This window comes from Actinoplanes siamensis (genome assembly GCF_016862395.1).
Classification (GTDB): Bacteria; Actinomycetota; Actinomycetes; order Mycobacteriales; family Micromonosporaceae; genus Actinoplanes; species Actinoplanes siamensis.
In genome coordinates this window covers 1-55,229 of record NZ_BOMW01000008.1, presented here as the reverse complement: position 1 = coordinate 55,229, position 55,229 = coordinate 1, and the positions used below count along the sequence as shown (strand labels likewise).

Annotated in this window: 53 protein-coding genes and 1 pseudogene (1 of these 54 running past the window's edge); 23 read left to right on the top strand and 31 right to left on the bottom strand. The window is 71.6% G+C overall.

All coding sequences use genetic code 11. The features are described 5' to 3' along the window. The 3 genes from dop to arc form a co-directional block, all read right to left on the bottom strand. A protein-coding gene (gene dop, locus Asi03nite_RS03780; RefSeq protein WP_373872084.1) for a depupylase/deamidase Dop crosses the window boundary here: on the bottom strand, positions 1-1,013 show its 5' portion. 505 nt of this gene lie to the left of the window's left edge; only the first 1,013 of its 1,518 coding nucleotides appear in the window; it begins with the start codon at positions 1,011-1,013; its stop codon lies beyond the left edge, outside the window. 62 nt (positions 1,014-1,075) lie between these two features. Beyond that, positions 1,076-2,350, bottom strand: coding sequence for an acyltransferase family protein (locus Asi03nite_RS03775; RefSeq protein ID WP_203676978.1), 1,275 nt, complete (start codon positions 2,348-2,350; stop codon positions 1,076-1,078). Between the two features lie 60 nt (positions 2,351-2,410). After that, entirely contained in the window at positions 2,411-4,192 is a 1,782-nt protein-coding gene (arc, locus tag Asi03nite_RS03770) for a proteasome ATPase (protein ID WP_203676977.1), read from the bottom strand. Between the two features lie 175 nt (positions 4,193-4,367). Between arc and Asi03nite_RS03765 the strand changes: the two genes are divergently transcribed. Beyond that, positions 4,368-4,655 (top strand): ferredoxin, encoded by a 288-nt coding sequence (locus Asi03nite_RS03765; RefSeq protein ID WP_203676976.1) that lies wholly within the window; start codon positions 4,368-4,370, stop codon positions 4,653-4,655. Between the two features lie 78 nt (positions 4,656-4,733). On the opposite strand, the gene Asi03nite_RS03760 is transcribed toward Asi03nite_RS03765, so the two are convergent. From Asi03nite_RS03760 to Asi03nite_RS03750, 3 genes are all read right to left on the bottom strand, one after another. Continuing rightward, the gene (locus Asi03nite_RS03760; RefSeq protein WP_203676975.1) at positions 4,734-5,324 is read right to left on the bottom strand and encodes a hypothetical protein; all 591 of its coding nucleotides are present in this window, start codon (positions 5,322-5,324) and stop codon (positions 4,734-4,736) included. 63 nt (positions 5,325-5,387) lie between these two features. Then, positions 5,388-6,335: a tRNA (adenine-N1)-methyltransferase gene (locus Asi03nite_RS03755; RefSeq protein ID WP_239102359.1), complete on the bottom strand. Its 948-nt coding sequence runs from the start codon at positions 6,333-6,335 to the stop codon at positions 5,388-5,390. Between the two features lie 26 nt (positions 6,336-6,361). After that, positions 6,362-7,513 (bottom strand): site-2 protease family protein, encoded by a 1,152-nt coding sequence (locus Asi03nite_RS03750; protein WP_203676974.1) that lies wholly within the window; start codon positions 7,511-7,513, stop codon positions 6,362-6,364. A gap of 123 nt (positions 7,514-7,636) precedes the next feature. Between Asi03nite_RS03750 and Asi03nite_RS03745 the strand changes: the two genes are divergently transcribed. Together Asi03nite_RS03745 and Asi03nite_RS03740 are read left to right on the top strand one after the other, a co-directional pair. After that, complete coding sequence (locus Asi03nite_RS03745; protein WP_203676973.1) at positions 7,637-8,797, top strand: RecB family exonuclease; 1,161 nt, start codon at positions 7,637-7,639, stop codon at positions 8,795-8,797. Between the two features lie 654 nt (positions 8,798-9,451). Next, positions 9,452-10,027 (top strand): LuxR C-terminal-related transcriptional regulator, encoded by a 576-nt coding sequence (locus tag Asi03nite_RS03740; RefSeq protein WP_239102358.1) that lies wholly within the window; start codon positions 9,452-9,454, stop codon positions 10,025-10,027. 253 nt (positions 10,028-10,280) lie between these two features. Here the strand turns inward: Asi03nite_RS03740 and Asi03nite_RS03735 are convergent, their stop codons facing one another. Continuing rightward, a complete protein-coding gene (locus tag Asi03nite_RS03735; RefSeq protein WP_203676971.1) occupies positions 10,281-10,913 on the bottom strand; it encodes an HAD family hydrolase in 633 nt (210 codons plus the stop codon). A gap of 97 nt (positions 10,914-11,010) precedes the next feature. Further along, positions 11,011-11,712 carry a neutral zinc metallopeptidase gene (locus Asi03nite_RS03730; RefSeq protein ID WP_203676970.1) on the bottom strand — a complete coding sequence of 234 codons (702 nt, stop codon included), beginning with the start codon at positions 11,710-11,712 and terminating at the stop codon, positions 11,011-11,013. A 228-nt stretch (positions 11,713-11,940) separates the two neighbouring features. Between Asi03nite_RS03730 and Asi03nite_RS03725 the strand changes: the two genes are divergently transcribed. Then, complete coding sequence (locus Asi03nite_RS03725; protein WP_203676969.1) at positions 11,941-12,708, top strand: ABC transporter ATP-binding protein; 768 nt, start codon at positions 11,941-11,943, stop codon at positions 12,706-12,708. Then, positions 12,708-15,239 (top strand): ABC transporter permease, encoded by a 2,532-nt coding sequence (locus Asi03nite_RS03720; RefSeq protein ID WP_203676968.1) that lies wholly within the window; start codon positions 12,708-12,710, stop codon positions 15,237-15,239. The genes Asi03nite_RS03725 and Asi03nite_RS03720 overlap by 1 nt, the downstream gene beginning before the upstream one ends. Before the next feature lie 466 nt (positions 15,240-15,705). Here Asi03nite_RS03720 and Asi03nite_RS03715 read toward each other — a convergent pair whose 3' ends face one another. The 3 genes from Asi03nite_RS03715 to Asi03nite_RS03705 all read right to left on the bottom strand — a co-directional run bounded on the left by Asi03nite_RS03715 (position 15,706) and on the right by Asi03nite_RS03705 (position 17,102). After that, a complete protein-coding gene (locus Asi03nite_RS03715; protein ID WP_203676967.1) occupies positions 15,706-16,146 on the bottom strand; it encodes an SRPBCC family protein in 441 nt (146 codons plus the stop codon). After that, the gene (locus Asi03nite_RS03710; RefSeq protein WP_203676966.1) at positions 16,143-16,472 is read right to left on the bottom strand and encodes an ArsR/SmtB family transcription factor; all 330 of its coding nucleotides are present in this window, start codon (positions 16,470-16,472) and stop codon (positions 16,143-16,145) included. The genes Asi03nite_RS03715 and Asi03nite_RS03710 overlap by 4 nt, the downstream gene beginning before the upstream one ends. 75 nt (positions 16,473-16,547) lie before the next feature. Then, a complete protein-coding gene (locus Asi03nite_RS03705) occupies positions 16,548-17,102 on the bottom strand; it encodes a hypothetical protein (RefSeq protein WP_203676965.1) in 555 nt (184 codons plus the stop codon). Positions 17,103-17,246: 144 nt separating this feature from the next. On the opposite strand from Asi03nite_RS03705, the gene Asi03nite_RS03700 reads away from it, so the two are divergent. After that, on the top strand, positions 17,247-18,116 hold the full coding sequence (locus tag Asi03nite_RS03700) for a PAC2 family protein (RefSeq protein ID WP_203676964.1): 870 nt from the start codon (positions 17,247-17,249) through the stop codon (positions 18,114-18,116). 322 nt (positions 18,117-18,438) lie between these two features. Further along, positions 18,439-19,230, top strand: a complete 792-nt coding sequence (locus tag Asi03nite_RS03695; RefSeq protein WP_203676963.1) for a GntR family transcriptional regulator — start codon at positions 18,439-18,441, stop codon at positions 19,228-19,230. 216 nt (positions 19,231-19,446) lie between these two features. On the opposite strand, the gene Asi03nite_RS03690 is transcribed toward Asi03nite_RS03695, so the two are convergent. Then, positions 19,447-20,052: a TetR/AcrR family transcriptional regulator gene (locus Asi03nite_RS03690; RefSeq protein WP_203676962.1), complete on the bottom strand. Its 606-nt coding sequence runs from the start codon at positions 20,050-20,052 to the stop codon at positions 19,447-19,449. A 49-nt stretch (positions 20,053-20,101) separates the two neighbouring features. Between Asi03nite_RS03690 and Asi03nite_RS03685 the strand changes: the two genes are divergently transcribed. Then, positions 20,102-20,599: a GNAT family N-acetyltransferase gene (locus tag Asi03nite_RS03685; RefSeq protein ID WP_203676961.1), complete on the top strand. Its 498-nt coding sequence runs from the start codon at positions 20,102-20,104 to the stop codon at positions 20,597-20,599. Between the two features lie 339 nt (positions 20,600-20,938). Here the strand turns inward: Asi03nite_RS03685 and Asi03nite_RS03680 are convergent, their stop codons facing one another. The 6 genes from Asi03nite_RS03680 to Asi03nite_RS03655 all read right to left on the bottom strand — a co-directional run bounded on the left by Asi03nite_RS03680 (position 20,939) and on the right by Asi03nite_RS03655 (position 26,286). Next, complete coding sequence (locus Asi03nite_RS03680) at positions 20,939-21,265, bottom strand: hypothetical protein (RefSeq protein WP_203676960.1); 327 nt, start codon at positions 21,263-21,265, stop codon at positions 20,939-20,941. 286 nt (positions 21,266-21,551) lie between these two features. Beyond that, positions 21,552-22,790, bottom strand: coding sequence for a cysteine--1-D-myo-inosityl 2-amino-2-deoxy-alpha-D-glucopyranoside ligase (gene mshC / locus Asi03nite_RS03675; protein ID WP_203676959.1), 1,239 nt, complete (start codon positions 22,788-22,790; stop codon positions 21,552-21,554). A gap of 233 nt (positions 22,791-23,023) precedes the next feature. After that, positions 23,024-23,839, bottom strand: a complete 816-nt coding sequence (locus Asi03nite_RS03670) for an SCO1664 family protein (RefSeq protein ID WP_203676958.1) — start codon at positions 23,837-23,839, stop codon at positions 23,024-23,026. After that, positions 23,836-24,432 carry a DUF3090 domain-containing protein gene (locus Asi03nite_RS03665; protein WP_203676957.1) on the bottom strand — a complete coding sequence of 199 codons (597 nt, stop codon included), beginning with the start codon at positions 24,430-24,432 and terminating at the stop codon, positions 23,836-23,838. The genes Asi03nite_RS03670 and Asi03nite_RS03665 overlap by 4 nt, the downstream gene beginning before the upstream one ends. Before the next feature lie 109 nt (positions 24,433-24,541). Then, on the bottom strand, positions 24,542-25,234 hold the full coding sequence (locus Asi03nite_RS03660; protein ID WP_203676956.1) for a histidine phosphatase family protein: 693 nt from the start codon (positions 25,232-25,234) through the stop codon (positions 24,542-24,544). Then, on the bottom strand, positions 25,234-26,286 hold the full coding sequence (locus Asi03nite_RS03655; protein ID WP_203676955.1) for an LLM class F420-dependent oxidoreductase: 1,053 nt from the start codon (positions 26,284-26,286) through the stop codon (positions 25,234-25,236). Before Asi03nite_RS03655 ends, Asi03nite_RS03660 begins: the two co-directional genes overlap by 1 nt. A 186-nt stretch (positions 26,287-26,472) precedes the next feature. Between Asi03nite_RS03655 and Asi03nite_RS03650 the strand changes: the two genes are divergently transcribed. The 3 genes from Asi03nite_RS03650 to Asi03nite_RS03640 are packed head-to-tail and all read left to right on the top strand — an operon-like array spanning position 26,473 to position 29,261. Continuing rightward, on the top strand, positions 26,473-27,468 hold the full coding sequence (locus Asi03nite_RS03650) for an aldo/keto reductase (protein ID WP_203676954.1): 996 nt from the start codon (positions 26,473-26,475) through the stop codon (positions 27,466-27,468). A 3-nt stretch (positions 27,469-27,471) separates the two neighbouring features. Beyond that, complete coding sequence (locus Asi03nite_RS03645; RefSeq protein WP_203676953.1) at positions 27,472-28,623, top strand: sensor histidine kinase; 1,152 nt, start codon at positions 27,472-27,474, stop codon at positions 28,621-28,623. Then, positions 28,620-29,261, top strand: coding sequence for a response regulator transcription factor (locus Asi03nite_RS03640; protein ID WP_203676952.1), 642 nt, complete (start codon positions 28,620-28,622; stop codon positions 29,259-29,261). The genes Asi03nite_RS03645 and Asi03nite_RS03640 overlap by 4 nt, the downstream gene beginning before the upstream one ends. A 682-nt stretch (positions 29,262-29,943) precedes the next feature. Here Asi03nite_RS03640 and Asi03nite_RS03635 read toward each other — a convergent pair. Together Asi03nite_RS03635 and Asi03nite_RS03630 are read right to left on the bottom strand one after the other, a co-directional pair. After that, a complete protein-coding gene (locus tag Asi03nite_RS03635) occupies positions 29,944-30,279 on the bottom strand; it encodes a PCC domain-containing protein (protein ID WP_203676951.1) in 336 nt (111 codons plus the stop codon). A gap of 24 nt (positions 30,280-30,303) precedes the next feature. Next, positions 30,304-30,753 carry a helix-turn-helix domain-containing protein gene (locus Asi03nite_RS03630; protein WP_203676950.1) on the bottom strand — a complete coding sequence of 150 codons (450 nt, stop codon included), beginning with the start codon at positions 30,751-30,753 and terminating at the stop codon, positions 30,304-30,306. A 350-nt stretch (positions 30,754-31,103) separates the two neighbouring features. Here Asi03nite_RS03630 and Asi03nite_RS03625 point away from each other — a divergent pair, with 350 nt between their 5' ends. Continuing rightward, positions 31,104-31,439 carry a hypothetical protein gene (locus tag Asi03nite_RS03625; protein WP_203676949.1) on the top strand — a complete coding sequence of 112 codons (336 nt, stop codon included), beginning with the start codon at positions 31,104-31,106 and terminating at the stop codon, positions 31,437-31,439. A 45-nt stretch (positions 31,440-31,484) separates the two neighbouring features. On the opposite strand, the pseudogene Asi03nite_RS03620 reads toward Asi03nite_RS03625, so the two are convergent. Continuing rightward, positions 31,485-31,853: pseudogene (locus Asi03nite_RS03620) on the bottom strand (tyrosine-type recombinase/integrase); the annotation flags it as partial. Between the two features lie 437 nt (positions 31,854-32,290). On the opposite strand from Asi03nite_RS03620, the gene Asi03nite_RS03615 reads away from it, so the two are divergent. Further along, a complete protein-coding gene (locus tag Asi03nite_RS03615) occupies positions 32,291-32,482 on the top strand; it encodes a DUF5703 family protein (RefSeq protein ID WP_203676948.1) in 192 nt (63 codons plus the stop codon). 81 nt (positions 32,483-32,563) lie between these two features. Here Asi03nite_RS03615 and Asi03nite_RS03610 read toward each other — a convergent pair whose 3' ends face one another. Both Asi03nite_RS03610 and Asi03nite_RS03605 read right to left on the bottom strand, forming a co-directional pair. Then, positions 32,564-33,229 carry a hypothetical protein gene (locus Asi03nite_RS03610; protein WP_203676947.1) on the bottom strand — a complete coding sequence of 222 codons (666 nt, stop codon included), beginning with the start codon at positions 33,227-33,229 and terminating at the stop codon, positions 32,564-32,566. Between the two features lie 38 nt (positions 33,230-33,267). Continuing rightward, entirely contained in the window at positions 33,268-34,575 is a 1,308-nt protein-coding gene (locus Asi03nite_RS03605) for a M20/M25/M40 family metallo-hydrolase (protein ID WP_203676946.1), read from the bottom strand. A 68-nt stretch (positions 34,576-34,643) separates the two neighbouring features. On the opposite strand from Asi03nite_RS03605, the gene Asi03nite_RS03600 reads away from it, so the two are divergent. Continuing rightward, positions 34,644-35,201, top strand: a complete 558-nt coding sequence (locus Asi03nite_RS03600) for a hemerythrin domain-containing protein (RefSeq protein WP_203676945.1) — start codon at positions 34,644-34,646, stop codon at positions 35,199-35,201. A gap of 88 nt (positions 35,202-35,289) precedes the next feature. Continuing rightward, positions 35,290-36,264 (top strand): LysR family transcriptional regulator, encoded by a 975-nt coding sequence (locus Asi03nite_RS03595; protein WP_203676944.1) that lies wholly within the window; start codon positions 35,290-35,292, stop codon positions 36,262-36,264. A 320-nt stretch (positions 36,265-36,584) separates the two neighbouring features. On the opposite strand, the gene Asi03nite_RS03590 is transcribed toward Asi03nite_RS03595, so the two are convergent. Continuing rightward, a complete protein-coding gene (locus tag Asi03nite_RS03590; protein ID WP_203677062.1) occupies positions 36,585-39,179 on the bottom strand; it encodes an ATP-dependent Clp protease ATP-binding subunit in 2,595 nt (864 codons plus the stop codon). Positions 39,180-39,441: 262 nt separating this feature from the next. On the opposite strand from Asi03nite_RS03590, the gene Asi03nite_RS03585 reads away from it, so the two are divergent. The 6 genes from Asi03nite_RS03585 (at position 39,442) to Asi03nite_RS03560 (ending at position 45,834) form a co-directional block, all read left to right on the top strand. Then, positions 39,442-39,846, top strand: a complete 405-nt coding sequence (locus Asi03nite_RS03585; RefSeq protein ID WP_203676943.1) for a PIN domain-containing protein — start codon at positions 39,442-39,444, stop codon at positions 39,844-39,846. A gap of 296 nt (positions 39,847-40,142) precedes the next feature. Further along, positions 40,143-40,403 (top strand): hypothetical protein, encoded by a 261-nt coding sequence (locus Asi03nite_RS03580; RefSeq protein ID WP_203676942.1) that lies wholly within the window; start codon positions 40,143-40,145, stop codon positions 40,401-40,403. A gap of 4 nt (positions 40,404-40,407) precedes the next feature. Further along, positions 40,408-41,301 (top strand): hypothetical protein, encoded by an 894-nt coding sequence (locus Asi03nite_RS03575; protein ID WP_203676941.1) that lies wholly within the window; start codon positions 40,408-40,410, stop codon positions 41,299-41,301. A 66-nt stretch (positions 41,302-41,367) separates the two neighbouring features. Continuing rightward, on the top strand, positions 41,368-44,100 hold the full coding sequence (locus tag Asi03nite_RS03570) for an FtsK/SpoIIIE domain-containing protein (RefSeq protein ID WP_373872086.1): 2,733 nt from the start codon (positions 41,368-41,370) through the stop codon (positions 44,098-44,100). After that, positions 44,097-44,798 carry a hypothetical protein gene (locus tag Asi03nite_RS03565; protein WP_203676939.1) on the top strand — a complete coding sequence of 234 codons (702 nt, stop codon included), beginning with the start codon at positions 44,097-44,099 and terminating at the stop codon, positions 44,796-44,798. The genes Asi03nite_RS03570 and Asi03nite_RS03565 overlap by 4 nt, the downstream gene beginning before the upstream one ends. A 106-nt stretch (positions 44,799-44,904) precedes the next feature. Continuing rightward, positions 44,905-45,834 (top strand): 1-phosphofructokinase family hexose kinase, encoded by a 930-nt coding sequence (locus Asi03nite_RS03560; protein ID WP_239102356.1) that lies wholly within the window; start codon positions 44,905-44,907, stop codon positions 45,832-45,834. Here Asi03nite_RS03560 and Asi03nite_RS03555 read toward each other — a convergent pair. Together Asi03nite_RS03555 and Asi03nite_RS03550 are read right to left on the bottom strand one after the other, a co-directional pair. Further along, positions 45,824-46,009: a hypothetical protein gene (locus Asi03nite_RS03555; RefSeq protein ID WP_203676938.1), complete on the bottom strand. Its 186-nt coding sequence runs from the start codon at positions 46,007-46,009 to the stop codon at positions 45,824-45,826. The two genes, Asi03nite_RS03560 and Asi03nite_RS03555, sit on opposite strands and share 11 nt — an antisense overlap. Positions 46,010-46,300: 291 nt before the next feature. After that, complete coding sequence (locus Asi03nite_RS03550; RefSeq protein WP_203676937.1) at positions 46,301-46,885, bottom strand: hypothetical protein; 585 nt, start codon at positions 46,883-46,885, stop codon at positions 46,301-46,303. A 201-nt stretch (positions 46,886-47,086) separates the two neighbouring features. On the opposite strand from Asi03nite_RS03550, the gene Asi03nite_RS03545 reads away from it, so the two are divergent. Then, positions 47,087-47,884 carry a DUF72 domain-containing protein gene (locus tag Asi03nite_RS03545; RefSeq protein WP_239102355.1) on the top strand — a complete coding sequence of 266 codons (798 nt, stop codon included), beginning with the start codon at positions 47,087-47,089 and terminating at the stop codon, positions 47,882-47,884. Here the strand turns inward: Asi03nite_RS03545 and Asi03nite_RS03540 are convergent. The 5 genes from Asi03nite_RS03540 to secA2 form a co-directional block, all read right to left on the bottom strand. After that, on the bottom strand, positions 47,838-48,731 hold the full coding sequence (locus Asi03nite_RS03540) for a DUF72 domain-containing protein (RefSeq protein ID WP_203676936.1): 894 nt from the start codon (positions 48,729-48,731) through the stop codon (positions 47,838-47,840). The two genes, Asi03nite_RS03545 and Asi03nite_RS03540, sit on opposite strands and share 47 nt — an antisense overlap. A 56-nt stretch (positions 48,732-48,787) precedes the next feature. Further along, on the bottom strand, positions 48,788-49,210 hold the full coding sequence (locus tag Asi03nite_RS03535) for a TraR/DksA family transcriptional regulator (protein WP_203676935.1): 423 nt from the start codon (positions 49,208-49,210) through the stop codon (positions 48,788-48,790). A gap of 187 nt (positions 49,211-49,397) precedes the next feature. Further along, on the bottom strand, positions 49,398-50,030 hold the full coding sequence (locus tag Asi03nite_RS03530; protein ID WP_203676934.1) for a nucleoside/nucleotide kinase family protein: 633 nt from the start codon (positions 50,028-50,030) through the stop codon (positions 49,398-49,400). A gap of 3 nt (positions 50,031-50,033) precedes the next feature. Further along, a complete protein-coding gene (locus tag Asi03nite_RS03525) occupies positions 50,034-50,495 on the bottom strand; it encodes a winged helix-turn-helix domain-containing protein (RefSeq protein ID WP_203676933.1) in 462 nt (153 codons plus the stop codon). Positions 50,496-50,874: 379 nt separating this feature from the next. After that, positions 50,875-53,166 (bottom strand): accessory Sec system translocase SecA2, encoded by a 2,292-nt coding sequence (secA2, locus tag Asi03nite_RS03520; protein WP_203676932.1) that lies wholly within the window; start codon positions 53,164-53,166, stop codon positions 50,875-50,877. Between the two features lie 341 nt (positions 53,167-53,507). On the opposite strand from secA2, the gene Asi03nite_RS03515 reads away from it, so the two are divergent. Next, on the top strand, positions 53,508-54,245 hold the full coding sequence (locus Asi03nite_RS03515) for an ATP-binding protein (protein WP_203676931.1): 738 nt from the start codon (positions 53,508-53,510) through the stop codon (positions 54,243-54,245). Positions 54,246-55,229: the final 984 nt, after the last annotated feature.

The following is a 55,229-nucleotide window of genomic DNA, read 5'->3' as shown; positions in this document are numbered from 1 at the left end:
TCGTCGACGTCGTCGCCGTAGCGCTCGTCGACGAACGCGCGGGCCCGCTCGTAGTACGCCCACTGCAGGTCCAACGCGGTGAGCCGGCGGCCGTCGCGCAGCCGCATCAGGTGGGTCAGGCCGGGATCGTGGCTGACCGCCTTGAGCTCGCTGACCGGGTCGGCGATGCCCAGCTCGCCGGTGAACACCTTCTCCTCGATCATGTTGAGCACCAGGGCGGTGGTGCCCATCTTCAGGTACGACGCGATCTCGGAGAGGTTGGCGTCACCGATGATCACGTGCAGCCGGCGGTACTTGTCGGCGTCGGCGTGCGGCTCGTCGCGGGTGTTGATGATCGGCCGCTTGAGGGTGGTCTCCAGGCCCACCTCGACCTCGAAGAAGTCGGCGCGCGAGGAGATCTGGAAGCCGGAGCCGCTGCCGTCCTGCCCGATGCCGACCCGGCCGACGCCGCAGAATATCTGCCGGGTGACGAAGAACGGGGTGAGGTGGGCGACGATGTCGGCGAAGGGGGTCTGCCGGCGCATCAGGTAGTTCTCGTGGGAACCGTACGACGCGCCCTTGTTGTCGGTGTTGTTCTTGTAGAGCTGGATGCGGTGGGCGCCGGGGATGGTGGCGGCGCGCCGCGACGCCTCGGCCATCACCCGTTCGCCGGCCTTGTCCCACTTGACCACGTCGAGCGGATTGGTGCACTCGGGAGTGCTGTACTCCGGGTGGGCGTGGTCGACGTAGAGCCGGGCGCCGTTCGTCAGTATCACGTTGGCCAGTCCGAGGTCCTCGTCGGCGAGGGCCTCGGCGGGGTCGTACGCCGCGCCGGAGTAGGTGAAGCCGCGGGCGTCGCGCAGCGGCGACTCCTCCTCGTAGTCCCAGCGGGCACGCTGGCCGCGGTTGAGTTCGGGGCGGGCGCCGTACGCGTTCACCACCTGGGAGGACGTCACCATCGGGTTGGCTCCGGGCTGGCCGGGGACGGAGATGCCGTACTCGACCTCGGTGCCCATAATCCGTCGAACGCTCATGCGACCACCCTGTCCACCACGATCGAGTCCGCCACGAAGCTACGCCTGCTCATGCATCGAGCCTAGACGCTCTCACGTTGCATACCGAAGCTGCCCGTGCTCGGTGTGCCACCTTCCGTGGCGGTGACTGTCACTGGCGTGTCCTGCCGCAGCCTGGTGTCCAGATACTTCTGTACCCTGCGGCCGAGTTCCTGACCTGGGCGTTCAACGAGATGGTAGGCCGCCCAGGCGACCGCCGGGGTGGCTACCAGGAAAGCTGCGCCGATCGCCGTCGGATGACCGCGCAGCAGGTGCGACACCACCGAGAGCACCGGCATGTGCAGCAGGTACACCGAGTAGCTGACCACGCCGAGCCAGCTGAGCAGGCCCGGAACGGTCCGGTTGCGGAGCAGGAAGGCGATCGCGAAGGTGCCGGCGACCGCGGCGGCGACCGTGCAGTTGCGGACCAGTTGGGTGCCGTCGAGCAGCCACTGGTTGATCCCGAGCGCGGTCAGGACCAGGGCCAGGACCAGGGCGCCCAGCAGCGGGCGCAGCTGCCGGTGCTGCAGCCGGTAGATCACCGTGCCGGCGAACAGCACGGCCACCAGCACGATCGCGCCGCTGGACGAGCCCGGCGTGGCGTACCGGGTGGGCTGGCCGTTGAGCAGCGGGAGCAGGATCGCCGCCAGGCCGATGAGCCCCGCGGCCCGCGCCGCGGCGTGCCGGCCGCTGAGATAGGCGATCAGGCTCGCCGCGAGCAGGACCGCCAGAGCGGCGGAGGTGAGGCGCCGGTCGTCCGGGCCGCTCGCGAACAGGCCGCTGGGCAGCAGAGGACCGATCGACAGTACGACCAGAGCCAGCCCCCCGGCCCACCAGGCGCTGTCGCGCTGCCGCCGCCACGCGAACAGCCCCGCCACGATCAGGTAGAAGACCATCTCGTAGGTGAGCGTCCAGAACGGACGTACCACCCCGCGCAGGCCGAGCAGGTCCTGCAGCATCGTGGCGTGGCCGAGCAGCGAGGCCAGCGTGTTGGTCCGCAACGTGTCGTGCAGCCGCTGCCAGCCGGTGGCGGCCAGCAGCAGACCGATCGCGACGGCGAGCAGGTATCCCGGGTAGATCCGGAAGATCCGGCCGATCCAGAAGCGGCGCAGCGAGCCGTGCCGTTCCAGCGACATCGGGATGACGTAGCCGCTGACCAGGAAGAAGAGCAGGACGCCGTACCGGCCGAAGTCGAAGTGCCGGTAGATCGCCAGGTGCCGGTCCAGGCCGATCAGGGTGGGACTGAGGTGGAAGAGGGCGACCACCGCCGCGGCGTATCCGCGCAGCGCGTCGAGCCAGGCCAGCCGGATTCGGATCACACGGGGTGCAACGAGCGCGAGGGCGACGGGAAACCCCGCCGCCCTCGCGCCGGATGGTCGTTACAGGTACTGACCGGTGTTCGACGCGGTCTCGATGGACCGGCCGGCCTCGGCGCCCTTGCCGCCGGAGACGAGCGTGCGGATGTAGACGATCCGCTCGCCCTTCTTGCCGGAGATGCGGGCCCAGTCGTCCGGGTTGGTGGTGTTCGGCAGGTCCTCGTTCTCCCGGAACTCGTCGACGCAGCTGTCCAGCAGGTGCTGCAGGCGCAGGCCCTTGGTCCCGGAGGTGAGGAACTCCTTGATCGCCATCTTCTTGCCGCGGTCGACGATGTTCTGGATCATCGCGCCGGAGTTGAAGTCCTTGAAGTACAGGACTTCCTTGTCACCGTTGGCGTAGGTGACCTCGAGGAATCGGTTCTCCTCGGACTCGGTGTACATCCGCAGGACGACCGCCTCGATCATCGCGGCGACCGTGGCGTCCCGGTTGCCACCGTGCTCGTTGAGGTCGTCCTCGCTGAGCGGCAGGTCGCTCAGGATGTACTTCGCGAAGATGTCCTTGGCCGCCTCGGCGTCCGGCCGCTCGATCTTGATCTTCACGTCGAGACGCCCGGGGCGCAGGATCGCCGGGTCGATCATGTCTTCCCGGTTGGACGCGCCGATGACGATCACGTTCTCCAGGCCCTCGACGCCGTCGATCTCGCTGAGCAGCTGAGGAACGATGGTGTTCTCCACGTCGCTGGAGACGCCGGAGCCGCGGGTCCGGAAGATCGAGTCCATCTCGTCGAAGAACACGATCACCGGCGTGCCCTCGCCGGCCTTCTCCCGGGCCCGCTGGAAGACCAGGCGGATGTGCCGCTCGGTCTCACCCACGTACTTGTTCAGCAGCTCGGGACCCTTGATGTTGAGGAAGTAGCTGGTGTGCTTCTCCTCACCACGCCGCTCGGCGATCTTCTTGGCCAGCGAGTTGGCCACCGCCTTGGCGATCAAGGTCTTGCCGCAGCCGGGCGGGCCGTAGAGCAGGATGCCCTTCGGCGGGCGCAGCTGATGCTCCCGGAACAGGTCGGCGTGCAGGAAGGGCAGTTCCACAGCGTCGCGGATCTGCTCGATCTGCGAGTGCAGGCCGCCGATGTCGCCGTAGTCGACGTCGGGGACCTCCTCCAGGACGAGCTCCTCGACCTCGCTCTTCGGGATCCGCTCGTACGCGTACGCCGAGCGGGGCTCGATCATCAGCGAGTCGCCGGCGCGCAGCTTGTTGATCTCCAGCGAGTCGGCGAGGAAGACGATGCGCTCCTCGTCGGCGTGGGAGACCACCAGGGCCCGGTCGCTGGGGCCGCCGGACGGGTTGTCCAGGACCTCCTTGAGCAGGACCACCTCGCCGGTGCGTTCGAAGCCGAACGCGTCGACGACGTTGAGCGCGTCGTTCAGCAGGACCTCCTGGCCCCGCTGGAGCTCGTCGGCGGCGAGCGACGGCGAGACCGCCACCCGCAGCTTGCGGCCGCCGGTGAACACGTCCACCGTGCCGTCCTCGTGGGCTGCCAGGAAAACGCCGTAGCCGCTGGGCGGCTGGGCGAGCCGGTCAATCTCTTCCTTGAGAGTGACGATCTGGGCGCGGGCTTCCTTGAGGGTCGCCACGAGCCGCTCGTTGTTCTCGGTCACTCGGGAGAGCTGCGCCTGCGTCGCCGCAAGCCGTTCCTCGAGCTGCCGGACGTGTCGGGGGCTCTCGGTCAACTTCCGCCGAACCAGAGCGAGTTCCTCTTGCAGGAACGCGACCTGGCTGGAGAGATCGTTGGCCTCTTTCTCCCATCGTGCGGCGCGGGAGTCCGCTTCGTCGCTACGTGCCACGTCCCACCTCCCCGGGGGGCTCGAACGTCTTGGGTCAACACTAGCCGTTGCGGCGCGGATTTCATCCCATGCAACACCCTCGTCACCGACTCTTGATCGATTGGTGCGACCGCCGGCGGGCCGGCCCGACCGGTTCGGGTACCGTCGGCGCCAACTTCAGTTGTGGGAGGTAGCGGTGCCGGCGGACACTGATGAGCTGCAGGTCTGGATCGATCAGGACTTGTGCACCGGTGACGGACTCTGCGTGCAATACGCGCCGGAGGTCTTCGAGCTGGACATCGACGGCCTGGCGTACGTGAAGGATAATTCGGGCGAGTTGCTGCAAAATCCGGGCGTACGCACCCACGTACCGACGAACCTCGTCCTCGAAGTCATCGACTCCGCCAAGGAATGCCCCGGCGACTGCATCCACGTCGTCCGCACCACGGACGACGTGGAGATCGCCGGGCCGGACGCGGCCTGAGGCCTGACTCGCGGATCACGCGAGTACGAGGCGCCGCCTCGGTCAGGCCGCGGCCCCGCGTGATCCCGAAGACCGGCCCTACAGCGTCGGGCGGCCCACCAGGGAGGCCACGACGCGGGAGAACTCCTCCAGCCGGGCGATCTGGCCGGGCCCGCCGTCGTCGAGGGTCTTGCCGAAGCGCAGCGCGTCGTGACGCAGCGGCGCCCGGCCCTCCTCCTCGCCCATCCCGGGCGGCGGCACCGCGTCGTCCACCGAACTGAGCAGCAGGTACACGTCGATGCTGTCGACCCGGGCCTGTCCGCTGGAGGTCCGGGTGAGCCGCCGCCGGCAGCCCACCTCGGTGATCGTGGACAGCGGCACCACCCGCAGCGACGAGGTCATCGAACCGACCGGGCCGTCGCCGGGCGCCACGTCCTCCCCGTGCCAGAGCACCAGGCGGCTGCCGTCGCAGACGACGACCTCCTGCCAGACCCCGTTCACCTCGTTGACGAAGCGCTCCAGCGTGAAGCAGAGCACCGAGGCCCCGCGCAGCACGCCGAACAGCGCCTCCAGCGCCACCTCCGGGTCGCGCAGATAGGCCCGGGCCGCGGAGTCCAGATCCGGGTAGGGCGACCAGTCCGGGAACACCGCCGGCATCTCGTTGCTGCCACCGAACGGCGGAGAACTCATCGCGCCCACCCCTTGTCCTCCCATCGATGCCCCCGGAAAAACTACCGGACTCCGCGAACCCGGTCACTCCCCGGAGGTGTCCTCCTGCTCCTGCTGCTCGGCGGCCAGGGCCGCCTGGGCCGCGCGGCGCAGCGCGTACGCCTCGGCGCCCTTGCTCGGCTTGCGCCGCCGCGGCGGCGCGGTGACCCCCGGCGCCAGCTTGCGCGACGACACCAGGAACGCGGTGTGCGCGATCATCCGGTGGTCCGGGCGGACCGCCAGGCCGTCGGCGTGCCAGTCGCGGATCAGCGACTCCCAGGCCCGCGGCTCGGTCCAGCCGCCCCGCTCGCGCAGCGCCTCGACCAGCTCGGACAGCTGCGGGGTGGTAGCCACGTAACCGATGAAGACACCGCCGGGGATCAGCGACCTCTCGACCATGTCGAGCGCCTCCCACGGGGTCAGCATGTCCAGGATGATCCGGTCGAAACCGCCGATCGCGTTGGACGCCACGTCGCCCTCGTGCAGGTGCCAGGCCGGGTGCGGGCCGCCGAAGAAGGCCTCCACGTTCTTGCGGGCGATCGCCGCGAAGTCCGGCCGCAGCTCGTAGCTGTGCACCTCGCCGGTCTCACCGACCGCGCGCAGCAGCGAGCAGGTCAGCGCGCCCGAGCCGGCGCCCGCCTCGAGCACCTTGGCGCCGGGGAAGACGTCGCCCATGGCGACGATCTGCGCCGCGTCCTTCGGGTAGATCACCTGCGCGCCGCGCGGCATGGAGAGCACGTAGTCGCTGAGCAGCGGGCGCAGCGCCAGGTACTGCGTGCCGCTGGTGGCGGTGATCACACTGCCGTCCGGCAGGCCGATGAGCTGGTCGTGCTCCAGCGCGCCGCGATGGGTGTGGAACGCCTTGCCGGCCTCCAGCACGATCGTGTGCATCCGCCCCTTGGGGTCGGTGAGCTGGACACGGTCCCCCACCCGGAACGGGCCGCGGTGGGCCGGCAGTTGTTCGTCGACAGGGGTGGCCGGGGTCGTGGTCACTAACTCTTCTCTCAAGCTCTCGAGGATCAGTTCCGTTGCGCCCGCCGCGGCTCCAGGACGGCCGCGACGTCGGCGACCCGCAGGACGCCGATGACATCCTCGCCTGCCGTCACCAGGTACTGCGCACCCGGGTGGGCCTGCAGGGCGCGCACCACCTGCTCACCGGTGAGCTCCACCGGCAGGCTGGCCAGCGCGTCCCGCGAACGGGCCACGCTCTCCACGCTCACCCAGGGCCGCCGGTCGACCGGCACCCGCTCGGCGGCGACCGGATCGACCAGAGCGGTGAGGCTACCCCCCGAGTCGGCGACCCCGAGCACCACGTCCGGCCGCGGATCCTCGGCGCGGCGCCGCTGCGCCTCCCCGAGCGGCGTGCCGGCCGGCACCGTGAGCAGCGGCCGGGCCAGTGCGCCCAGGTCGATCAGCGGGAACCGCCCGGTCATCCGGCCCAGCCGGATCGACTGCCCGGCCCCGTGCCAGAGAGTCAGTGTGACGAGGAGCACGAACAGCATCCCGAAGAGGGTGAGCAGGCCCAGCTGGTAGAACGTCAGCACGGTCAGCGCGGTGCCGAACGCCAGTACCCGGCCGGCCCAGCCGGCCACCACGGTGGCCCGGTTGCGGTCCTTCAACAGCGCCCACATCGCCGCCCGCAGCGCCCGGCCGCCGTCCAGCGGCAGGCCCGGCAGGACGTTGAAGACCGCCACCAGGACGTTGCTGACCGCCAGCTGGAAGGCGATCTGCCCGGGGACGGTGTCCTCCGGCAACGCCAGCGCGGCACCCGTCGCCACGCCGCCGAGCAGCAGCGACACCAGCGGGCCGGCCAGCGAGACGGCCGCGTCGACCCGCGGGTTCGGCGCGTCCCGTTCCATCTCCGTCCAGCCGCTGAGCAGCTCCAGCGTGATCCGCCGCACGCCGATGCCGTTGCGCCGGGCGACCAGCGCGTGTCCCAGCTCGTGCAGCAGCACCGAGCCGAGAAGACAGACCACGAAACCCAGGCCGATGAGGTACGCCCAGGGCTGGCCCAGACCGAGCTCGGCGCGCGCGTAGTTGCCGTAGACGACAGTGACCAGCAGCGCGAGCAGCACCATCGAGCCGTTCGCATGCACCGGGATGCCCAGCACACGCCCCACCGGGCGCCCGCCGGGCCTGGCGGGCGGCCTGCGGGTCGCGCTGTCCTTCATCCCTTCGATGCTACGGACCCGCCGCGTTCCGCGTGGATCTCGATCCGGCGGGGCGGGTGCCCCCGGCGCCTCCGGCGTATGTCCCCCGCGTTTCCGTCGTACCTCTGCCCTAGCCTGGCTGGCATGACGGTGTTCCCTCCCCCGCAGCCCCGCGCTTCCTCGCCCGCTCCCACGCCGTCCCCCGCCCCGGCCACCGTGCCCTCGCCCCCTGCCTCCTCCGCCGCCGCGTCATCGCCCTCGCTCCCGCCCTCCCCGGCCACCTCCGCCGGCCGGCCCGGTCTGGGTGATCGGCCCAGTGGGCCCTCGCTGTCCCCGTCCCGGGCGGCCGACTTCAAGACGTGCCCGCTGCTGTTCCGGTTCCGCACCATCGACAAGCTGCCCGAGCAGCCGTCCGCCGACCAGGTGCGGGGCACGCTGGTGCACGCTGTGCTGGAACGGCTCTTCGACCTGCCGGCCGCCGACCGCACGCCGGAGGCGGCCGCCGCCCTGGTCGCCCCGGAGTGGGAGCGCCTGGTCGCCAACGAGCCCGGCCTGGCCGCCCTGTTCGACACCCCGGCGCCGGCTGCGGACCGACCAGAATCGGTCACTGTGGGACACGCCACCGACGTCGTCCGTGACCCCGCCGCGGTCACCGCCGAAGCCGACGCGGCCGGGCAGATCGCGCTTGTCGACGTCCCCGCCGACGTTGCCCGCCTGGCCGCCTTCCTGACCAGCGCCCGCGATCTGCTCACCGGCTACTTCGCGGTCGAGGACCCGCAGCGCCTGGAGCCCGCCGAGCGGGAGACCCTGATCTCCACCACCATCGACGAGGAGCTGCTGATCCGCGGCTACATCGACCGGCTGGACGTCTCCCCGGCCGGCGACCTGCGCGTGGTCGACTACAAGACCGGCGGTGCCCCGCGCGAGGCGTTCGAGGGCCGCGCGCTGTTCCAGCTGAAGTTCTACGCGCTGGTCCTGTGGCGCACCCGGGGCGTCGTCCCGCGCGTGCTGCGCCTGCTCTACCTCAAGGACGCCGAGGTCCTCGACTACAGCCCCGACGCCGGCGAGCTCGAGCGCTTCGAGCGCACGCTTGTCGCGTTGTCCCAGGCGGTCGAGCGGGCCAAACGCGACCAGGACTTCCGCCCCAAACCGAGCCGGCTCTGCGGCTGGTGCAACCACCAGGCGCTGTGCCCGGAGTTCGGCGGCACGCCGCCACCGTTCCCGTCCGCCCCGGCGGCCGGCCTGCCGACCGACTCCGAGCCGGACCGCCTGGCCACCCCGGTCCGGGAAAACGTCGTTGCCTGAGCGTCCGGCGCACCCGCCCGCCGGCGCCGCTCCCCGCGGCTCCGGCCACTGGCCGCGCGCGCTCGGCTGCCCCGCCCCGCGCCTCTGCTCCGGCGCCCTCGCCGCGCGCTGCTCCCCCGGGCGCCCGGCCGCGCGCCCCTCCTCATGCGCCGTCGCCGCGCGCTTCTTCTCCGGCCGCCCGGCCGCGCGCCCCTCCTCATGCGCCCTCGCCATGCGCCTCCGCTCCGACCGCTCCGTCGCGTGCTTCTTCTCCGACCGCCGCACCGGCCCGAGCGCCACCGGCGGTCAGCTCACCCTCCGCGCCACGAGCGACCACTCCTGCCCTGCGCCCGCGGCGACGGGAGCACGGGCCACGGGTCCGCGCGGGGCGCGATGAGACCCATCCGAGTACTCCTCGCCGACGGGTCGGCGTTGCACCGGGCCGGCTTGCGGACGGTCCTGACCGCGGCCGGCCGCGCTGCCGACGGCAGCGGAAACCGCGACGGCAGCACAGGCGCACGCGGCTCGGAGAGCACTGCCGGCACGGCCGGCGCAGGAGCCGTCAGCGGCGCGGCTGGCGCAGGGAGCACGGCGAGCGCGGGCCGTCCCGCCGGCGCGGCCCGCGCGGGCGGGCCCGCGAGCACGGCCAGCGGGGGTCGGCGGTGGGCGGAGTTGGTGATCGCGGGTGAGAGCGGCGACGGGGCCGACGCCGTCGAGTTGGCGCGGCGGCTGCTCCCGGATGTGCTGGTCACGGACGCGGCGTTGCCGAGGATGGACGGTGCGGCGGTGGCCCGGGCCGTCACGGCCGCGCGGTTGCCGGTGCGGGTGCTGGTGCTGACCGCCCGGGACAGCGACGAAGAGCTGGTGGAGATGATCGGTGCGGGTGCGGCCGGGTACCTCCGCATGGACACCCCGCCGGAGGAACTCGTCGCCGCGATCCGCGCGGTCGCGGCCGGCGGAGCGGTGATCACGCCGCAGGTGCTGGCCCGGGTGCTGCCCCGCATCTCGGCGGCGCCGGCCGCGGATGCCGGGGTCACCGTCGATCTGCGGGCGCTCACCGGGCGGGAGCGGGAGGTGCTGATCCACGTGGCGCGCGGCCGGACGAACGCCGAGATCGCCGAGGTGTTGCAGGTCAGCGAGACGACGGTGAAGACGCATGTCGGTCACATGCTGGCCAAACTGCGGCTCCGCGACCGTACCCAGGCAGTGGTCCTGGCTTATGAGACGGGCCTGGTCAGGCCTGGTTCGTGAGCGCTGCGCCCGGCCCGGGCGCCGAAGCCGGCCGCGCGGACCGGGGGCCGAAGCCGACCGCCCGGCCGGGCGGCGAAGCCGGCCGGCCGGGGCCCGGATGGTGCCCGCCTCGGAAGTAGCGCCGAGCAGCCGAGAGGCCGGACATCACGCGGCGAGCGGCCCGGTGCCGGACGGGCCGGCCGCCGCCCACCTCGACGTCACCCGTCGCCGTCCGGATGCGCGTCTTTCCCCGGCACAGCGAGCCCCCGACGAATCATCGAAGCGCGGCCAGGAAGCCCAGATCAACCCCGGTCAGCGACTCCCGGACATGAATGCCGTCATGCGACGGCAGAGCGACGTCGGAGGGCACCGCCAGCACCACGGCTCCGGCCGCCACCGCCGACGCCACCCCGCTCGGCGAGTCCTCGATCACCACGCAGCGCTCGATCGGCACCCCGAGCAGCCCGGCCGCGGTCCGATAGGGCTCCGGGTCCGGCTTCTGCGCACGCACCTCGTCGCCGCACACCACGACGTCGAAATTCTCCGCGCCCAGCGTCTTCAGCGCGATGTCGGCCAGCCGGCGCTCGGTCGAGGTGACCAATGCGACCGGGATCCCCGCGGCACGCACGGCGTGCAGCAGCTCGCGGGCGCCCGGCCGCCACACCAGGCCGTCGGCGAAGAGCTCGGCGACCCGGTCGGTCAGCCACGCGACGTCCGGCCCGGCCGGCCGGTCGGGTTGACCCAGGTCCTCCCGGAACAGGGCCATGCTGACCGGCATGCTGGTGCCGACCATGGCCAGGCGCGCGGACTCGGAGAGCTTGCCACCGGCGCGGACCGCGAGGTCCTCCAGCGCGATGCCCCACAATTTCTCGCTGTCGACCAGCGTGCCGTCCATGTCGAAGAGCACCGCGGCGGGTGGTGTCGCGCTCAGCTGAATCTCCCCAGGTCAGTCCGGCCAAAAAGCCATTCTGCGGGGCCGCCGGGAGTGGAGACGACTCAATGTCTCAGAGGTCACAGGACTTCAGCGAGTCCCGGTAGCCGTTGGCGAACGCGTTGATCCGCTGCTCGGCCTTGCCGTGCGAGCCCTCGGCGAACCACGGCTGGCCCGGCTCGTCACCGACCGACTCCAGGCCCCGCGCCAGCTCGTCGGTGTCGCCCTCGTCCAGGATCAGCTGCCCGGCGCGCGCCTCGTCGCCGATGAACGCGCCGGCCATGCAGTCGGCCTGCAGCTCCTGCTGGATGGTGAACTCCTTCTGGATGCCGAGCCGGGCCTGGATGCCGTGCGCGTACTCGTGGCCGAGCAGGTAGAAGATGAACGCGTCGCCGATCTGGCGGAAGACTCCGAAGGCCCAGTTCACGTCGTAGGCGATGAAGTCCCCCGCGGAGCAGTAGACAGCGTTGTTGCGCGGCAGCGGGTCCCCGCCGCAGTCGACCTCACCCTCCCGCTCGTACGGGATCACCCGGCGCACCGGCTCGAAGCGCCGGCCCTGCTGCTCGAACACCTGCTCCCAGTACTCCTCGGCGACCTGCTGCGCGGCCTTGATGTCGTTGGCGAACTCCTGCGGGGTGTCGGTTCCGTCCGGATCGACCGATCGGGCGGAGGACCCGGTCGGGCGCTGAGGGGCCGGGTCGTCGGTGACGGGAGGTGCTTCACAGCCCGCGGCGAGCAGCAGCAAGGTCAGGAAAGCGGCAAGACGGGCGGGCATGACGGTCCTCCTGAGGGCCGGGAGTTCCACGGTAGACGCAGGTTCCCATCCATCGCCGTCGCCGAAACGTCAGGGGGAACCCTGAACTCACCTAAGTGACCTCCCCCAGCGAAATCTCAGCGTCGGCGTACGACCTCGGGCTGACGTCAGCCACCACCGCCGCCGCGACACTGGGCACGCCGGTCCGGGCACCCTGCCCGGCCGACCACGAACGCAGGGGGAGAAACGGTGACTGCGACGAATGCCGGCGGGCCGGTGGCGGCGCGCGCGGACGGGATCTGGAAGGTCTACGGCAGCGGCGAGGCGAGGGTGACCGCGTTGCGCGGGGTGACCGCCGAGTTCGGCAGCGGCCGGTTCACTGCGATCATGGGCCCTTCCGGCAGCGGCAAGTCGACGCTGATGCACTGCCTGGCCGGGCTGGACACGGTCGACGAGGGCACCGTGCACGTCGGCGGCACCGAGATCAGCAAGCTCGGCGACAAGGCGCTGACCCGGTTGCGCCGCGACCGGATCGGCTTCATCTTCCAGCAGTTCAACCTGCTGCCGACGCTGAGCGCCGCGGAGAACATCAGGCTGCCCCTGGACATCGCCGGCCGCAAGGCCGATCCGCGGTGGTGGGACGTCGTGATCGACACGGTCGGCCTGCGCGACCGGCTCGGGCACCGGCCCAGCCAGCTCTCCGGCGGCCAGCAGCAGCGGGTCGCGTGTGCCCGCGCGCTGGTCGGCCGCCCCGACGTGATCTTCGCGGACGAGCCGACCGGCAACCTGGACTCCCGCTCCGGCGCGGAGGTGCTCGGCTTCCTGCGTGCCTCGGTGCGCGAGCACGGCCAGACCATCGTGATGGTCACCCACGACCCGGTCGCCGCGAGCTACGCCGACCGGGTGGTCTTCCTGGCCGACGGCGCCATCGTCGACGAGCTGCACGGCCCGACCGCGGAGACCGTGCTGGACACCATGAAGCGCCTGGACAAGCACGGCGACCCGGTGATGCTCTGATGCTGCGCGCCACGCTGAAGAGCCTGCTCGCCCGCAAGCTGCGGCTGATCCTTTCCGGCCTGGCGGTGGTACTGGGCGTGATGTTCGTGTCCGGGTCCTTCGTGGTCACCGACACGCTGAACCGCACCTTCGACTCGATCTTCGCCGACGCGTTCGGCGCGACAGACGTCTCGGTCCGCGCCAAACCCAAGATCGAGGTCTCCGAGCTGGACGGTGAGGAGGTCGCCGCGCCGCTTCCCGCCGCGGCCGTCGACAAGATCAAAACAATTGCGGGAGTACGGTCGGCGACCGGGCGCATCGACGTGGACGGCGCCCGCGTGATCGGCAGCGACGGCAAGGTGCTCACCTCGATGGGCCCGCCCCGCCTCGGCGAGAACTGGACCGGCACGGACAGCCTGATGCAGCTGCGCTCGGGCCGGGGCCCGGAGGCGGACGACGAGATCGCGGTCAACGCGAACACCGCCGAGCTGGCCGGCCTCAAGCTCGGCGACCGGGTCGGTGTGCTGACCCTGGAGCCGAAGAGGCAGTTCACTCTGGTCGGCATCTGGGGCTACACCGGCGGTCGGGACAGCATCGGCGGCGTCCAGGAGGTCGCCTTCACCACCCCTGTCGCGCAGAAGCTGATGCTCGGCCAGGCCGGCGCCTTCTCCACGGTGACCGTCCAGGCCGCCGACGGGGTGACCCCGGCCCAGCTGCGGGACCGGGTGGCCGCCGCGATGGGCGCGGACTACGAGGTCAAGACCGGTGAGCAGCTCGCCGGCGAGAGCGCCGACAGCATCCAGGAGGGACTCGCCTTCTTCAACCAGATCCTGCTCGGCTTCGCCGGGGTGGCGCTGTTCGTCGGGATCTTCCTGATCCTCAACACGTTCTCGATCATCGTGGCCCAGCGGACCAAGGAGCTGGCGCTGCTGCGCGCGATGGGCGCCAGCCGCCGTCAGGTGATCAACTCGGTGCTGGTCGAGGCGGTCCTGATCGGGCTGATCGCGGCGGTGCTCGGCCTGGCCGCCGGGGTCGGCGCGGGCGCCGGCCTGGCGTACCTGTTCGGCAGGTTCGCCGACCTGACCCTCGCTTCGATCGGCGTCCCGCTCTCCGCGGTGCTCAGCGCGTTCGTCGTCGGCCTGGTGGTCACCGTCGTCGCCGCGGTGCTACCCGCGCTGCGCGCCTCCCGGATCGCCCCGGTCGCCGCGATGCAGGAGGTGAGCATCCCGGACCGGCCGCTCACCCGGCTCAGCGTCGCCGGCGGCCTGGTCTTCTCGGCCGGCGCGGCCACGCTCGGCACCGGCCTGTTCGCCGACGCCGGTGACGCCACCCTCTGGCTCATCCTCGGCGGCGTGCTCGTCTCGTTCATCGGGGTCGCCCTGCTCACGCCACTGATCAGCAAGCCGGTGATCAGCGGCCTGGGCCGGCTCTTCTCCTGGTCGGTGCCGGGCCGGCTGGGCCGGCTCAACTCCGGCCGCAACCCGCGCCGCACGGCGATCACCGCGGCCGCCCTGATGGTCGGCATCGCCCTGGTCACCGGGGTCACCGTGATCATGGACTCGGCCAAGAGCAGCCTGAAGGCGGAGGCCACGCGGATCCTCAAGGCGCAGATCATGATCAGCGGGGATCAGACCGGGCCACGACCCCCGACGTACGACCCCGCGGTGATCGACAAGGCCGCCGCGCTGCCGGGCGTACGGGCCGCGGCCGGGCTCTGGAACGACCTGGTCACCGTCGACGGCTCGCAGGAGTACGTGACCGCCACCGCGGACCTGAGCAGGCTCGCCGAGGCGTACGGGGGCACCGCCGCGCCGCTGGCCGTCGGCCAGATCGCGGTCAGCCGGCCGACCGCTGACGAGAAGCACTGGCAAACCGGGCAGCAGGTGACCGTGCAGGGCGCCCGGGGCGACCCGCGGTCGTACACGATCGGGCTGATTTTCCCGGAGGACGCGCTGCCCGGCGGCATCATCCTGCCGGCCGCCGCGATCAAGGACTTCGGGCTGACCCAGCCGCGGCTCGGGTTCGTCCGGCTCGACGACGGTGTCCCGGTCTCCGCGGTGCTGCCGCAGATCAAGCAGCTGCTCGCGGACAGTCCCGAGGTGTCGGCCACGGATTCGGCGACGTTCGTGAATCAGCAGGCCGCGCAGTTCGACCAGATCATCACGATGATCCAGATCCTGCTGGGGTTGGCGATCCTGATCGCGGTGCTCGGTGTGGTGAACACTCTCGCGCTGTCGGTGCTGGAACGGACCCGCGAGCTGGGGCTGCTGCGGGCGGTCGGTCTCGGCCGGGCGCAGACCATGCGGATGATCACCGTGGAGGCGGTGGTGATCTCGGTCTTCGGCGCGCTGCTCGGGGTCGCGGTCGGGGCCGGCATGGGCACGGCGGTGACCCGCGCCCTGGAGAACGACGGGATCACCGAGCTGGTGCTGCCGTGGGGCCGGATGGGGACGTACCTCGCACTGGCCGCCCTGGTGGGCGTCGTGGCCGCGGTGGTCCCGGCGGTCCGCGCCGCCCGGCTCAACGTCCTGGGCGCCATCGCCCACGACTGACCCTGCGCACCACCCACCTCGATGCCTCGGGCGCGATCGCCCACGACCAACCTTGCGCACCGCGCGCATCGAGCAACCCTGCGCACCGCGCGCATCGAGCCGGCCGGGCCGTCCAGCCCGGCCGGCTCGACATGCACCGAACCCCGGGACCTGCCACATGCACCGAACCTCGGCGGCCCAGTCCCTCGGCAGCAACCGAGCCGCCGCCGGGCTCGGCCCAGCCCGGCTCGCCGGCCGGCTGCGGGCGCCGGGTAGCCGGCCGGCTCCCAGGGGCGCCTCGCACCTCGCGACACGCCCCTTGCGGCCAGCCGGGACCGGGGGTCCCCGGTTGCCGAGTCGATCATCTGGCTCTCGGGTGCCTCGCACCCTGGCCGGACGCCCCCCCGGGGACCAGCCGGAGGCTCGGCGCACGGCGGCCCTGGAGCGGGCCGGGAGCCGCGGCGTACCACCGGATCGGGTCTCGGCCTCAGGCCAGGAGCTTGTCGAGCTTGGTGAAGCTCGTCCCCCAGGCCTCGCGCGCGCCGGTCTCCATCTCGGCCGGGAACGGGCTCTGGGTCAGGACCAGGCGGGTCCGGCCGCCCTCCTCGTCGAAGAACTCGATGCGCATGCGCAGCTTCCCGGCGCCGAAGGCGGGGATGTGGCTGACGTCCTCCTCGCCGACCAGCAACTCGTTCTCGACGACCTCGACGAAGGTGGAATCCACCGGCGACGCCATCGACGGGTCGTCGTCGTTGACCATGGTGAAGACCTGCTTTCCGCCGGGGCGCGCATCGATCTCCACGGTGTCGCGCGGCACCGACCAGCCGACCGGGCCGAACCACTGCGACACCTGGTCGGGGTCGGTGAACGCGCGGTAGACCAGCTCGCGGGGCGCGTCGAAGATGCGGGTGATGACGAGGTCGGTCATGGTTTCTCCTCCTGCAGGCGCTTGAGGTGGGCGTCCAGCCGTGTGAAGTTGTCGTCCCAGAACCGGCTGTACCGCTCCATCCACGCGGTGGCCTCGCGCAACGGGCCCGCCTCGAGTCGGCTGGAGCGCCACTGCGCGGAACGGCTGCGCGAGATGAGACCGGCGCTCTCCAGGACCTTCAGATGACGGGAGATCGCCGGGAGGCTGATGTCGAACGGCTCGGCGAGCTCGGTCACGGTGGCCTCACCCTCGGCGAGCCGGGCCAGGATGGCGCGGCGCGTCGGGTCGGCCAGAGCCGCGAAGATCAGGCTGAGCCGGTCCGTCATTTAACCCTCCCGTTAATTAACGGCTTGGTTAAGTACGATAGCCGTAGCCGCTCGGGAGGTCAACGGCGGCACTCGTCAGACCTTCGACGGGATCCGGCGGTGCAGCTCGGCCAGCAGGACGTCCGGGCCCGGCGACATCAGACCCACATCGACGACGTACGACGTCTCCTCGCCCCGACGACGTGTCCGCGGCGCGAATCCACGGCCCTCCAACACCTGCGCGTAGTCGGCGCTCACCGGCGTCACCACCAGCTCGGTGAACGGCCCCCACCCGTGCAGGCCCACGGACGCGATTCCGGACCACGGCAGGTGCACCGGTTTGCGGGCGGTCGCGGCGAAGTCGATGCCGTGCACCGAGGTGTGCAGCCAGCCCAGCCGCCGGTACAGCACCAGCAGCACGACCGCGGCCGCGCTCACCGGCACGATCAGCGCGGCCTCGGCGTAGAGCACGATGTCGCCGGGTCCCGGCCGGGCGCCGAAGAGCACCGACAGAACCAGGAAGAGCACCAGGACGACGGCCCAGGCGGCGGCCACCACCCACAGCACTGTCACGTAGAACATCGCGCGCGGCTGGATGAACGACACGGTGTCGTCGGGCGGGCCGAGCACCTGATCCACGTGGCCTGCCATGTTTCCGGTCCTGCCTCCGCCGACGGTCACGTCAGAAATTATGCTGGGTTATGCACAGGTTCATGGTGAAAACAGCTCACGACCTGGGGAGGGCCACGGCGCGGCCGCCCGGTACGTTCCCTGGCCCGCACGTAGGCTGTCCTCATGACTGAGTTCGACGGCCTCCCGCTGCTCCGCTCCCCCGTGGCCATCGCCGCCTTCGAGGGCTGGAACGACGCTGCGGATGCTTCCACCGCGGCCGTGGAACACCTCGAGCAGGTGTGGGAGGCCCGCGAGGTCACCAGCATCGACCCCGAGGACTTCTACGACTTCCAGGTGAGCCGCCCGACGATCACGATGGCCGAGGGCGAGACCCGCAAGATCGAGTGGCCGACCACCCGGTTCACCGTGGCCAGCCCGCCCGGCAGCGACCGGGACGTGGTGCTGATCCGCGGCATCGAGCCGAGCATGCGGTGGCGCACGTTCTGCGAGTCGGTGCTGGAGATCTGCCACAGCCTCGAGGTCAACCGGGTCGTGCTGCTGGGCGCGCTGCTCGCGGACGTGCCGTACACGCGGCCCCTGCCGATCAGCGGCACCGCCTCGGACAGCAGCATCGCGGAGAAGTACAACGTGGTCCCGACCCGCTACGACGGCCCCACCGGCATCGTCGGCGTGCTGCAGGAGGCGGCCACCCGCGCGGAGCTGGACGCCCTGTCGTTCTGGGTGCACGTGCCGCACTACGCGAACAACCCGCCCTGCCCGAAGGCGACGCTGGCCCTGCTCAGCCGGATCGAGGACGTGCTCGACCTGCCGGTCCCGATGGCGGATCTGGCCGAGCAGGCCGACGAGTGGGAGAAGCGGGTCCGCGCGGCCGCGGAGCAGGACGCCGAGCTCGGGGAATACGTGCGGGAGCTGGAGGAGCGGGTCGGCGACGCCGGGATCCAGCCGCTGACCGGCGACGAGATCGCCAGCGAGTTCGAGAAGTACCTCCGCCGGCGCGGCGGTTCGGCCGGCCCGACCGCCGGCTCCTGGTGAGATCCTTTCGCGCTTGCCCCGGGCGGATCGCCCGGGGCAAGCGTCGCCCTCCCCGGCCGGCTTGCCGCAATTCGACCCTCCGCGCGCAACCCCGCGCTCTCCCCGCCCTGCCGCCTTGCGGGTGCACCGCTCTGCAGTTCGGCGTGCCGGTCGGCGCCACGTCGCCCTCCAGGTGTACCGGCCCGAGCCGGCGTCCCAGTCGGGGCGCTACGTTGCCCTGCAGTTCCACCGCCTCCAGTCCGGCGTGTCAGTTAGCAGTGGCGCGTCGCCTGAGGCATCCTAGGAACCTAGCTGTCTTGGTCGTGGCGCACGGGAGGTCCGCATGACGATCAATCCGGGGGCTGCTGAGTTCCCGCATCGACAGATCGCCGCGCAGTTGCGGGAACGCATCCGCCGCGGCGAATGGCAGCCCGGCGAGCGGCTCCCGTCCATCCCGGCTGTCGCCGAGATGTTCGGCGTCGCCAAACAAACCGTGCAGAGGGCCGTCGACCAGCTGCGGGTCGAGGGGGTGCTGATCACCAAACCCGGCTCCGGTACGTACGTCCGCGGCACCCGCCGCCGCCTGAACCGCCTCTCGCGTGGCCGTTACGGCGCGCACCGCGGCTACCACGCGGACCTCGCCGCACGGTACCGCCAGCAGCTCGTCCGGGTGGGCCGCGAACCCGCGCCCCCGGAGGTCGCCGACGCCTTCGGGGTCCGCGACGGCACCGAGATGCTGGTCCGCCGGCATGTCGTCCGGACCGACGACGCCACCGTCGAGCTGGGCGCCTCGTGGTTCCGGGTCACCGACGCCAACGGCACCATCCTGGAGCGTCCGGAGTCCTTCGGCCGCCCGCTCTACCAGGAGGCCGAGGAGGTGCTCGGCCGGCGCTACGCCACGGCGACCGACACGATCACCGCCCGTCAGCCGAGTCGGGAGGAAGCGGAGATCCTGCAGATCCGCCCGGACACTCCGGTCCTGCACCTGCTGCACGTCGCCTTCGACGAGACCCGCAAGCCGATCGAGGTGGCCCAGGCCACCTGGCCGGGTCCGATGACCACCCTGACCGAGGAGTACCGCATCCCGTCCCCGGCGCCGGATCCCGACCCGGACCCGGGCCTGGCCCTCGCCTGACCGCTCCAGCCGGGCGGTCCACGACACGGCGTCGCCCCTCCTGTCGGGCGGCCCGTGACATGGCGTGACCGCTCCACCGGGCGGTTCGAGGCACGCCCCGACCACTCCCGCTGGGCGATCTCACGGCATGCCCGGACCGCCCCGCCGCGATCTCGGTGACCGGGAGCACGGTTCGGAGGAGGCGGCGACGGTGCGCATCGCCGCGATGAAGCGGGGTCATAGCTGGTCGGCCCGGCTCGGGGAAGGGGACCGAGCGTGCAGGAGGTGGTGGACGGCGGCGGTGATGCGAGGCCGGTCGCCGGTGGCCAGCAGGTCGATCAGGGCGCCGCGCAGGACGGCCAGGACAGCCGTGCGGTGGGCCAGACCGTCCGGGGTGTCGCGTTCGGACTCGGGCTGGGCGGTGGCCAGGACGTCAAGCCAGTCGGTGACCGTGGTGGCGGCGAACTCCGTCCAGGGGCCGGTGGGGTCGACGAGGGAACGGGCGTACGCCTCCAGCCACAGGATGAGGAGCGTGCGGTGAGCCGGATCGCTCAGCCAGGCCCAGATCCGCTCGCCGGCGGCCGGCAGGCCGGAGGGCGGCGGCGTGTCCGCACGGAGGTCGCGCAACAGGCCCAGCTCCTCCTCGCGGGCGCGCGAGAGGAGCGCCCGGACCAAGCCGTCCTTGCTGCCGAAGAGGAACAGCAGGACCCGTGGGCTGGACCCGATCTCGGCGGCGAGCGGGCGCAGCGACAGGTCGGCGAGGCCGTTGCGGCGCACGTAGGCGTAGGCGAGTTCGAGCAGTTCCGTGCGGCGCGCCGAGGGTGCTGTCGTGGTGTCGGCCATCGGGCTAGTATCCGACTGAAACGAGTGTTTCAGTGACGGAGGCGGTCCGATGGACGTGGCGATCCGGCGGCTCGGGCAGCCGGGCGACCTGGGCTGGGTGGTGCAGGCGCACGGTGAGGTCTACGCCGAGGAGTACGGGTGGGACACCAGCTTCGAGGCGCTGGTGGCGCGGATCGTCGCGGACTACGCGGCCGGCCACGATCCGGCGCGGGAAGCGGGGTGGATAGCGGAGCGGGACGGGCGGCGAGTGGGGTGCGTGCTCTGCGTGGCCGGGGACGAGCCGGGTACCGCGGTGCTACGGGTCCTGCTGGTGCATCCGGAGGCACGCGGGCTCGGGCTGGGCGGGCGGCTCGTGGACGCGTGCATGCGGTTCGCGGTGGACGCCGGGTACGCGCGGATGCGGCTGTGGACGACGGATCCGCTGGTGGCAGCTCGACAGGTGTACCTGCGGCGGGGTTTCCGGCTGGTCAAGGAGGAGCCGCAGCACACGTTCGGCGCGGATCTGGTCGGGCAGACGTTTCTGCGGGAGCTGGTCAGGGGCGACTGAGGAGGCGCTGCCCGATAGGATCGCCGGCCGTGGGACGCCGTCCACGAATGCGCGGACCACGTGGGGCAAATCGGCCGTGGGGCGCACCGACCATAAGCCGCACCGACCATAAGGGCACCGACCATAAGGCGCACGAGCCATAAGCCGCGGGAGCCATAAGCCGCACCGGCCATAAGGGCACCGACCATAGGCCGCACGGCGCCATAGGGCACACCGGCCGACCGTTGGGCGAAGCTGTGCCGACGGCGGGAAAAGCTCAGACCCGAGGGCCGGAAAGGCGCCTCGGGTCTGAGCTTTCTACTGCAAGCTGCCGGAGCGGACGGGCCGCTCCCGCGGTGATCAGTCGATGCCGATCGGCCCATTATCGTTGACGTTGACCAGGCCGGTCTGCCAGTTGCGCTGGTAGACCTGGTCGTTGTCGACGCCGCCGTTGTAGTAGTCGAGGTCGGCGTAGGTACCGCCCCCGTAGCCACCACCGCAGCCGTAGCCGCCGCCGCCATAGCTGCCCGGGTAGCAGCCGCCGGCCGCGTCACCGTGGCCGGCCCCGGCGGCCGCACCATAGTTGTTCTCGTGTTGGGTGCCGGCAGCCGAGGCCGGGGCAGCAAGTGCGAGGCTCGCGCCCGTGGCCAGGAACAGACCGGCGAGGTACATAGCCGGACGACGCATGTTGGCTTCCTTTCGGACGTTTGGTTTGACCTCCGAAAGCATGTCTCGACGAAAGGCGGAATGCACGGATTTTCGCCAAACAACACCGGTAGGTGCGTTGTTTCGGCGAATTACCTACAGGTCCGCTGACCAGGGTTTACAGTTGCGAACGGGCAGTCGTACGCGCAGCGTGGAATCAGTATGGACTGCGGAATCCAAAGACATATCGGATACGTAAAAAGTCAGTCTTATAACGGCACGGGGCGACCCCCAATTACGGAGCCGCCCCGTCAAAAATGAATAACTTTTACAACCGCACGCCCAGAAGGGCGTCCACCGCCTGTGCCATCAGCGCCGGCGCCCCGGCGTCATCGCCGGCGCCGGACAGCGCCGCCTCCGCCCAGGCATCCACCACCGCCAGCGCACCCGGAGCGTCCAGATCGTTGGTCAGCGCCTCGCGCACCGCGTCCACCAGGCCGGCGCCGGACGGCCCGGACGCCGCAGCGGCCGCCTCGCGCCAGCGGGCCAGCCGCTGCTCGCCCGCCTTGCGCACCTCGTCGGTCCACTCCCGGTCCGCGCGGTAGTGCCCGGAGAGCAGCCCCAGCCGCACCGCCATCGGGTCCACCCCGTCGGCCCGCAGCCGGGACACGAAGACGAGGTTGCCCTTCGACTTCGACATCTTCTCGCCGTCCAGCCCGATCATGCCGGCGTGCACGTAGTGCCCCGCGAACGGCTCCGCCCCGGTGAGCACCTCGGCGTGTGCCGCCGAGCACTCGTGATGCGGGTACAGCAGGTCGCTGCCGCCGCCCTGCACGTCGACTGTCGCACCGAGCAGGTTCAGCGCGATCGTCGCGCACTCGATGTGCCACCCGGGCCGGCCAGGCCCGAGGTCGCCACCGTCCCACACCGGCTCGCCCTCGCGGGCGCCGCGCCACAGCAGCGGGTCCAGCGGGTCCCGCTTGCCGGCCCGCTCCGGGTCGCCGCCGCGCTCTGCGGAGAGCACCGTCATCTCGTCGCGGGACAGGTTCGACTCGTACCCCCAGCGCGGCGCGGCGGTGATGTCGAAGTAGACGTCGCCGGTCCCGTCCTCCAGCCGGTACGCCGCGCCCTTGGCGACCAGCTCGCGGACATGCTCGGCGATCGACGGGATCGACTCGACGGCGCCGACGTAGTGGGCCGGCGGGATGATCCGCAGCGCCTCCATGTCCTCCCGGAACAGCGCCGTCTCGCGCATCGCCAGGACCACCCAGTCCTCACCGTCACGCTCGGCGCGCTCCAGCAGCGGGTCGTCGATGTCTGTCACGTTCTGCACGTAGGTCACCGGGTGGCCGGCGTCCCGCCAGAGGCGGTTGACCAGGTCGAAGGCGATCATCGTGGCGGCGTGGCCGAGGTGGGTCGCGTCGTAGGGCGTGATGCCGCACACATACATCGTCGCGGTGTGCGCCGGTGTGACCGGATGCACCGACCGGCGCGCCGAGTCGTAGAGCTTCAGCGTGGGGGCGTCCCCCGGCAGAGTCGGCACGTCATGCCCGGTCCAAGCGTCCATGCTCGGAGCCTATCCAGCACCCCGGAGAGAACCAGCCGAGCGTGATCTAAACCTCTGCATCGACAGCCGTCCAGCCGCCCGGAAAGAACGCGACCCGAAGAGGTCGGCACCCGCCCTGCCCCGCGGAAACAACGCCACCCGAAGAGGTCGACACCCGCCCAGTCGCCCGGAAACAACGCCACCCGGAGGATCGATACCCGCCCGATCTCCCGGTAGGAGCGTGACCGGCATCTCTAGATCGGCGGCCACGGAATCGCCGGCCAGTCGGCCGGTGGCTTGGGGAACCGCCCGGCCCGCAGCAGCCGCTTCACCCGCAACCCGACATGCTGCACCTCGGAGATCGTCAGATGCTCCTCCAGGGCCTCACCGAGGGCCCCGCCGAGCTCCTGCCGAAGCGACGCGAGAACGTCGACCGCCTCCTCGGGCAGCGGCTTCCCGGTCCACCCCCAGAGAACCGTCCGCAACTTGTTCTCCACGTGGAAGCTGACCCCGTGATCGACGCCGTGCACCGACCCGGTCGCCGGATAGAGCACGTGCCCGCCCTTGCGGTCGGCGTTGTTGATCACCGCGTCGAACACCGCCAGCCGGGCCAGCCGAGGGTCGTCCGCGTGGGCCAGCGCGTACGCGTCGCCGTCGTCGTCGCGTGCCGCCGCGACCGGGAGCCAGCCCGGCGGCACGTCATAGGCCGGAACGAACCCGATCAGCGCCTCGGCGGCCTCCGGCTCGTCGATCCACAGCTGCAGGGCGCCGGGCCCGAGCGGCCCGTCCCGCAGGATCGTGGGCGGCACCAGCCCCCACCCGGTGGCCCGGGAGACCAGATAGGCGGAGACCTCGCGGCCGGCGAGCGTGCCGTCCGGGAAGTCCCAGAGCGGCCGCTCGCCGCGGACCGGTTTGTAGACGCAACGCCGCGTCACCCCGTCGAGGCTGATCTCGGCACGCAGCGTGGTGTTCGAGGCGTCGACCAGGCGACCCTCGATCTCGATGGCGCCGCACACCAGCAGTTCCAGGGCGTCGGTCTCGGCAAGCACCTCGGTCGGCTCGGCTGTCACCGGTGGTAACCGTTGTGCCGGGGACAGAGGTGGCCGCCCGGATCGAGCGGCTGGCCGCAGAGCGGGCACGGCGGACGGCCGGCGGCCACCACCCGGCGCGCCCGGTCGATGAACGCCCGGGTCGCCTCGGGAGTCAGCCGGACCCGGAGGCGGTCCAGGTCGTCGTCCGGCTCGTCCTCGTCGTCCTCCTCGTCCTCGTCCTCGTCGCCCTCGGCGAGCGGGTCGCCGGAGATCTCGACCTCGGCCTCACCGGCCTCGATCGCCTCGATCACCACCGTCGCCGTGTCGACGTCGAAGGCCAGCCCCAGGGTCCCGACCCGGAACTCCTCGTCGACCGGGGTGTCCAGCGGCTCGTTGTCGTGCACGGCCAGCAGCGTAGCCTCCGGCAGCGTGACGCCGAACCGTTTGTTCGCCTCCAGGAGCAGTTCCTCGAGCTTCTCGGCGAGCAGCGACACCTGGACCTTCTCCAGGGCGACGCTGATCACCCGGCCGCCACCGCGTGCCTGAAGGTAGAACGTCCGGTCCCCGGGCTCGCCCACCGTCCCGGCGACGAACCGCTCGGGCGGCTCGAAGGCATGCACTTGGTGGGTCATGAACCCAACCCTATCCATCCCCCGGCGCGATCGCGCGGCTCGGCGACCCCGGTTCGCCGAGGGCGCAATAGGGTGTACGCTGCGGCGACAGCTCGATCACTGAGGGTTGTCAGACACCGCCTCCGGCGCCCCCGCCGACGGCCGCGTCGCTGCGCTCGGCGGCCTTCTCGCCATTGGCTTTCTTCGGTACGAGCGAAGCCAGCTCGCCGGTGTCATTGACCCGCACCAGGAACGGCCTGGTCGGCGTGTACCGGATGACGGTGATCGACGCCGGGTCGGCCACGATCCGCTGAAACTGGTCGAGGTGCAGCCCCATCGCGTCGGCCACGATGGCCTTGATCACATCGCCGTGGCTGCACGCCAGCCAGACCGCCTCCGCCCCGTGCTCGGCGGTGATCTTCTCGTCCCACGCCCGGATGGTCGCGATCCCGCGTGCCGACATGGCCGCCATCGACTCGCCGGCCGGGAACGTCACCGCGCTCGGGTGCTGCTGCACCACCGGCCAGAGCGGCTCCTTGGCCAGCTCCTTGAGCGGACGCCCCTCCCAGTCGCCGTACCCGCACTCGATCAGGCCCTCGTCGAGCGCCGGCGACGTCCCGGGCAGCGCCAGCTCCACGGTCTGCCGGCAGCGGATCAGCGGGCTGGTCACGACGGCGGCCAGCGGGATCCCGCGCAGCCGCTCGGCGACCAGGGCGGCCTGGACGCGCCCGGTGTCGTCGAGCTCGACGGGACGGCGGCCGGCCAGCTCACCCGTCGCGTTCGCGGTGGTGCGGCCGTGCCGCAGCAGCAGGACGGTGGCCACTAGCGGGCCACGCCGGACTCTTCGTACGCCTCGGCGACCACGCGCAAGGTCGCCAGGCCGGACTCCAGGTCGCCGACGTACGGGCTGATCGACAGCGTCCCGACCCCGGCCGCCGCGTACTCCTTGATGCGCTTCGTGATCCGCTCCTTGGTGCCGATGATCGAGGTGCGCTCGATGAACTCCTGCGGCACCGCCTCGGCCGCCTCGGCGACCTGCTTGTTCAGGTAGAGGTCCTGCACCTTCGCGGCCGCTTCGCCGTACCCCATCCGTACGGCCAGCTGGTTGTAGAAGTTCTGCTCGCGGCTGCCCATCCCGCCGATGTAGAGCGCCGCGTACCAGCGGATCACGTCGGCGCAGGCGGCCAGGTCGTCGCCGACCACGACCGGCACGCTGGGCGCCACGTCGAACCCGGCCAGCCCCAGGCCGCGCTTGGCGCGACCGGCCGCGATGTGCCGCAGCTGGTCGTCGGCGGCGTCCGGGGCGAAGAAGATGGCCAGCCAGCCGTCCGCGAGCTCGCCGGCCAGCTCCAGGTTCTTCGGGCCGACCGCGGCCAGGTAGACCGGGATGTCCGTGCGCGGCGGGTGGAAGCCCAGCTTGATCGGCTTGCCGGCGCCGCCGGGCAGCGGCAGCTGGTAGTGCTCGCCGTCGTACTGCACCTTGTCGCGACGCAGCGCCATCCGGACGATGTCCACGTACTCCCGGGTGCGGGCCAGCGGCTTGGCGAACCGCACGCCGTGCCACCCCTCGGAGACCTGCGGGCCGGAGACGCCCAGGCCGAGCCGGAACCGGCCGCCGGAGAGCGTGTCCAGCGTCGCCGCGGTCATCGCGGTCATCGCCGGGGTGCGCGCCGGGATCTGCAGCACGGCCGAGCCGAGGTCGATGCGTTCGGTCTGGCCGGCGATCCAGGCCAGCATGCTCACCGTGTCCGACCCGTACGCCTCGGCGGCCCAGACCACCGAGTATCCGAGCCGGTCGGCCTCCTGGGCCATGGCGAGATGGTCGGCCGGCGTGCTCCACGCCGTCTGATATCCAAGGCTGAGTCCGAGCCGCACTGCCCTGCCTTCCGAGACGAACGAGACCGAAGAGACCACAACAAGACGAAGACCCCGAACAACAAGATCTTGGGGGTACGACCGCAAGCCTACTGATTGCGGCCCGGCCCGTTTCCGTCCGGTAACCGACGCACCCGGGCGAGCCGGAGGATTTCTTTGTTGAGCAGGTCTGAATAAGGTTCACTCATGCACCAGCGACCGCTCGGCCGAAGCGGGCTAGCGGTCTCCCGGCTAGCCCTCGGCACCATGACCTGGGGGCGCGACACCGACCCGGATGACGCGGCCGAGCAGATGAAGCTGTTCCTCGAGGCCGGCGGCACCCTGATCGACACCGCCGACGTGTACGGCGCGGGCGACGCCGAGACGGTGATCGGCTCCCTGCTCGACCACCTGGTGCCCCGCGACGAGGTGGTGATCGCCACCAAGGCCGGCCTGACCCCGCACGGCTGGCGCGCCCGGGACGGTTCGCGCGGCAACCTGTTGCGCTCGCTCGACGCGTCACTGCGCCGGCTGGGCACCGACTACGTCGACCTGTGGCAGGTGCACGGCTACGACGTGCACACCCCGTTCGAGGAGACGCTGTCCGCTCTCGACCATGCGGTGAGCAGTGGCCGGGTGCGGTACGTCGGGGTCTCCAACTTCTCCGCCTGGCAGACCGCCCGGGCCGCGACCTGGCAGTCGGCGTACCCGACGCGCGCCCCGATCGTGGCCGCCCAGATGGAGTACTCGCTGCTGGAGCGGGGCATCGAGCGCGAGCTGCTGCCGGCCGCCGCGGCGCTCGGCTTCGGGGTGCTGGCCTGGTCGCCGCTGGGCCGCGGGGTGCTCACCGGCAAGTACCGCAACGGCCGCCCGCTGGACTCGCGGGCCGCCTCCGAGCACTACGCGCCGTTCGTGCAGACGTACCTGGAGCCGCGCAGCTCCAGCATCGTCGAGGCGGTGGTGATCGCGGCCGGCGGCCTCGGGGTGTCGCCCCTGGAGGTGGCGCTCGCCTGGGTCCGGGACCGGCCCGGGCTGGCCGCGGTGATCCTGGGCGCCCGCACGGCCGGCCAGCTGCAGGGCGCGTTGCGCAGCGAGGAGTTGACCCTGCCGGCCGAGATAGCGTTCGCCCTGGAGGACGTCTCCGCGATCGACGTGGGTTACCCGGAGCGCGAGGGCACCGGCGACCCGCACGGGGCGCTCTGAGGCATGCTGCGCCCGCTGGTCACCGCCGCCACCTACCGGCGTGCGGTGTTCCTGCTGCTCGGGGCGGTGCTGGCACTGCCGTACACGATGGGTCTCGGTCTTGCGGTCCGGGCCGTCGGAGCCGATCCGGAGCACTGGACCGGCACCTTCTGGGCCGTGCTGCTGGCCGCGGCGATCGCGCTGGTCCCGCCGTTCCTGGGCGGCACCCGGGACCTGGAGATCGCGGCGGCCCGCTCGCTGCTCGGCGTGCCCCTGCCCATTCCCGGCCGGGGCCACCGCCTGGAGCGCGACACCCGGCTGCGGGCTGCGCTCTGGTTCGGGTTGCACCTGCTCACCGGCGTGGCGATCGGGGCGGTGCTGCTCATCGTGGTGCCGGTGGTCATCCTGGCCCTGGCCGGCGGCGAGACCCTGACCCCGGGCAACGGCGGCTGGTGGTGGCTGGCCGCCGCGCCGCTCATCCTGGCCGGCGCGATCTACGCGGTCGCCGGGCTGGGCTCGCTCGCCGCGACGATGGCCCCGATCCTGCTCGGCCCGTCGCCGGCCGAGCGGGAGAGCCGGCTGGCCGTGCGGGAGCGGCGGCTCGCCGAGCGCAACCGGCTGGCCCGGGAGCTGCACGACTCGGTCGGGCACGCGATCACCGCGATGACCCTGCAGGCCGGGGCGGCGCGGGCGGTGTTCGGCGGCGACCCGGACTTCGCGCTGCGGGCGCTGGCCGCGATCGAGGAGACCGGGCGGGCCGCGGCAGGCGAGCTGGACACCGTCCTCGGCATCCTCCGCGACGAGGGGGCCGGGCACAGTACCGCACCGACTCTGACCGAGTTGGATCAGCTACTCACCGACCAGGTCGAGGCGGACGCGGAGGCGGTCGACGTGCCGCCGCCGGTGTCGCGGGAGGCGTACCGGATCGTGCAGGAGTCGCTGACCAACGCCGCCCGGCACGGCACCGGGCCGATCAGGCTGCGCATCCGGCAGGAGGAGGAACTGGTGATCGAGGTCAGCAACCGGCGGGCCGTGGCGCCCGCGCGCCGATCCGGCGGCGGGCACGGGATCGCGGGGATGCGGGAGCGGGTCCGCCTGCTCGGCGGCACGCTGCGGGCCGGCCCGGTCGGAGAGAACTGGCAGGTCACGGCGCGGCTGCCGGTGGAGATCCGATGACCGGCGTGCTGATCGCCGACGACGACGAGTTGGTCCGCACGGGTCTGCGGGCGATCCTCGGCGCCCAGCCCGGCCTCACCGTGACCGGCGAGGCCGGGGACGGCAGCGAGGTGGTCCCGGCCGCGGTCCGCCGGCGGCCCGACGTCGTGCTGATGGATGTCCGGATGCCGCGCCTCGACGGCATCCAGGCGACCCGGCTGCTGCTCGCCCGGTTCCCGCAGGACCCGCCGAAGGTGCTGGTTCTGACCACCTTCGCCAACGACGAGTACGTCTTCGCGGCCCTGCAGGCCGGAGCCAGCGGGTTCCTGCTCAAGCGGGCCCGCCCGGAACAGATCGTGGAGGCGGTCCGGGTGGTCGCGCGCGGCGACTCCCTGCTGTTCCCGGCGGCGATCAAGAGCCTGGCGGCGGCGTACGCCCGTCCGGCGCGCGGGCTCGGGACCGCCGGGCTGACCGCGCGGGAGGCGGAGGTCCTGGCGCTGATGGCGGACGGGATGTCGAACGCCGAGATCGCCGAGCGGCTGGTGCTGGGCGTCGAGACGATCAAGACGCACGTCGGGAACGTGCTGGGCAAGCTCGGGGTCCGCGATCGTACGCAGGCGGTCGTGGCCGCCTACAAGTCGGGATTCATCTCGCCCTGAGAGGGGAGCCGCTCTTCTTGTCGCGCGGGATCCGTGTCAGGCGGGCCGTCCGCGAACGCGGCCACTACCTCCGCCGGCGGCCCGCCCGCAACGTTTGTGACAAGGGAATCGAACCTGCTGAGGGGCTGGTGCGCGGTTCGCGGCCGGGAGCATATTGGATCGTTTGCTATCAACCTCGGCTGTCGCTGTCGGTTGTTGCCGTCGTCGGCAACAGAGCGAGGGCATTTCTGGCACCAGCCGAGCGGGCCAGCATGAGCGGCGGTGCGTCAAGCTCGCCCCGGGTCAACGTGGTCGATCAGGCTTCCGAGTGCCGCCACGATCGCCGCAAGGTCGTCATCTGTCATGACGCTCATCCTCTCGCCGGCCCTCTAGCGCCTGGTCTTTGACGCTGATGGCACACCTAGAGCCCTGAAGACTGCCCCGGCAGTGGCGGGCACGCTGCGTGCAGCCGCATCGGGCGCAAGAGTCCTGGACCGCAGCCTTGTTTGGCTACAAAGTCGATGGGCGGCTATCGTGGTAGTTATAGCGGTTATAGCTCTTATTTTTGGGGCTATTGATGTCGAGACACTTCTTGGTGTCACGGCATAGAAACAGGGCCGGTGACTTCGTCCGTCTTTCTGGCGCGGGAAGCACGGAAAGAGCGGGCCGGGGCAAGATTTCTACCCCGGCGTCCCGCTTTGCTCTAGGGGATGATGAGCGGATTTACGTAAGCATGAACAAAGAAGTCTTGGACGGTGGCCGCGTGGAGGTGCCCACCGGTCACGAAATCCTCTCCGTAGAGGGTCACGTGCAGGTGCACCTTTCCGTCCGTCACCTCACCGGTGCCGGACAGTTCTAGCGGCTGGTCGTACGTCCGTAGGTAGTCAGTTTGGGCGTCATCCTTTTTCATCACCGACACCGTGGCGGTTTGTACGGCCCCGATGAGAGTGATAGCGGCGGCCGTGATGCCTAGCTCCGCCACAGCCTCCCCGACCGTGCCTAGTACCTCGTCGCCTTTGCCGACTTTGATTAGGTGCATCCCTCTCCCTACAGCTTGAGGGGGTCAACGCCCGCCAGGAACCTTTGCCAGTACGCCGGTAGCGTTTACACGCAATACGGCGTTGCCCCGGCCGGTCCATTGGGTCAGCGTAGCCACGGCTGCGGCATCCTGGCCTACGAGTGCCGCTATTCCCCTATCGGTAGCGTGACTCGTTTGCAGCTCGGTTAGCAGACCCGAGCGTCCCTCGGTGATTTCGTGCGTGATCGCTATTGCCGTGTCGTCGGCGGGGCCGGCGGCCAGAATGCCTAGGGTGCCGAGCAGCAGGCTACGGCGGTCCAAGTCTTCCCCTAACGCTTTCTCGTACGCTTTCACGACGTCAGGGGTGGCCTGACGGGTGCCGTTTTCCACGTTGCCAATGTGGGACCGGCTGTATCCGGTCCGCTTCGCCATACCGGCCAGGGATAGACCGGCCGAGGTTCGGGCCTCTTTCAAGATCCGCCCTAGCTCGCTCACCCGCTACCCCTGTCGTCGGTTTGAAGCACGTTGATGACACCCGCCGCCTGGCTTCTGACTGTGCCCCGCTGGACGCTGTGTCCACTACAAATCTTCACCCCGCCGGGGCGGTGGGGCTAGTTGGGCTTCGGAACTTCTGCGTAGGGGGTGGCGCGGTGCTGGTGGTAGGGCCAAGAGATCTTCCTGCTGATGGGCACGTGACGGTCTGGATAGACACCGGTAGCGGGCCTGGCTATGAGATCACGGTAGCAGCCACTGATCTTGACATGGTGGACTCCGATCAGGGTAACAGCAACGACCGCATCTATTCGCTAGCGATTCGTGAATGCGACGGGTAGGCGACATCACTCATGTCTGAACGTCGGCACTACCCGCCAATTGCGATCTTCCACATTCCCGAGTGTCCGACCCTCGGGGGCAATGGCACCGCGAAGTCACATGACTTGGCGCGTGCCGATTTTCCGCACAACCGGGAATGTCCCTGCTTCAAACTCGCCCTAACTCCGATCGTGCCCTATGTGATCGCTGAGGAAGGCGACGACAACGACCACCTTTACCGGCCGTCGGATGAACGTCCGGCCGATGCTGCAAGGTCGCTATGCAAAGCGCGTAAAGGCACCCACGGCAACGTTGGCGGCGACCGTGAGCTGATTGAGGTGCGTTTGAGGCCGCTGGAACGGCCGTAGAGACGAGAAATGCCCCAGCAGCAGAACTGGGGCACCCTCGCACTATTAAACGCTCACAACGGCATTCAGGCGCTGGATTCGATCAATGAGCTTTCGTGCGGCCTCTTGAGCCCGCTGCACCTTTGTCGCTCTGGTGTAGTGACGTGTCATGGGTGATCCCGGCGTCCAGCCGTAGAGGAACTCCGACGCTTCGGCAGACAGTCCAGCATCGGCCGCTCGCGTGGCCGAGTCATGGCGAAACAGGTGCATGTGGATGCGATCGGTGATCCCCGCTTGTCTCACACGTCGGGCAAGCATCATCTGGATGCCCGTCCGCGTGAGCTGGCCCTTCTTGCCGAGCCAGAGCGCGTCCAAGGCGGCGCTCGGATGCTTCGCTCTTGCACGTAGGTACCTCTCGAAGACAGTCGCCGTCGTGTCGTTGAGGGGATCGCTCGGGTGCCGGTCTTGCCGGACACCGTTAGGAGATCGTTCCGCAAATCAACTGCCTGCACGGCAGCGTGGTCAACTCGCCGGACCGTGGTGTTCCCATCAAGCGGAGAGTTTGCGCTGATCTTGACGTACACGAGTTGGGGATACCTGACCTAGGCGCGTTCCTCTAGCCACGCCTCAATCTCAAGCATGGACGCCTCTACGGCCGGTTTCCCGAGCCAACCGCTCAACATCCGGTAGGTGTAGTCATAGTCACGGACCGTCGCAGCGGATCGCCTCTTGAGGTCTCAGGGCTCGGAGGTAGCTTGACCAGGCGAGATCCGGTAGACACGCTCCAACGCTTCACTCCACTCGCTGCTGTGAGTGAATAAGCGCTGGTCAGAGCTTGTCGTTGGTCCTGCCGGAGGTGCACTCTAGTCGGCATGGACTACGAATACGCGCCGCTGCGGTTACCTTCGAATGTCGATCGGCTGACCGCAGCGGCGCAGCTCGCCATACAGGCCGAGTTCTCCGGCTGGGAGCTGGCACGGGTCCAGCTCTTCGCGGACGGCACCCGCAAGGTGATGCTCCGCCGGCGCATCCAGCCCACCCCGCAGCCCGGCCTCAGTTACTGAGAACCCGCCCGGCCAGCACGGCCGGGCGGGTTCTCGCTGTCACAGCGGGCACCGCGCTGCCGCCGGGCGACAGCGGGGCGGTCAGTGCTGGTGACCGGCGTGGTCGTCTTCCTCGTCGGGGAGGAAGGGGTGCTCGTCGAGCCGGCCGACCAGCTGGTCGCCCTCGGCCGGGGCGAACGGGCCGGAACCGTCGGCGTCGTCGAACGACTCCAGGTCCAGCGGCTCCTCGACCTCGGTCACCGTGAGCAGGCCGTCGAGCGGCTCCAGCTCGGGCACGTCGAGCGAGGCCAGCGAACCGTCGCCGGCCTGCAGCAGCTCGAGCACGGCCTCCCCGACCGACTCGACCGGGCCGACCTCCTCGTCCTCCGGCACCGAGCCGCGCCGGGCGTTCTCCGCGACCTTCAGCAGCGCGGACACGCTGGGCACGCGGTAGTCCCGGCGCTGCCGGACCGAGATGACCTGCGGGTACGCATCCCCCGCCCCCGCCTCGCCGGCCTCACCGGCGAGGAAGCGCTGGTCCGCCTCGTCCGGGTCGATCGACTCGACGTCCCACGGCGTGACCTCACCGTAGGCGTCGAGCAGCTTCTCGTCGTACGCGAAGGAGGCGTTGTTCAGATCGACATACGCCTGCCAGACGTCGTCGTCGTCGACACGCCCCGCGGCCGCCTTCACGGCGGCGAGGTGGGCTCGCGCCGCCTCCACCACCCGCTCGAGGGCGGCGTCGAGCTCCGCGTTCTGGTCGCTCATCTTGTTGGGGGTCCTTCCACATCTCTGGCTCGGAGCATCTAGCTGTTTCGGAGCAGTCGGTCGAGCACACGCACGCCGAACTTTAGCCCTTCCACCGGCACCCGCTCGTCGATGCCGTGGAACAGGGCGGCGAAGTTCAGGTCGGGCGGAAGTCGCAACGGGGCGAACCCGAAGCATCGGATGCCCAGGGTGCTGAACGCCTTCGCGTCGGTCCCCCCGGACATCAGGTACGGAACGGTACGCGCACCCGGGTCCTCGGCACGCAACGCCGCGCCCATCGCGTCCACCAGCGGCCCGCCGAACTCGGTCTCCACGGCCGGCTGCCGGTGCACGTGCTCGATCTCCACGTCCGGCCCGATGATCTCACGGAGCTCGGCGAGGAACGACTCCGCCTGGCCGGGCAGCGTGCGGCAGTCGATCGTGGCGGACGCCTTCCCGGGAATCACGTTGTCCTTGTATCCCGCCTGGAGCCGGGTGGGGTTCGCGGTGTTGCGGATCGTCGCGCCGATCAGGTTCGCGATCGGGCCGAGCTTGGCGATCGCCAGCTCGGGGTCCGCCGGGTCGATGTCGATCTGCAGCGCCTCGCCGACCTGTTCCAGGAACGCGCGCACGGTGGGCGTGACGACCACCGGGAACTTGTGCCGGCCGATCCCGGCGACCGCCTCGGCCAGCGCGGTGACCGCGTTGTCGTCGTGGATGAACGAGCCGTGGCCGGGGCGGCCGTGCGCGTGCAGGCGCAGCCAGTCCAGCCCCTTCTCGGCGGTCTGCACCAGATACAGACGAAGATCGTCATTGACGGTGTACGAATATCCGCCCACCTCACCGATCGCCTCGGTGGCCCCGTCGAACAGGCCGGGGTGGTGCTGCACCAGCCACTGGGAGCCGTACTCCATCCCGGCCTCCTCGTCGGCGGTGTACGCCAGCACGATGTCCCGGGGCGGGGTGTAGCCGGTGCGCCGCCACTCGCGGACCACGGCGAGGACCATCGCGTCGAAGTCCTTCATGTCGACGGCGCCGCGGCCCCACAGGTAGCCGTCCTTCACCTCGCCGGCGAACGGGTCCACCGACCATTCGCTCGCGTCGGCCGGGACGACGTCCAGGTGGCCGTGCACCAGCAGCGCGCCGCGGGAGCGGTCGACGCCGGGGATCCGGGCGACCAGGTTGGCGCGCTTGGGGGCGGACTCCAGGAGCTGGGACTCGATGCCGACGTCGGCCAGCTTGCCGGCGACGTACTCGGCGGCGGCCCGCTCCCCCACGGTGGTCCGTGGATCGCCGGTGTTCGTGGTGTCGATGCGCAGCAGGTCCTGGCAGAGGCCGGTGACCTCGTCCACGGCGGAGGTGTTCATCCGCCTTTCTTACCAGCAAGATGTCACGCACGTTTGGCGGGGAAGTGATATCGGGTACCGGCTGCGGCATGTCTGACGTGAATCTTCCCCCGCTGCCGCCGGTCGGAGGCACCACTTCCGGGCGTAACGTCGTCGATGTCCTGAACGAGCAGCACCGCCAGATCCTGAGTCTGCTTTCCGAGGATATCTCGGATAAAGAGCACTCTGTCCTTATTGCCACGCTGTCCCGGCACCTCTCGGCCGAGGAGCAGTACCTCTACCCGGCGATCCGCGCCGCTGTGCCGGACGGGGACCGGATCGCCGACCGGGAGCTGGCCGAGGACCGGGAGCTGCTCCAGCTGATGACCGCGAAGTCACCGTCCGCCGACCTGGTGGCCGCGGTGCGCCGGCACGTCGAGGCGGACGCGAGCGAGCTGTTCCCGCTGCTCGACCGCATGGTGCCGGTGGAGGACATGATCCGGCTCGGCAACCGGGTGGAGATGGCCCAGGAGGCCGCGCCGACCCGGCCGCACCTGTCCACGCCGGTCACGCCGCCGTGGAACAAGGTGATCGACCCGCTGGTCGGGGTCATCGACAAGCTCCGGGACGTGGCGACCTCCCGTACGACGTACGCACGAGATCTGTGACTTGATCCGGGATTGCCGTGCTCCTTAACAAATTTGTCACGTGTTTCAGGGCTAGCCTTCGATCCCGTTCTAGTCCTAACGTCACGCTATGAACCTGGAGCTGCGGCATCTGAAGGTGGTCTGCGCCATCGCGGAGACCGGCAGCGTCACCAAGGCCGCGTCACAACTCGGCCTGGCCCAACCCGCGCTCACCGCCCAACTGCAGCGGATCGAGCGCACGCTCGGCGGCCCCCTGTTCGACCGGGACCGGCGCGGCGCCCGGCCCACGGCGCTCGGCGAGCTGGTGCTGTCCCGGGCCCGGGTGCTGCTGCCGGCGATGAAAGGCCTGCAGGACGAGGCGGCCCGCCTGGCGGCCGGCGGCACCTCGACGATGAGCCGGTACCGGATGGGCGCGATCGGCGGTCCGGTCTTCGCGCACCTGCTGCACCGGCTCTCCGCCGCCCAGCCGGAGTCGGCGATCTCCACCTACGCGTCCTACTCCGTCGACGAGCTGGCCACCATGGTGCTCAACGGCAAGCTGGACTTCACCCAGGTCGGGGTCTGCGGCGACGCGCTGCCCTCGGCCGACTACGGCCTGGTCTGGGACACCATCGCGGTGGACGCGGTGTGCGTGCTGATGCCCGAGGACCATCCGCAGGCCAAGGGCGCCGAGGTGGACCTGGCCGAGCTGGCCACCGAGCAGTGGGCCGCGGCGCCCGGCGACGGGTGCTTCGAAACCTGCTTCGCCGCCGCCTGCGCCCGCGCCGGGTTCGCGCCGCGCCGCGTGCTGGAGACCGACGCGCGCGCCTGCATCGACATGGTGGAGCTGGGAGTGGCGCTCGGGTTGTGCCAGCCGACGTTCCGGCCGCCCGCGGGGCTGACCACCCGGCCGATCAAGGGGGCCCCGCTGCGGTGGCGCCTGATCCTCGGCTGGCACCCGGAGTCGCCAGCCGCCCGCTCCGCGCCGAAGCTGCTGGAGCTGGCGCGGGTGGCGTACCAGGACGTGATCGCGCGCAACGAGGACTACGTCGAGTGGACCCGCGACCACCCGAACCTCGGCGGCACCCACCTGGCCGCCGCCTGACCCACCCGCACACCCGGCAGGCGCCTCGGCGCCGGCCGCACGGCCGCCGCCGGCGGCCAGAGGTCCCTCACCCCCCCCACGAGACACCCGGCCGACCAGCCGCACGCTCGCCGCTGGCAGCCGGAAGGCCCGCATCGGGTCCGAGAGACACCTGACCGTCGGCGGGAGCCGCGGGGCCGGCGGCGAGGGGTGTCTCGACGGCGGCGAGAGACCCTGGGGACCAGCTGGGACCACGCCGCCGACAAGGAGAGGTGCCCGCGGCAAGCCGACAAGGCGCCGGCTTCCGCCGGCGCCTTGTCGGGAACCGCTGTATCAGGGCATCACCGCGCGCTGAGCGACGCCGACTCCACGTCGAACGTCAACTCACCGTCCCGGGCGTCCACGCGTACCGTCCGTCCCGGAGCCAGATCCGCGGCGAGCAGCATCTTCGACAGCCGGTTGTCCAGCTCCCGCTGGATCGTCCGGCGCAACGGCCGCGCCCCGAACTCCGGCTGGTATCCCCGCTCGGAGAGCCAGTCCACGGCAGCCGTGGTGATCTCCAGCCGGACGTCCTGGGCGTGCAGCCGGCGCCGCGTCGACTCCAGGAGCATCTCCGTGATCCTGCGCAGCTGGTCGGTCTCCAGCTGCCGGAAGATGATGATCTCGTCGATGCGGTTGATGAACTCCGGCCGCAGCTGCTCCTTGAGCCGGCGGTCGAGCCGGTCGCGGAGCTCGTCCTCGGGCGAGCGGCCGTTCTCCGCACCGCCGAAGCCGACGCTGCGGGTCGTACCGCTGATCAGGTCCGAGCCGAGGTTGCTGGTCATGATCAGCACGGTGTTCTTGAAGCTCACCGTGCGGCCCTGGCTGTCGGTCAGCCGCCCGTCGTCCAGCACCTGCAGCAGGATGTTGAAGACGTCCGGGTGCGCCTTCTCGATCTCGTCCAGCAGCACCACGCTGTACGGCCGGCGCCGCACCGCCTCGGTCAGCTGACCGGCCTCGTCGTAGCCCACGTACCCGGGCGGTGCGCCCACCAGCCGGGACACCGTGTGCCGCTCCTGGAACTCGCTCATGTCCAGCCGGACCATCCGGTCCGAGTCGCCGAACAGCGCCTCGGCCAGCGAGCGGGCCAGCTCGGTCTTGCCGACGCCGGTGGGGCCGAGGAACAGGAAGCTGCCGACCGGCCGGTCCGGGTCGCCGAGCCCGGCACGCGAGCGGCGGACCGCCTCGGCGACCGCGGTGACCGCGTCCTCCTGGCCGATCACGTGCTGGTGCAGGTGGTGCTCCAGCCGGAGCAGGCGGTCCCGCTCGGCCTCGGTGAGCTGGGCCACCGGGATGCCGGTGGCCCGGGAGACCACCTCGGCGACGTCCGCCTCGGTGACCCGCGGCACCCCGTCGGCGCCCGCGCCGGCGCCGGCGATCTGCGCCTTGAGCTCGTTGATCTGATCCCGCAGCTGGGAGGCGACCTCGTAGTTCTCGGCGTGCACGGCCTGGTCCCGGTCGCGGGACAGCTGCTCCAGCCGCCGCTCGCGCTCGCGCAGGTCGGCGTCCGGCGTCTTGACGCGCAGCCGCACCCGGGCGCCGGCCTGGTCGATCAGGTCGATCGCCTTGTCCGGCAGGAACCGATCGGTGATGTACCGGTCGGAGAGCAGCGCCGCGGCGTCCAGCGCCTCGTCGGTGATCCGCACCTGGTGGTGCGCCTCGTAGTTGTCCCGCAGTCCGCGCAGGATCGCGACGGTGTCCTCCACCGTCGGCTCGCCGACCAGCACCGGCTGGAAGCGCCGGGCCAGCGCCGCGTCCTTCTCGATGTGCTTGCGGTACTCGTCCAGTGTGGTCGCGCCGATCACCCGGAGCTGGCCGCGGGCCAGGGCCGGTTTGAGCATGTTGCCGGCGTCCATCCCGCCGCCCTCGCCACCGCCGCCACCGGCGCCGACCAGGGTGTGGATCTCGTCGAGGAAGACGACCAGCCCGTCCCCGGACGCCTTGATCTCGTCGATGATCTTGCGCAGGCGCTCCTCGAAGTCGCCGCGGTAGCGGGTGCCGGCGACCAGGCCGGCCAGGTCCAGCTGGACCACACGCTTGTCCTGGAGGGTGAGCGGCACGTCGCCGTCCACGATGCGCTGGGCCAGACCCTCCACGATCGCGGTCTTGCCGACGCCGGCCTCACCGATCAGGACCGGGTTGTTCTTGGTGCGCCGGGAGAGGATCTCCACGGCCTGCTCGATCTCGTCGGCCCGGCCGATCACCGGGTCGATCTCGCCGCGCCGGGCCACCTCGGTCAGGTCCACGCCGAACTGCTCCAGCGTCGGCGTGGCCGCCCCGCCGGTGCGGGCGCCGCCGCGGGAGCCGCCCTGGCCGCCGCCGGCCGGGCCGGCCGGGGTCTCCGGGCTGGGGATGGCCCGCGGGTCGAGCCGGCCGGCCAGCAGCCGCCCGGCCACCGAGTCGGTGTTCAGCCCGAGCGCCATCAGGATGTGCTCGGGGCCGATGTAGCTGGCGCCGACGGCACGGGAGATTTGCAGGCTGTCGAGCAGCGCGCGCTTGGCCGCGGGGGTCAGCGCGACCTGCTCCGGCGTGTCCCGGCCGGCGGCGCCCATGTCGGCCCGGCGGTTCGCCGCCGCGGTCCGGGCGGCGTCGTCGCCGAGGCGCGCGTCCAGCTCGCCGAGCAGCACATGCGGGTCGGCCCCGGCCCGGCGCACGGTCTGCTTCATCGGCTCCTGCTGCAGGACGGCCCAGAGCAGGTGATCGGTGTCCAGGTCGGCGAGACCGCCGTCGCCGTGCCCGATGTCCGCGGCGCGCCGGGCCGCGTCCGCCAGCACCTGGCGGGCGTCGTTGCTCATGTAGCGCGCGATGTCGATCCGCTGCGCCGCCCGGCGCGGCTCGGCCGCACCGAAGAAGCGCGCGAACAGGTCGTCCCACTGACCGGGTCCACCCGGCCCCAACGGTCCGATGCTCATCAGTCTCTCTTCTCTGGTACTCCACGGCGGCCGACCTCGGGCCACCGCCCGACTGTTGCAAGCGCCTCAGGCGGGACGATGATTCCCAAAATCAGCAAAGGTTGACAGGAGTACGCTCAACTACATGTCCGATCCCCAGGAGCCCGCATCCGGCCCCCTGACGCCGGCCTTCCGGGAACCCGCTTTCCCCGGACCCGCGCCCGTGTCCCAGGAGTCCCCGTTTCAGGGAGCCACATCACAGGCGGCCGTGTCCGGCGAACCGGAGTCTCCGCCACCCCTGGTCGTCGTCGACGGGGCGAATGTGGTGGGCTCGGTGCCGGACGGCTGGTGGCGCGACCGCGCCGGGGCGGCGAGCCGGCTGCGCGACGCCCTGGCGCCGGTGGCCGCCGCGGGCCTGGCCGGCATGCCGGGCCCGGTCGAGGTGCTCCTGGTGGTCGAGGGCAGGGCCCGGGACATTCCGCAAGCTCCCGGCGGCGTCCGCGTCGAGCGCGCGTCCGGCTCCGGCGACGACAAGATCATTGAGCTGGTACGCCGGGAACACGGCGCCCGGCCGATCGTCGTGGTGACGGCGGACCGCGGCCTGCGGGACCGGGCCGTGGCGCTGGGGGCAGAGGTCCGCGCGCCGTCCGCGGTGCCCCGGTCGGCCCGCTGACCACCAGCCGGCCCGGCGCCCCGGACCCTGTTCCCTCCACCCGGGCGCGGGGATGGCACCTGAGCGGCTCAGACCCCTTCGAACCGGGACCCGCGCGACGGCGGCAACCGGCATGATCCACAATGGACGCCGCGGGAAATCAGGTGCTACCAGGGCGGTCATCCGCGTCGATCGTCGGACTCGCAGTGCGTCTTTTTGCTCCGCGGTGTGCGAAAAGGCGCGGCCGAGGCGAGCGCGAACCGGGCTGGGCGTTACGCTGGGGTGGCAGGTGGGTTGAGTTACAGGAGGCCGAAAGAGTGGCCAGTGTCGCCGAACTCAGAGCGGCCGTGGACGCCGCCGTCCAGCAGGTGAACGAGGGGCAGGCGGCGATACAGCAGGCTCGGGAGAAGCTCGGCGAGGCCCAGCAGAGCCTGGCGGCCGCGCTCGACGGCGGGGCCCACGAGGCGGTGGGCACCGCGCACGCCTCGCTGTCGCAGGCCGATCAGCAGCTGGAGGAGTGCTTCAGCGCGACGCAGGTCGCCATCGAGGCCGCCCAGAACTACACGGCGATGCTCTGACACGATGTCGCTGCTGCAGGAACTCGGCGCCCGGCTCCGGGCCGCCTCGGACGAGTTGCCCGACGGGCTGGTCGTGGTCGCGATGGAACGCCTGCGCACCGCGACGGAACTGCTCAACTGGGTGCGCGAGGCGTCCGAGCAGAAGATGGGCGTGCCGGAGCTCGGCAACGCCACCGAGCACGCCGAGCGGGCGGCCGCCGCGATCCGGCTCGCCGAGGACGCGATCGAGCGGTATCTGGCGGTGCTGGGCCTCGGCGGTGTGCCGGGGGTGCGGCGCGGCCAGGAGTGGCGGGCCGCGATGCGGCCGGAGGAGCCCCGCCGGGCCGAGGAGTCCGGGGGCAGGCCCGAGGAGCCGGAGAAGCTCGGACCCTGGTGGCAGGCGCGGGTCGCCCAGCTGACCGGCGAGCCCGCCCCGCGGGAGAGCCGGACGCCGGAGAGCTCGGACACCGCCGAGCTGCTCAAGCGCGTCGCCGCCGGGGTGCGCAGCGGCGACCGCGCCCGGCTGGGCCGGGAGCTGCACGGCGTGAACGCCTCGACCGGCCTGGGCCTGTCCGCGGTGACGCCCCCGGTGCTGCATCGCCTGGCGGGTGACCTGCTCGGCCACGAACCTCGCCCGGAAGACGTACCACGACTGCGCAGTGCGGCGGAGAACCGGGTAAAAGCTCTGCTACCGGGCACATCACCAGCTGTGCTGGAGACCTTGATCGACCGGATCTGCCGGGTGCCGGTGAAGCCGCAGGAGAACCGCCCGGCCGGCCATCCCGCCGACAACGCGGTGACCGCGAGCGTGCTCACCGGGGTGCTGCTGGCCCGGCTGGGACGCGATGCCACGGCACTCGACCCGGACGCGCCGGAGCCGGTGAAGCCGCCCGCCGACGCCGGTGAGCAACGCTCATGATCTCACGGGGCTCGACAACTGCGACGATTCCGGCGGGTCATGGCTGAATCCACGAAACAGCAGGTCATGGAGATTCGGGCCGGGCTGTCACACGCGCTCGGGGCCGCGGAGAACGCTCTCGGACGCGCCCGGCGCGAGGAGGCCGCGGCGTCGGCGCGCTTCGATCGGGTCCGGGCGGCGGCCGAGACCCGGCAGCGCAAGCTGGCCGCGGCGCGCGACGAACGGCTGCGCTCGGTCGAGGAGTGGCACGGCACCGAGCTGGGCGCGCTGGCCGGGGCGGCGGCGGGCGCGGCCGACCGGGCGGCGCCGGGCGCGGCCGGCGAGCTCTGGCACTCGTGGGAGGCCACGCCGCTGCCCAGAGCCGCCGAACTGCGGATCGGCCAGCTGCTGCTGCCGTCGGCGCCCGAGGAGGCCGAGCCGGCCCGCCCCTGGCAGTGGAACGACCCGGAGAAGTCCGGGACGGCGCCCGACGGGGCCGAGCCGGCCCGCCCCTGGCAGTGGGACGACCCGGAGGGGTCCGGGGCGGCGCCCGAGGTGCCGGCCCTGGTGCAGTTGCTCGACCACGGGCACGTGGTGGTGCAGGGCGACCGCAAGCTCGGCGACGACGTGGTGGCCGCCCTGCTGCTGCGCGCCCTCGGCACCAGCGCGCCGGGCTCCGTGCAGGTGATCGGCTACGACCCGGAGCACCTCGGCGGCGGGCTGGCCGGGTTCGCCGCGCTGGCCCCGCCGAAGGTGCTCACCTTCGTCGCGCCGAACGGGCTGAGCGCGCTCCTCGACGACCTGGTCGGGCACGTTCGGCGGATCAACGAGACGGTGCTGGCCGGGGAGTACTCCTCGCTGCGCGAGCTGCACGCGGCGACCAAGCGGCGGCCGGAGCCGTGGCGGGTGGCGGTGCTGCTCGGCGCCGGCGAGCTGAACCGGCACGAGCGCACCCAGCTGGAGCGGCTGCTGCGCACCGGCGCGGCCTGCGGGGTGCACCTCATCGTGCACGGCCTCGCGGTGGACCCGGGTCCGGGGATCGAGTGCGTCACCGCCGCCCCCGGCACGGACGCGCGGATGAGCAGCGGCGGCGATCTGCCGGTCCGCCTGGATCCCGGCCCGCCGCAGTCGGTGCTCACCGCCACCTGCCGGCAGATCGCCGAGGCGGTCGCCGCCGGCCCCGCGCCGGTGGCCTTGGACAGTCTGCTCCCGGAGCCCGGCGAACAGTGGCGGGAGAGCTCGGCGACCGGGTTGACCGCGCCGCTCGGCGACAGCCCGCAGGGCACCCGGGTGCTGGTGACGCTCAGCGACTACCCGCCGCACGCGCTGATCGCCGGGCCGTCCGGCACCGGCAAGACCAACCTGATCTACGCCTGGATGGGCGCTCTGGCGTCCCGCTACTCCCCCGCCGAGCTGGCGTTCTACCTGCTCGACTTCAAGGAGGGCGTGTCGTTCGCCCGGTTCGCGCCGGGCCGCCGGGACCAGAGCTGGCTGCCGCACGTACGCCTGGTCGGGGTCAACGTCAACACCGACCGGGAGTTCGGCCTGGCACTGCTCCGGTTCCTCGGCGCCGAGCTGCGGCGGCGCGCCGACGCGGCCAAGCAGCACGAGGTCACCAACCTGGCCGAGCTGCGCGCCGAGGACCCGGACGGGGTCTGGCCGCGGATCGTCGCGGTGGTCGACGAGTTCCAGGTGCTGCTGGCCGGCCGGGACGCGGTCACCACCGAGGCCGTCGACCTGCTGGAGGATCTGGCCCGCCGGGGCCGCTCGCAGGGCATCCACTTGGTGCTGGCCAGCCAGGACATCTCCGGCATCGAGGCGTTGTGGGGCCGGCCGGCGCTGGTCGCCCAGTTCACGCTGCGGATCGCGCTGCCCCGGGCCCGGCGGGTGCTCGCCGAACAGAACACCGCTGCCGAGTCGCTGCCCCGCTACCACGCGGTGGTCAACTCGGACTCCGGGGCGATCGAGGCGAACCAGATCGTCCGGGTGCCGGCCGCCGGCGACCGCGAGCAGTGGGGCGCGCTGCAGCACCGGCTCTGGCGCCGGTTGCCGGCGGGCGAGCGGCCGCCCCGGCTCTTCGACGGCGACGTGCAGCCCCGGCTGGCCGACAGCCCGGACTTCCGGGCGCTGACCGCCGAGGACTCGCCGGCCCCGGTGGCGCTGCTCGGCGAGACCATCGACGTGCTGTCCCGGTCGGCGCGGACCGTGCTGCGCCGCGCGCCGGGGCGCAACCTGGCCGTGCTCGGCACCCGGGTCGACGAGGCGTGCGCCGTGCTGGCCACCGCGGGCCGGTCGCTGGCCGCGCAGTACTCCCGGGACGGGGCCCGCTTCTCGATCGCCTGTTTCGACCAGGACGCCCGGGCCGCGGCGGAGGCGCTGCACGCCCGGATCCCGGACTGCGGATGGTACGACGCGTCGAACGCCGAGTGGCTGCTGGAGGACGTGGCCGTCGAGGCGACCGCGGCCTGGCCCGCCGACCGGCCACACTTCGTCCTGCTCTACGCGGCCGACGCGATGCCCGGCGGCAAGGCGGCCGGTGACCAGTTGCGGACAGTGCTGCGGCAGGGGCCGGAACGCCGGCTGCACGTGCTGGGCTGGTGGCGCGGGGCCGGGCTGCTGCGTGACGCGCTCGGCGGTCCGGCGTCGCGGACCGACCCGATCGGCGCCTGGGTGGCGCTCGACGTGCACGGCAGCGAGTTGGCCCCGTTCTACCCGGGCACCGGGGCGCCCAACTGGTATCCGCGGCCCTGGCGGGCGCTGCACTTCGACCGCTCGGTGCACCGCGGCGCCGAGGTGATCATCCCCTACGGTGCCTCATGAGCGAACTGCAACCGGCCGACTTCGAGCGCGCCGACTACCGGACCGTCCTGCGCCGGCTGACCACGCTGGACCAGCGCGCCGCCCGCCTGCGGACGGAGGCCGTCGAGTGGCACGCGGGCCAGCGCGCCACGGCCGACGAGGCGGTGCGCGAGGCCGAGGAGCGGGTCCGGGAGGCGCGGCGGGCGGTCCAGGACGCGCAGCGCGAGTTGGAGGAGGTCGACGCCCGGGCCGCCGGCCTCTGGGCCGAGTACGTGCACCGGGTCGGTCCGGTCGCGGAACGTTTCGGCCGGCTGCCGCAGGCCAGCATCCCCCGGCAGCGCTCGGACGACCGGGCGCCCGCGGACTATCTCGCCGAGGTGGAGAAGCGGATCAAGTGGACCGCGCCGGCCCGGCCGATCACGTTCGGGGTCAAGGTGCTCTTCGCGATCTTCGGGCTGGTCGGCGGGATCCTCGGCGCCATCGGCAACCAGGTGCTGCGGGAGACCGGCGCGGCGTCGGCCGGGGACTGGCACCAGGCGGCGCCGGTGGTGGCGCTGCTGGTCCTGCTGGCGTTCCCGGTGCTGGCCGTCGTGGCGGCGAAACTGGTGGCGGACCGGCGCAAGGTGGGGCTGGACACCGCCGCCGTCGTGACCGTGCTGGTGACCGGGCTGGTCACGGCGATGCTGCTGTTCAGCGCGGTGCAGTACGCCGGCCCCTGAGCCTCGGGCGCGCCCATACCCCGGCGCGCCCCGCCGGATGGGCCGGTCTCCCGGGAATTCATCCGGAATTCACGTGTACCGGCGTACCGGCGGGTATGCCTGCGCCATGGCCACCGACGACCCCGACGGCGTCATGATCTTCGCGCCGGTCCCGCAGCTGACCGTCACCATCGAGGAGGCGGCCTCGGGGGTGGAACTGCACGTGCACGCCGGCAGCCAGGGCATCTGGCAGGCCCGGATGTGCGCGGCGCTGGGCGCGCCGGTCACTCTCTGCGCGGCGGTGGGTGGCGAGATCGGCGACGTGATCGCCGGGGTGCTGGCCGCCGAGGAGATCTCCCTGCGGCTGATCCACCGCGATGAGGGCAGCGGCTGGTACGTGCACGACCGGCGGGACGGCTCGCGGTCCACGATCGCCGAGCACGCCGGGCAGCCGCTGGGCCGGCACGACGCCGACGAGCTCTACACCGCGGCGCTGGCCGCCGGGCTGCGGTCCCGGGTGAGCGTGCTGAGCGGACCCGCGGCGCCCGGGGTGGTGCACCCGTCGCTGTACCGCCGACTCGCCTCGGACCTGCGCAAACACGGCGTGCAGGTGGTGGCGGACCTGTCCGGGGAACTACTTGCGGCCGTACTGGCGGCTGGGGTGTCGTTCCTGAAGGTGAGCCACGACGAGCTGATCGACGCGCAGCGCGCGGCCGACGACAGCGAGGCGGCGCTGGCCGAGGCCGCGCGGAAACTGCGAGCCGACGGCGCGGACCGGGTGCTGATCAGCCGGGCCGGCCAGCCGGCGCTGGCGCTGGTCGACGACGATCTGCTCACCGTCGAGCTGCCGGCCCTCGAGGTGGTCGACCATCGCGGCGCGGGCGACTCGATGACGGCCGGGGTGGCCGCGGTGCTGGCCCGAGGCGGGGACGCGCGCGAGGCGATCCGTACCGGAGCGGCGGCCGGCGCGCTCAACGTCACCCGCCACGGGCTGGGCACAGGTCACAGCGACGCGGTCGTCGAGCTGGCGCGCCGCGCGAGACTGGCTACGGTCTAGCGGCCAGCGATCGGCGGCGCTCGGCCTCCTCGGCCAAGGCGGCGGGGACGTCCAAGGCGTCGTGGACGCCGTGCGCCTCGTCGTACTCCAGGTCGCCGGCGGAATCGTACTCGGGTCCGGTCTTGTCGCCCGGCTGCGGCAGGCGGGCTTCCGGCTCGTCGTGCGCATCGGTCATGTCTCGGTTCTACCCCTCGCCGGACGGCGGAACCACGGTTCGCCGCGGATTCACCCGGGCGGGCACGCGGATCCCGGGCGCTTGCGGTCCGCCCGCGGTCCGGGCCGCCTCGATTGCGGGGTACGCGGGGCGAAGCCGCCCCTGCTCGGCAGAGGGCGCGGTCCGGCCGTGCTGGATCCGATCACGGGTTTCACCGGGTCGCCACCCCACCCGGCGACAGGCGGAGCCGCTGCCCACCGGGCGAAGGGCGGAGCCGCTCCCCCGTGGCGCGGCTCCGCCCGGCTCCGGCGGCTACGGCCGCAGATCGGCGTGGCGCACCGTCAGGTCGCCCCGGGTGACCGGGGCGAACGGGGCCGGCGCCAGGCAGGTGCCGACCCGCGCCCGGCCCCAGTCGCCGTTCTCGTCCTGGTCGGCGCTCAGCGACCAGTCGAAGCCGACCCGGTCACGGCGGCCGCCCGGCCCGGCGTCCTGGACGCTGAAGCCGACCCGCCTGCCGACCCAGTCCCGTACCGGCTCGTCGGCGCGGGTGACCACGGCGGTCATCGCGGCGTACCCCGGTGCGGTGATCAGGCAGTCGACGGCGGCCTCGAAGGTCACCGTCACGCCGCTCGCGGCGACCCGGTGCAATACCCGGACGGTGCCGGTGGCATCGCTGGGCAGACCGCCGGGCAGGCCCGGGAGCGGGTGCGTGTAGGGCGTGGCCCGGGCGTCGAAGGCGAACCTGCGCACGTCGTCGTCCGGCGCGAACGTCAGCCGGAACTCGGCGGATCCGGTGACCCGGGCCGGCCCGCCGGCGATCGCCGGGGCCGGCGCCGATCCGGCCGCGACCGTGATCGCCGCCACGGCCACGGCGGCCCATCGTAGTGACTTCCTCATCGTCGTCCTCCCCGTCGGTGGTGGCGTCCCCGTGATCCAGACTCGCCGGGAATCGACCCGGGGTGATCCCTCCCGGGAGGGGACCGCGTCCCTCGCGGGAGGGGGGTGGTGGCGCCGGACGGGCAGTCCCGCCCTCCGTCCCCGCCGCCTCCCCGTGGGAGGGGATGACGGCCGCCGCCGATGGGTATGCGGACGTCTGTGATGTGGATCGGGACGTCGGGCTGGCAGTACCGGGACTGGCGCCCGGAGCGGGGCGGCGACGGCACCGGGTTCCTCTACCCGGAGCGCCTGCCGCAGCGGCTGTGGCTGGAGCACTACGCCGAGCGGTTCGCCACGGTGGAGGTGAACAACGCGTTCTACCGGCTGCCCGAGCGGGAGACGTTCGCCGCGTGGCGGGCGCGGACCCCGGACGGGTTCGTGGTGGCGGTGAAGATGAGCCGCTATCTGACGCACATCAAGCGGCTGCGGGAGCCGGCCGAGCCGGTGGCCCGGTTCCTCGGGCGGGCGGACGCGCTCGGCGACAAGCTCGGGCCGGTCCTGCTGCAACTGCCGCCGAACCTGCGGGCCGACCTGGCGGCGCTGGACGAGACGCTGGCGCAGTTCCCGGCCGGGGTGCGGGTGGCGGTGGAGCCACGGCACGAGAGCTGGTTCACTCCCGACTGCGAGAAACTGCTGCGGCGGTACGGGGCGGCGCTGTGCTGGGCCGACCGGAAGGGGCGGCCGGTGACGCCGTTGTGGCGGACGGCGGACTTCGGCTACCTGCGGTTCCACGAGGGCGGCGCGCGGCCGTGGCCCCGGTACGGGCAGGCCGCGCTCCGCTCCTGGCTCGACCGGGTCGACGCCGGCGCCGTACCGGATGACTGGTTCGTCTTCTTCAACAACGACCCCGGCGGCGCCGCGGTGATCGACGCCGGGGTGCTGGCCCGGGCCGCGGGTCACCGCGGCCTGGCGGTCAGTCGTGTGCCGGAGATTGCGCCGCGTCCCCCAGCAGATCGATGAGAGTCGTCGCGTTGCGCTGGGCGTAATCGCCGAGACAATTGTTCATCAACACGTGTGTGGTCTTCGCCTCATCGGCGAGGGCGCGCAGTTTCGGCGCCCACTCGGCAAGTTCCGAGTCGGAATACAGATAACCATACTTTTCTTGGATGTCCTTGCTCATCCACTTGTCGCTGTGCCCATGGAATCGCACCACCGCCAGGTCGGTCGTGGCGGCGAGCACCGGCGGCACCGACGACTTGTGGCCCTGCGGCATGTCGACGGCCACGAACGGCAGCTCGTGCGCCCGCAGGAAGTCCAGCGTCTCCTCCTCGTTGCCGCCCTCGAACCAGCTCGCGTTGCGGAACTCGAAGACCGGGCGCAACGGCTTGCACCGGGCCGTAACCTCCAGCAGGTATTCCTTGTTGGACCGGTTGATGCCGAACCACGGCGGGAACTGGAACAGCACCGCTCCGAGCTTGCCCGCCGCGGCGAGCGGGTCCAGAGCGGTCAGGAACCGGCTCCAGATCTCCTCGTACGCCTGCGGCGGGAGGTCCTGCGGGTACACGTTGCGCTTGTCCGTCTCCGGCCGCAGATCCTTGTAGATCGCGGAGACCTTCGTCGGATGCCCGGTCAGCAGACTGAAGGCCTTGATGTTGAAGGTGAACCCGTCCGGGGTCCGCTCGGCCCACAACCGCGTGGTCTGCTCGCTGGGCGGCCCGTAGTAGGTGGAGTCGACCTCGACGATCGGGAAGCGCCGCGCGTAGTGCCTGAGGCGCTTCTCCGGGTTGTCCGCGGCGGCCGGATACCACCCCGAGGCGATCAGCGTCTTGTCGGTCCACCCGCAGGTGCCGATCCGGATGCTTCCCATGCGATGCCGGTGCCCGCTTCCACCCCCGCGGAAACGGGCAGACCGGCACTCCGGCCTCAGCTGGCCCGGCGCTCCCGGACCTGCTTGCAGTTGACGCAGGTGGTGGCCGACGGGAAGACCTCGAGCCGCTCCACCGGGATCGGGTTCGAGCAGCCCTCACAGTTGCCGTACGTCCCGTCCTCGAGCCGCTGCATCGCGTACTCCGCCTGGGTGCGCCGGTCGAGCAGGGTGCGCAGCAGCGAGGTGGCGGCGTCCCGCTCCGCCGTCTTCGACCCGCTGTCGGCCTGGTCGTCGCCGGCGGAGTCGCCGATCTCGACCAGACGCAGCCGCTGGCTCTGCGCGAGGGCCTCTTCGTATTCGGCGTCGAGCTCCTCGAACCGGGACCGCAGAAGCCCGCGGATCTGGTCGAGCTCCTCGGTCGAACGCCCCTTCACCGGGCTAGCGCCTTTGCCGGCCACAACCGCTCCGTTGACGAGCATGTAGTCCCCCTGCCCTTCCCTCAGCCCCAGCCGGTGGGTCCCGATCCGGCTTGTGGAGCCGCCTGATACCCACCGCCGGGGGTCCCAAACGAGACCCCCGCGAAAAAGTAACCGGAGCATAACTGTCAGTGGTCGAATCCGCCACGGACTCGGCACGCGGGTCTTGTGCGCAGGCTCACGTCAGATGTCAGTCCAACGCCATGACCAGGGCAGGATGCCGGGGATCGTCCGCCCGGACCACCACATCGGCGAAAGTTTCCGGAGCCACCTCGTCCGCATACCGGGCGAACGCCGGCAGGGTCCAGCGGCCCTCCGGGGCGGTCCGCCGGTCCAGCGCGGCGGCCGAGAGCCCAAGATGGACGGTGAAGTCGAAGGGCAACCCCGACCCGAGCAGCAGCGGGCCGCTGACCAGCACCACCGCGTTCGCCGGCAGATCACGGTAGGGCTCCCGGGCGGCACGGTCCACCTCCGCGTCCCACAGCCGGGTGACGATGCGCCCGGAGCCGGCCGGACCGGCCGGCCCGAGCACCTCGCGGATCAGGCCGGCCTCGTCGAACCAGCCGGTGTAGAACGAGTCCGGATTCGCCCGCCCGAACTCCAGGCGCAGCGAGGCCGGGCGCAGGAAGTCCCCGGTGTCGACGCGGACGGCCGGGCGGCCACGGACCCGCAGCGGGTCGACCAGGGCGTCGGCGAGACGACCCGGGGCGGCCGCGTCCGCGCCGTCCACGGCCACCCGGACCCTACTGTCGGATTCCCGACTCGCCAGCCGATCGGCGAGATCGTCGACGAGGACGGCGAACGAGACGGGACGTACACGCATGACTCAATCGTGCGGCATGATCGTGATCCGGGCGTCGTCGGCCAGCCGGTAGCCCACTCCGTAGACCGTGGTGACGGCCGGGACGCTGGCGCCCAGCTTGAGCCGCAGCCGGCGGACGTGCACGTCGACCGTGCGCTCCCCGGCCCGCTCGTAACCCCACACGCCGGCGAGCAGCTGGGCGCGGCTGAACACCCGGCGCGGCCGCTCGGCCAGGTAGAGCAGGAGATCGAACTCGAGACGGGTGAGCGAGACCGGCTCGCCCTCCAGGAGCACCTGGCGCGAGCCGGTGAGCAGGCGGACCTCGGGGCCGCTGGGGACCGGCTCCGGCTCGGCCTCGGACGGCAGCGGGGCCGACTCGACGGTCACCGTGCCCCGGCTCAGCTCGACCAGCTCACGGACCGCGGCGAGCAGCCGGTGCGCCTGTGGCGAGACGGCGTCGCCGGTGAGTGGAATGGCGAGCGTCACGGTCAGCGCCGGTTCGGAGCGCCGGTTGCCCGGGCCACGGCCCGGTCCGGCAGAACGACGATCGGCTCGCGGCGACAATGCGCTGACCGGCATTTGGTTGATCCCCCAGAAATTTGCTACGGCAAGCGAATATGAATGATCACTGTGCGTTAAAGCGGGCCCTGATATTTCCGGGCCGCCGCTTTGCCGGTCAAGTAGCCATCCACAGTGTGAGAAAGACGTTCCATATTGTTCCCGGTAACACGAATGCATTCCGGTAACGCTTTCTGTCAGCCTCATTAAGCATTGCCGAACGCCATGCGGCTGACCTGCGCCGGAACGCCGTGAAGGGGGCGCCACGGTCCGTGGCGCCCCCTTCACGGCAGAAACCTCAGTGAGATCAGCCACCTGCCGTGAGCCGGCGGCCCACGGCGGCGATCAGCCGGTCCAGCTCCGAGCCGAACGGGTTGTCGTGCACCAGGTACGTCCAGGTGGCGCTGGGCCGGACGATCTCGGCCCGCTCCGGCTGCCAGCCCTCGCTGAGATCGATCTCCTCGAATGCCTCGATGGTCCGCGCCTCGACCTGGATCAGCAGCTCCTGGAACGCCGGCACGGCCGACCGGTGGAACTCGTCAAGCGGGTCCAGCTTGCCCAGCGCCCGCAGGTGCACGCCCTCACGCACCTCGGACAGGTACGCCAGGTGCTCCACCCAGAGCCGGTCCAGGTGGTACAGCGCGATCGCCCGGGCCGAGTCGGACAGCACGTCCTCGTCGGTCTCCTTGGCCTTCTCCGGCAACTTCTCCAGCAGCATGATCGCGGCCACCTCGGAGGTGAGCAGCCGCTCCCGGCGCTCGGCCAGCAGCAGCCGCTGCTGCTCGATCACCACGCTGTACCGCCAGGTGTTGCGGTGGATCTCGTGGTTGACGCCCTCGGCGACCCGCTGGGCGTGCTCGACCGCGTAGTCCACCTGCGGGTCGTGCACCACGCCGTCCATGTCCATCCGCGGCGAGGCCGGCAGGATCTCCCCGGCGTGCCGGGTGACCAGCTCGTCCTCGAGACTCACGAAGAACACCGAAGCGCCCGGGTCGCCCTGCCGCCCGGCCCGGCCGCGCAGCTGGTCGTCGACCCGGCGGCTGTCGTGCCGGCCGGCGCCGATCACGTACAGCCCGCCCAGCTCGACGACCTGGTCCCGGTCCTTCTCGTCGCTGCCACCGAGCCGGATGTCGACGCCGCGGCCGGCCATCTGGGTGGAGACGGTGACCGCGCCGACCGCGCCGGCCTCCGCGATGATCGCCGCCTCCTCGGCGTCGTTCTTCGCGTTCAGCACGTTGCACGGCACGCCCGCGGCGGCCAGCTGCGCGGCGAGCGTCTCGGACGCCTGCACGTCCAGGGTCCCGATCAGCACCGGACGGCCCTTGTCGTGCGCGATCTTGATCTCCTCGACCAGCGCCTCGTCCCGGGTGTCGTGCGCCGAGTAGATCCGGTCCGGGTCGTCCTCGCGGATGTTCGGGGTGTTCGACGGGATCACCGCAACCTCGAGGTTGAAATACTCCCGGAGCTGCTCGCCGACGTGCACCGCGGTCGCGGTCATGCCGCAGACGGTCTTGTAGAGCGCGATGTACGCCTGCACCGTGATGGTGTTGAGCACCTCGCCCTCGGCTGTCGCGGACAGCCCCTCCTTGGCCTCCACGGCCGCCTGCAGCCCGTCCGGCCAGCGGCGGCGCTGGGCCACCCGGCCGCGCATCTCGTCGATCAGCTCGACCGTGCCGTTGCGGACGATGTAGTCCACGTCGCGGCGCAGCAGGGCGTGCGCGTGCAGCGCGACGTTCACCGCGGACAGGTGCTCGACCTGGTCGTCCGCGTACAGGTCGACCCCGCCCAGCTGCTCCTCGATGTTCTTCAGTCCGGCCTCGGTGAACGCGACGCTGCGGCCGTCCTCGGCCACCTCGTAGTCCTTGCCGTTGCGCAGGTTCTTCACCAGCTCCGCGGCCTCGTGCACCGGGTCGCTCTCGGTGGCCGTCGAGCCGGCCAGCACCATCGGCACCCGGGCCTCGTCGATCAGGATCGAGTCGGCCTCGTCCACGATCGCGGTGGCCAGCTCGCGCTGCACCCGGTCGGCCACGTCGGTGACAAGCTGGTCGCGCAGGTAGTCGAAACCGGCCTCGGACACCGACACGTAGGTGACGTCCGCCGAGTACGCCTCGCGGCGCTCCTGCGGCGTCGACGCCTCGGTCACCCACGCCACGGTCAGGCCGAGCAGCGTGTAGATCGGCTCCATCCACTCGGCGTCGCGGCGGGCCAGGTAGTCGTTGACGGTCAGCACGTGGACCGGGCCGTTGCCGAGGCGGGTGTGACCGTACGCCGCGATGGTGGCGGTCAGCGTCTTGCCCTCACCGGTGGCCATCTCGGCGACCCGGCCGGAGAGCAGCGCCATCGCGCCGAGCAGCTGGACGTCGTACGGCCGCTGGTTGATCGCCCGGCGGGCGGCCTCCCGGCCCACCGCGCAGATCTCGGTGAAATCGGACGCCTCACGAGCGGCCTCGGTCAGCGCCGCGTCGTCCAGCTCCTTCAGCGCCTCCTCACGGGCCTCGATCGGCTCCAGGCGCCTCGACAGCGGGCCGAGGTCCACAGTCGTGCCGGGACGCTGCAAAAACTTGCGGAATCGGTTCTTCAAACGCTGCGACACACCCATGGCGCGCAACGGTACTTTATTTAGCTGTCGACCATCTGCCGGACTCCCGCGCGCCGCACGCACGAGATCCGGTCGCGCGTCGGCCGCCGGGCGGATCTCGCCGCCTCGTCGCCTGCTGCTCCGCCGGGTCGGCCCCGGCTCGCCGCCGTGCCGGCCCGCCCGCCGTGCCCCCTGCTTGGTGCGCCGGCCCCCGGAACGGGATTCATCAGCCTATTGCCAATCAGGCTGATTGTCTTCCTCTCGCCCTTCGTCCCGTGGGACTTCCGGACCGGACCGTGGTTTGCCTCCCCCGGCTCGCGGGCACCTGCTGTCTCGACCCATCCCGCGGGGAAGGAGCCGCGATGCCCAGCCAGCTCGTGTGCCGGCCGGAGCGGGAGCTCCCGGTCGCGGTGCTCACGGTCAGCGGCACCCTGGACCGCCTCACCGGCGACGCTCTGGGCAGCGCGGTCCGCCGCAGCCTCGCGGTGCAGCCGGTGAAACTGCTCCTCGACGTGACCCGATTACGGGTGGCCGATCCGGTCGCCTTCGGCACGTTCGGCTCGGTGGTCCGGCAGACCGCGGAGTTCCCGGACGTGCCGATCGTCGTCTGCGGGGCGGATCCCGGCACGTCTGCCGCGCTGGCCGCCATCCCGGACTGCGCCGCGGTGGAGTTGGCCGGCGACTGCGCCACGGCGCTGGCCGAGGCCGGCCGGCAACCTCCGCCGGACCGGACGCGGATCCGGCTGCGTCCGGTCCCGGAGGCCTGCCGCCAGGTTCGCAACCTGGTGGATCAGGCGTGCGCCCGCTGGCACCGCGCGGAGTTCGCCGCGACGGCCGCGCTGATCGCCACGGAGCTCGTGGCCAATGTGGTCCGGCATGCCCACACGACGATGGAGTTCACGCTGAACCACCGGGACGGCCGGATCACGATGGCGGTCCGGGACGGCAGCCGGCGGATGCCGCGAACCATGGATCCGGGGCGCTGCGACGCCGGCGGGCGGGGATTGCGTCTGGTCCACGAGCTTTCCGCGGCCTGGGGCGTCCTGCCGGTCAGTGACGGCAAGGTCGTCTGGACCCGCCTCGTCCCCACCCCGGCCTGAACGGCCCCCACCGCAGACGCCTTCCACCGCAGGCCCCGGCAACCCGGCTGGCCTCCAGGGGCCCCGCGAAGCCCCGGAGACACCCCTCGCCGCCGGCCAGCAGGCCACGGCCGCCTCCAGAGGTCCCACCCGACCGATCCGGAGGCCCCGCGACCGGCTGCGCAGGCCGTCGGCCAGCCAGTCCAGTGGCCCGGGGCTCGGTCACTGGCGGCGTGGCAGGCCGCTCGGGGCGCCGGCCGAGTCGTCCGGTGCGTCGGTGGCGGGCGCCTGAGGACGTGCCGCGGGAGAACCGGTCCGCCCGGGGAGACCGGACGGGGTGCTCGCCTCGCCAGCCGGCGCGTCGGCGGGTCCATCCTGGCCGTCCTGTCCCCGGTCCGGAGCGTGCAGGCCGGACCGCGACGGCGCCCCCGAAGGGGGATTGTGCTGACCCAGATCCGGAGCCTGCAGACCAGGACGCGACGACGCCCCCGAAGGGGGATTGTGCTGACCCAGATCCGGAGCCTGCAGACCAGGACGCGACGACGCGCCCGGAGGGGGATTGTGCTGGCCCAGGTCCGGAGCCTGCAGGCCCGGGCGAGTCTGCGCGATGCCCGGAAGCTGGCCGCTCGGAGCTTGGCCACTCGCCAGCACGGCGGCGGAGGGCAGGAAGTCCGGCCCGGCCGTGGGCGTCCCGGGCAGGCCCGGCTGAGTTCCCTGGCCGCCGGGCTGACCCATGGGCTGGAGTCCCTGTGCGCCCGGCTGCGCCGTCGGCTGGATTCCCGGAAGGCCGGGCTGGGCGGCGGGCGGCATCCCCGGCTGGGAAGCAGGCGGCAGGCCGGAGACGCCGGGCTGCGCCGTCCCCGGAGCAACGCCCGTGCCCGGACCGGGGTCCATCCCAGGAACAGCATTGGTCCCAGCAGGCGCGCCCGTCCCAGCAGGCGCGCCCGTCCCAGCAGGCGCGCCCGTCCCAGCAGGCGCGCCCGTCCCAGCAGGCGCGCCCGTCCC

Bases quoted from the DNA above. Each gene is read 5' to 3' on its own strand.
- Asi03nite_RS03760 (WP_203676975.1), bottom strand. From the start codon at position 5,324: ATGAGTTCTCCGCCGTTCGGTGGCAGCAACGAGATGCCGGCGGTGTTC.
- Asi03nite_RS03750 (WP_203676974.1), bottom strand. From the start codon at position 7,513: ATGAAGGACAGCGCGACCCGCAGGCCGCCCGCCAGGCCCGGCGGGCGC.
- Asi03nite_RS03745 (WP_203676973.1), top strand. From the start codon at position 7,637: ATGACGGTGTTCCCTCCCCCGCAGCCCCGCGCTTCCTCGCCCGCTCCC.
- Asi03nite_RS03730 (WP_203676970.1), bottom strand. From the start codon at position 11,712: ATGCCCGCCCGTCTTGCCGCTTTCCTGACCTTGCTGCTGCTCGCCGCG.
- Asi03nite_RS03720 (WP_203676968.1), top strand. From the start codon at position 12,708: ATGCTGCGCGCCACGCTGAAGAGCCTGCTCGCCCGCAAGCTGCGGCTG.
- Asi03nite_RS03715 (WP_203676967.1), bottom strand. From the start codon at position 16,146: ATGACCGACCTCGTCATCACCCGCATCTTCGACGCGCCCCGCGAGCTG.
- Asi03nite_RS03710 (WP_203676966.1), bottom strand. From the start codon at position 16,472: ATGACGGACCGGCTCAGCCTGATCTTCGCGGCTCTGGCCGACCCGACG.
- Asi03nite_RS03705 (WP_203676965.1), bottom strand. From the start codon at position 17,102: ATGGCAGGCCACGTGGATCAGGTGCTCGGCCCGCCCGACGACACCGTG.
- Asi03nite_RS03700 (WP_203676964.1), top strand. From the start codon at position 17,247: ATGACTGAGTTCGACGGCCTCCCGCTGCTCCGCTCCCCCGTGGCCATC.
- Asi03nite_RS03695 (WP_203676963.1), top strand. From the start codon at position 18,439: ATGACGATCAATCCGGGGGCTGCTGAGTTCCCGCATCGACAGATCGCC.
- Asi03nite_RS03690 (WP_203676962.1), bottom strand. From the start codon at position 20,052: ATGGCCGACACCACGACAGCACCCTCGGCGCGCCGCACGGAACTGCTC.
- Asi03nite_RS03685 (WP_203676961.1), top strand. From the start codon at position 20,102: ATGGACGTGGCGATCCGGCGGCTCGGGCAGCCGGGCGACCTGGGCTGG.
- Asi03nite_RS03680 (WP_203676960.1), bottom strand. From the start codon at position 21,265: ATGCGTCGTCCGGCTATGTACCTCGCCGGTCTGTTCCTGGCCACGGGC.
- mshC (WP_203676959.1), bottom strand. From the start codon at position 22,790: ATGGACGCTTGGACCGGGCATGACGTGCCGACTCTGCCGGGGGACGCC.
- Asi03nite_RS03665 (WP_203676957.1), bottom strand. From the start codon at position 24,432: ATGACCCACCAAGTGCATGCCTTCGAGCCGCCCGAGCGGTTCGTCGCC.
- Asi03nite_RS03650 (WP_203676954.1), top strand. From the start codon at position 26,473: ATGCACCAGCGACCGCTCGGCCGAAGCGGGCTAGCGGTCTCCCGGCTA.
- Asi03nite_RS03645 (WP_203676953.1), top strand. From the start codon at position 27,472: ATGCTGCGCCCGCTGGTCACCGCCGCCACCTACCGGCGTGCGGTGTTC.
- Asi03nite_RS03640 (WP_203676952.1), top strand. From the start codon at position 28,620: ATGACCGGCGTGCTGATCGCCGACGACGACGAGTTGGTCCGCACGGGT.
- Asi03nite_RS03635 (WP_203676951.1), bottom strand. From the start codon at position 30,279: ATGCACCTAATCAAAGTCGGCAAAGGCGACGAGGTACTAGGCACGGTC.
- Asi03nite_RS03625 (WP_203676949.1), top strand. From the start codon at position 31,104: ATGTCTGAACGTCGGCACTACCCGCCAATTGCGATCTTCCACATTCCC.
- Asi03nite_RS03615 (WP_203676948.1), top strand. From the start codon at position 32,291: ATGGACTACGAATACGCGCCGCTGCGGTTACCTTCGAATGTCGATCGG.
- Asi03nite_RS03610 (WP_203676947.1), bottom strand. From the start codon at position 33,229: ATGAGCGACCAGAACGCGGAGCTCGACGCCGCCCTCGAGCGGGTGGTG.
- Asi03nite_RS03605 (WP_203676946.1), bottom strand. From the start codon at position 34,575: ATGAACACCTCCGCCGTGGACGAGGTCACCGGCCTCTGCCAGGACCTG.
- Asi03nite_RS03600 (WP_203676945.1), top strand. From the start codon at position 34,644: ATGTCTGACGTGAATCTTCCCCCGCTGCCGCCGGTCGGAGGCACCACT.
- Asi03nite_RS03595 (WP_203676944.1), top strand. From the start codon at position 35,290: ATGAACCTGGAGCTGCGGCATCTGAAGGTGGTCTGCGCCATCGCGGAG.
- Asi03nite_RS03575 (WP_203676941.1), top strand. From the start codon at position 40,408: ATGTCGCTGCTGCAGGAACTCGGCGCCCGGCTCCGGGCCGCCTCGGAC.
- Asi03nite_RS03570 (WP_373872086.1), top strand. From the start codon at position 41,368: ATGGAGATTCGGGCCGGGCTGTCACACGCGCTCGGGGCCGCGGAGAAC.
- Asi03nite_RS03565 (WP_203676939.1), top strand. From the start codon at position 44,097: ATGAGCGAACTGCAACCGGCCGACTTCGAGCGCGCCGACTACCGGACC.
- Asi03nite_RS03560 (WP_239102356.1), top strand. From the start codon at position 44,905: ATGGCCACCGACGACCCCGACGGCGTCATGATCTTCGCGCCGGTCCCG.
- Asi03nite_RS03555 (WP_203676938.1), bottom strand. From the start codon at position 46,009: ATGACCGATGCGCACGACGAGCCGGAAGCCCGCCTGCCGCAGCCGGGC.
- Asi03nite_RS03550 (WP_203676937.1), bottom strand. From the start codon at position 46,885: ATGAGGAAGTCACTACGATGGGCCGCCGTGGCCGTGGCGGCGATCACG.
- Asi03nite_RS03545 (WP_239102355.1), top strand. From the start codon at position 47,087: ATGTGGATCGGGACGTCGGGCTGGCAGTACCGGGACTGGCGCCCGGAG.
- Asi03nite_RS03540 (WP_203676936.1), bottom strand. From the start codon at position 48,731: ATGGGAAGCATCCGGATCGGCACCTGCGGGTGGACCGACAAGACGCTG.
- Asi03nite_RS03535 (WP_203676935.1), bottom strand. From the start codon at position 49,210: ATGCTCGTCAACGGAGCGGTTGTGGCCGGCAAAGGCGCTAGCCCGGTG.
- Asi03nite_RS03530 (WP_203676934.1), bottom strand. From the start codon at position 50,030: ATGCGTGTACGTCCCGTCTCGTTCGCCGTCCTCGTCGACGATCTCGCC.
- secA2 (WP_203676932.1), bottom strand. From the start codon at position 53,166: ATGGGTGTGTCGCAGCGTTTGAAGAACCGATTCCGCAAGTTTTTGCAG.
- Asi03nite_RS03515 (WP_203676931.1), top strand. From the start codon at position 53,508: ATGCCCAGCCAGCTCGTGTGCCGGCCGGAGCGGGAGCTCCCGGTCGCG.